At 37.8% G+C, this 57,671-nt stretch carries 49 protein-coding genes (1 of these 49 running past the window's edge); 24 read left to right on the top strand and 25 right to left on the bottom strand.

Translation table 11 applies throughout. The features are described from left to right. The 4 genes from HA632_RS12780 to HA632_RS12765 form a co-directional block, all read right to left on the bottom strand. Positions 1-518: the 5' portion of a nucleoside phosphorylase gene (locus tag HA632_RS12780; RefSeq protein ID WP_176307582.1), read on the bottom strand. The gene continues 349 nt to the left of window position 1, outside the view; the window shows 518 of its 867 coding nt (coding positions 1-518); the start codon lies at positions 516-518; the stop codon falls past the left edge of the window. Positions 519-557: 39 nt separating this feature from the next. Continuing rightward, positions 558-890 (bottom strand): translation initiation factor, encoded by a 333-nt coding sequence (locus HA632_RS12775; protein WP_176307581.1) that lies wholly within the window; start codon positions 888-890, stop codon positions 558-560. A 39-nt stretch (positions 891-929) separates the two neighbouring features. Beyond that, positions 930-1,337, bottom strand: a complete 408-nt coding sequence (locus tag HA632_RS12770; protein ID WP_228778786.1) for a GxxExxY protein — start codon at positions 1,335-1,337, stop codon at positions 930-932. 131 nt (positions 1,338-1,468) lie between these two features. Further along, positions 1,469-2,419 carry an isopenicillin N synthase family oxygenase gene (locus HA632_RS12765; RefSeq protein WP_176307580.1) on the bottom strand — a complete coding sequence of 317 codons (951 nt, stop codon included), beginning with the start codon at positions 2,417-2,419 and terminating at the stop codon, positions 1,469-1,471. Positions 2,420-2,624: 205 nt separating this feature from the next. Here HA632_RS12765 and HA632_RS12760 point away from each other — a divergent pair, with 205 nt between their 5' ends. Together HA632_RS12760 and HA632_RS12755 are read left to right on the top strand one after the other, a co-directional pair. Then, on the top strand, positions 2,625-3,356 hold the full coding sequence (locus HA632_RS12760) for a T9SS type A sorting domain-containing protein (protein ID WP_176307579.1): 732 nt from the start codon (positions 2,625-2,627) through the stop codon (positions 3,354-3,356). A gap of 140 nt (positions 3,357-3,496) precedes the next feature. Continuing rightward, a complete protein-coding gene (locus tag HA632_RS12755; RefSeq protein ID WP_176307578.1) occupies positions 3,497-5,473 on the top strand; it encodes a thiamine pyrophosphate-dependent enzyme in 1,977 nt (658 codons plus the stop codon). Positions 5,474-5,541: 68 nt separating this feature from the next. Here HA632_RS12755 and HA632_RS12750 read toward each other — a convergent pair whose 3' ends face one another. After that, positions 5,542-5,685: a hypothetical protein gene (locus tag HA632_RS12750; RefSeq protein ID WP_176307577.1), complete on the bottom strand. Its 144-nt coding sequence runs from the start codon at positions 5,683-5,685 to the stop codon at positions 5,542-5,544. Positions 5,686-6,021: 336 nt separating this feature from the next. Here HA632_RS12750 and katG point away from each other — a divergent pair, with 336 nt between their 5' ends. Then, positions 6,022-8,199 (top strand): catalase/peroxidase HPI, encoded by a 2,178-nt coding sequence (gene katG / locus HA632_RS12745; protein ID WP_176307576.1) that lies wholly within the window; start codon positions 6,022-6,024, stop codon positions 8,197-8,199. 675 nt (positions 8,200-8,874) lie between these two features. Here katG and HA632_RS12740 read toward each other — a convergent pair. The 6 genes from HA632_RS12740 to HA632_RS12715 form a co-directional block, all read right to left on the bottom strand. Next, positions 8,875-9,315, bottom strand: coding sequence for a DUF1801 domain-containing protein (locus HA632_RS12740; protein ID WP_176307575.1), 441 nt, complete (start codon positions 9,313-9,315; stop codon positions 8,875-8,877). Between the two features lie 216 nt (positions 9,316-9,531). Then, positions 9,532-10,050 (bottom strand): hypothetical protein, encoded by a 519-nt coding sequence (locus HA632_RS12735; protein WP_176307574.1) that lies wholly within the window; start codon positions 10,048-10,050, stop codon positions 9,532-9,534. 58 nt (positions 10,051-10,108) lie between these two features. Beyond that, on the bottom strand, positions 10,109-10,672 hold the full coding sequence (locus HA632_RS12730) for a hypothetical protein (protein ID WP_176307573.1): 564 nt from the start codon (positions 10,670-10,672) through the stop codon (positions 10,109-10,111). 189 nt (positions 10,673-10,861) lie between these two features. Beyond that, positions 10,862-11,626: an alpha/beta hydrolase gene (locus HA632_RS12725; RefSeq protein ID WP_176307572.1), complete on the bottom strand. Its 765-nt coding sequence runs from the start codon at positions 11,624-11,626 to the stop codon at positions 10,862-10,864. A gap of 163 nt (positions 11,627-11,789) precedes the next feature. Beyond that, entirely contained in the window at positions 11,790-12,281 is a 492-nt protein-coding gene (locus HA632_RS12720) for a hypothetical protein (protein WP_176307571.1), read from the bottom strand. Positions 12,282-12,437: 156 nt separating this feature from the next. Next, positions 12,438-13,271, bottom strand: a complete 834-nt coding sequence (locus tag HA632_RS12715) for a hypothetical protein (RefSeq protein ID WP_176307570.1) — start codon at positions 13,269-13,271, stop codon at positions 12,438-12,440. A 462-nt stretch (positions 13,272-13,733) separates the two neighbouring features. Here HA632_RS12715 and HA632_RS12710 point away from each other — a divergent pair, with 462 nt between their 5' ends. Next, a complete protein-coding gene (locus HA632_RS12710; RefSeq protein WP_176307569.1) occupies positions 13,734-14,294 on the top strand; it encodes a hypothetical protein in 561 nt (186 codons plus the stop codon). Positions 14,295-14,479: 185 nt separating this feature from the next. On the opposite strand, the gene HA632_RS12705 is transcribed toward HA632_RS12710, so the two are convergent. Further along, a complete protein-coding gene (locus tag HA632_RS12705; protein ID WP_176307568.1) occupies positions 14,480-17,779 on the bottom strand; it encodes an amidohydrolase family protein in 3,300 nt (1,099 codons plus the stop codon). A 147-nt stretch (positions 17,780-17,926) separates the two neighbouring features. On the opposite strand from HA632_RS12705, the gene HA632_RS12700 reads away from it, so the two are divergent. The 5 genes from HA632_RS12700 (at position 17,927) to HA632_RS12680 (ending at position 22,193) form a co-directional block, all read left to right on the top strand. After that, complete coding sequence (locus HA632_RS12700; protein ID WP_176307567.1) at positions 17,927-19,213, top strand: hypothetical protein; 1,287 nt, start codon at positions 17,927-17,929, stop codon at positions 19,211-19,213. A 103-nt stretch (positions 19,214-19,316) separates the two neighbouring features. Beyond that, on the top strand, positions 19,317-20,777 hold the full coding sequence (nhaC, locus tag HA632_RS12695; protein WP_176307566.1) for a Na+/H+ antiporter NhaC: 1,461 nt from the start codon (positions 19,317-19,319) through the stop codon (positions 20,775-20,777). A 206-nt stretch (positions 20,778-20,983) separates the two neighbouring features. Further along, positions 20,984-21,619, top strand: a complete 636-nt coding sequence (locus HA632_RS12690) for a peroxiredoxin (protein WP_176307565.1) — start codon at positions 20,984-20,986, stop codon at positions 21,617-21,619. A 6-nt stretch (positions 21,620-21,625) separates the two neighbouring features. Beyond that, positions 21,626-21,934: a co-chaperone YbbN gene (locus HA632_RS12685; protein ID WP_176307564.1), complete on the top strand. Its 309-nt coding sequence runs from the start codon at positions 21,626-21,628 to the stop codon at positions 21,932-21,934. A gap of 1 nt (position 21,935) precedes the next feature. After that, positions 21,936-22,193 (top strand): hypothetical protein, encoded by a 258-nt coding sequence (locus HA632_RS12680; protein WP_176307563.1) that lies wholly within the window; start codon positions 21,936-21,938, stop codon positions 22,191-22,193. Between the two features lie 30 nt (positions 22,194-22,223). Here the strand turns inward: HA632_RS12680 and HA632_RS12675 are convergent, their stop codons facing one another. Together HA632_RS12675 and HA632_RS12670 are read right to left on the bottom strand one after the other, a co-directional pair. Next, positions 22,224-22,598, bottom strand: a complete 375-nt coding sequence (locus tag HA632_RS12675) for a DoxX family protein (RefSeq protein ID WP_176307562.1) — start codon at positions 22,596-22,598, stop codon at positions 22,224-22,226. Between the two features lie 96 nt (positions 22,599-22,694). Next, positions 22,695-23,594 carry a DUF4349 domain-containing protein gene (locus HA632_RS12670; RefSeq protein ID WP_176307561.1) on the bottom strand — a complete coding sequence of 300 codons (900 nt, stop codon included), beginning with the start codon at positions 23,592-23,594 and terminating at the stop codon, positions 22,695-22,697. Between the two features lie 215 nt (positions 23,595-23,809). On the opposite strand from HA632_RS12670, the gene HA632_RS12665 reads away from it, so the two are divergent. The 5 genes from HA632_RS12665 to HA632_RS12645 all read left to right on the top strand — a co-directional run bounded on the left by HA632_RS12665 (position 23,810) and on the right by HA632_RS12645 (position 30,702). Further along, positions 23,810-25,093: an anthranilate synthase component I family protein gene (locus tag HA632_RS12665; protein ID WP_228778785.1), complete on the top strand. Its 1,284-nt coding sequence runs from the start codon at positions 23,810-23,812 to the stop codon at positions 25,091-25,093. A gap of 45 nt (positions 25,094-25,138) precedes the next feature. Next, positions 25,139-25,492 (top strand): four helix bundle protein, encoded by a 354-nt coding sequence (locus HA632_RS12660; RefSeq protein WP_176307559.1) that lies wholly within the window; start codon positions 25,139-25,141, stop codon positions 25,490-25,492. Positions 25,493-25,528: 36 nt separating this feature from the next. After that, the gene (tilS, locus tag HA632_RS12655; RefSeq protein WP_176307558.1) at positions 25,529-26,839 is read left to right on the top strand and encodes a tRNA lysidine(34) synthetase TilS; all 1,311 of its coding nucleotides are present in this window, start codon (positions 25,529-25,531) and stop codon (positions 26,837-26,839) included. After that, entirely contained in the window at positions 26,839-28,830 is a 1,992-nt protein-coding gene (locus tag HA632_RS12650; protein ID WP_176307557.1) for a thioredoxin family protein, read from the top strand. Before tilS ends, HA632_RS12650 begins: the two co-directional genes overlap by 1 nt. 102 nt (positions 28,831-28,932) lie before the next feature. Beyond that, positions 28,933-30,702 carry a carboxypeptidase-like regulatory domain-containing protein gene (locus HA632_RS12645; protein WP_176307556.1) on the top strand — a complete coding sequence of 590 codons (1,770 nt, stop codon included), beginning with the start codon at positions 28,933-28,935 and terminating at the stop codon, positions 30,700-30,702. 61 nt (positions 30,703-30,763) lie between these two features. Here HA632_RS12645 and HA632_RS12640 read toward each other — a convergent pair whose 3' ends face one another. After that, the gene (locus HA632_RS12640) at positions 30,764-31,288 is read right to left on the bottom strand and encodes a hypothetical protein (RefSeq protein WP_176307555.1); all 525 of its coding nucleotides are present in this window, start codon (positions 31,286-31,288) and stop codon (positions 30,764-30,766) included. 146 nt (positions 31,289-31,434) lie between these two features. Here HA632_RS12640 and HA632_RS12635 point away from each other — a divergent pair, with 146 nt between their 5' ends. Genes HA632_RS12635 through HA632_RS12625 form a run of 3 tightly spaced genes read left to right on the top strand, consistent with a single transcriptional unit; the run spans position 31,435 to position 35,466 of the window. Next, positions 31,435-33,765: an ATP-dependent helicase gene (locus HA632_RS12635; protein WP_176307554.1), complete on the top strand. Its 2,331-nt coding sequence runs from the start codon at positions 31,435-31,437 to the stop codon at positions 33,763-33,765. Positions 33,766-33,825: 60 nt separating this feature from the next. Next, positions 33,826-34,446: an L-threonylcarbamoyladenylate synthase gene (locus HA632_RS12630; protein ID WP_176307553.1), complete on the top strand. Its 621-nt coding sequence runs from the start codon at positions 33,826-33,828 to the stop codon at positions 34,444-34,446. Between the two features lie 9 nt (positions 34,447-34,455). Then, positions 34,456-35,466, top strand: a complete 1,011-nt coding sequence (locus HA632_RS12625) for a carboxypeptidase-like regulatory domain-containing protein (RefSeq protein WP_176307552.1) — start codon at positions 34,456-34,458, stop codon at positions 35,464-35,466. A 55-nt stretch (positions 35,467-35,521) separates the two neighbouring features. On the opposite strand, the gene HA632_RS12620 is transcribed toward HA632_RS12625, so the two are convergent. The 3 genes from HA632_RS12620 to HA632_RS12610 form a co-directional block, all read right to left on the bottom strand. Beyond that, positions 35,522-36,358: an OmpA family protein gene (locus HA632_RS12620; RefSeq protein WP_176307551.1), complete on the bottom strand. Its 837-nt coding sequence runs from the start codon at positions 36,356-36,358 to the stop codon at positions 35,522-35,524. Between the two features lie 81 nt (positions 36,359-36,439). After that, the gene (locus HA632_RS12615) at positions 36,440-37,429 is read right to left on the bottom strand and encodes a glycosyltransferase family 2 protein (protein ID WP_176307550.1); all 990 of its coding nucleotides are present in this window, start codon (positions 37,427-37,429) and stop codon (positions 36,440-36,442) included. A gap of 3 nt (positions 37,430-37,432) precedes the next feature. Beyond that, a complete protein-coding gene (locus tag HA632_RS12610) occupies positions 37,433-37,882 on the bottom strand; it encodes a type I restriction enzyme HsdR N-terminal domain-containing protein (RefSeq protein WP_176307549.1) in 450 nt (149 codons plus the stop codon). Positions 37,883-37,933: 51 nt separating this feature from the next. On the opposite strand from HA632_RS12610, the gene holA reads away from it, so the two are divergent. From holA to HA632_RS12585, 5 genes are all read left to right on the top strand, one after another. Further along, on the top strand, positions 37,934-38,938 hold the full coding sequence (gene holA, locus HA632_RS12605) for a DNA polymerase III subunit delta (RefSeq protein WP_176307548.1): 1,005 nt from the start codon (positions 37,934-37,936) through the stop codon (positions 38,936-38,938). A gap of 48 nt (positions 38,939-38,986) precedes the next feature. Further along, positions 38,987-40,267 carry an amidohydrolase family protein gene (locus HA632_RS12600; RefSeq protein ID WP_176307547.1) on the top strand — a complete coding sequence of 427 codons (1,281 nt, stop codon included), beginning with the start codon at positions 38,987-38,989 and terminating at the stop codon, positions 40,265-40,267. A gap of 128 nt (positions 40,268-40,395) precedes the next feature. Continuing rightward, positions 40,396-40,578, top strand: coding sequence for a CAL67264 family membrane protein (locus HA632_RS12595; RefSeq protein WP_176307546.1), 183 nt, complete (start codon positions 40,396-40,398; stop codon positions 40,576-40,578). 82 nt (positions 40,579-40,660) lie between these two features. Continuing rightward, the gene (gene ettA, locus HA632_RS12590) at positions 40,661-42,355 is read left to right on the top strand and encodes an energy-dependent translational throttle protein EttA (protein WP_176307545.1); all 1,695 of its coding nucleotides are present in this window, start codon (positions 40,661-40,663) and stop codon (positions 42,353-42,355) included. 80 nt (positions 42,356-42,435) lie between these two features. Next, positions 42,436-44,640, top strand: a complete 2,205-nt coding sequence (locus HA632_RS12585; protein ID WP_176307544.1) for a response regulator — start codon at positions 42,436-42,438, stop codon at positions 44,638-44,640. On the opposite strand, the gene HA632_RS12580 is transcribed toward HA632_RS12585, so the two are convergent. Together HA632_RS12580 and HA632_RS12575 are read right to left on the bottom strand one after the other, a co-directional pair. Next, positions 44,637-45,890, bottom strand: coding sequence for a DEAD/DEAH box helicase (locus HA632_RS12580; RefSeq protein ID WP_176307543.1), 1,254 nt, complete (start codon positions 45,888-45,890; stop codon positions 44,637-44,639). The genes HA632_RS12585 and HA632_RS12580 overlap by 4 nt on opposite strands. 62 nt (positions 45,891-45,952) lie before the next feature. Next, entirely contained in the window at positions 45,953-46,993 is a 1,041-nt protein-coding gene (locus HA632_RS12575) for a formimidoylglutamase (RefSeq protein WP_176307542.1), read from the bottom strand. 108 nt (positions 46,994-47,101) lie between these two features. Here HA632_RS12575 and HA632_RS12570 point away from each other — a divergent pair, with 108 nt between their 5' ends. Beyond that, complete coding sequence (locus HA632_RS12570) at positions 47,102-47,986, top strand: hypothetical protein (protein WP_176307541.1); 885 nt, start codon at positions 47,102-47,104, stop codon at positions 47,984-47,986. Positions 47,987-48,037: 51 nt separating this feature from the next. Here the strand turns inward: HA632_RS12570 and hutI are convergent, their stop codons facing one another. Then, positions 48,038-49,276: an imidazolonepropionase gene (hutI, locus tag HA632_RS12565; RefSeq protein ID WP_176307540.1), complete on the bottom strand. Its 1,239-nt coding sequence runs from the start codon at positions 49,274-49,276 to the stop codon at positions 48,038-48,040. 68 nt (positions 49,277-49,344) lie between these two features. On the opposite strand from hutI, the gene corA reads away from it, so the two are divergent. After that, positions 49,345-50,415 carry a magnesium/cobalt transporter CorA gene (gene corA / locus HA632_RS12560; protein WP_176307539.1) on the top strand — a complete coding sequence of 357 codons (1,071 nt, stop codon included), beginning with the start codon at positions 49,345-49,347 and terminating at the stop codon, positions 50,413-50,415. Positions 50,416-50,423: 8 nt separating this feature from the next. On the opposite strand, the gene nhaA is transcribed toward corA, so the two are convergent. From nhaA to HA632_RS12540, 4 genes are all read right to left on the bottom strand, one after another. Then, positions 50,424-51,563 (bottom strand): Na+/H+ antiporter NhaA, encoded by a 1,140-nt coding sequence (gene nhaA / locus HA632_RS12555; RefSeq protein WP_176307538.1) that lies wholly within the window; start codon positions 51,561-51,563, stop codon positions 50,424-50,426. Positions 51,564-51,627: 64 nt separating this feature from the next. Next, a complete protein-coding gene (locus tag HA632_RS12550; RefSeq protein ID WP_176307537.1) occupies positions 51,628-53,574 on the bottom strand; it encodes an OmpA family protein in 1,947 nt (648 codons plus the stop codon). 13 nt (positions 53,575-53,587) lie between these two features. Beyond that, the gene (locus HA632_RS12545) at positions 53,588-54,499 is read right to left on the bottom strand and encodes a type IX secretion system membrane protein PorP/SprF (RefSeq protein WP_176307536.1); all 912 of its coding nucleotides are present in this window, start codon (positions 54,497-54,499) and stop codon (positions 53,588-53,590) included. Between the two features lie 50 nt (positions 54,500-54,549). Beyond that, positions 54,550-57,671: gliding motility-associated C-terminal domain-containing protein (locus tag HA632_RS12540; protein WP_176307535.1), on the bottom strand; the 3,122-nt coding region annotated here is incomplete at its 5' end.

Raw genomic sequence — 57,671 nt, 5'->3', positions numbered from 1 at the left:
ACATACGGTCGGCCTTTTCTTAAATCCCAATTGGTTTGTGCAATAAATGCGTCTTCTATGGCTTTTTCGGAGATGTCATCAATCAGGTAGGAGCGAAGCATATTGTCTAAGCCCAACCCGTATTTGCTCATGACCATGCTGTCACAAGGAATATCCGCTTGAAGAGAACCTGAAGTTCCGATTCTGACAATGTTTAATGAAGTTAGGTTTTCTTTAGGCTTGCGGGTTTCCAAGTCAATGTTGACCAAAGCATCCAGTTCGTTCATGACAATGTCGATATTATCGGGTCCGATTCCGGTGGACATGACGGTCATTTTTTTGCCTTTATAATAGCCGGTTTGGGTCTTGAATTCACGTTTTTGGGTAGAAAATTCTATGCTGTCAAAGAACTGCGTGATTTTTTCTACGCGGTTTTGATCGCCAACAAAGATAATGTCTTTGGCTATGTGTTCCGGTTTGAGGTTTAAGTGGTAAACACTGCCATCCGGATTTAATATTAATTCTGAAGATTGTATCATTACAGTTAATTCGGTTATTTGTTAATTGGGTTATTTGTATTATCCGCCAACACGTTTGGTTTTGAAGCCTTTGTCTTGAAGCATTTTCATGATTTTATCGCGGTAATCGCCCTGAATGATGATGGCACCGTCTTTGAAAGTCCCGCCAACGCTGAGTTTGGTTTTGATTTCTTTGGCCAAAATTTTAAAATCATCGTCGCTGCCTTCATAGCCTTCAATGATGGTCGTGGCTTTGCCTTTTCTTTTTTCGTATTTGCAAATCATAGGCTCTTTTTGGATAAAAAGCGCATGGGTTTCATCGGCAACGGCTTCGGGCTCATTCGAAGGTTCGTGGTCGGGGAAAAGTTTTTTTAGTTGTTCTTGTAAGTCCATAATTTAAAATTAAAACAGAACGCTGATAAAGCGGATATTCTAGCGCTGATTATAACGGATTTTTTCTGATTTTTTTGTTGTTCTCAAAAATTTTTCTTTTAAACTCAGGCTTTTGCCAAAATTAAGCAATAAGCCTACCTCACAATCAGTACCTCTCAAGTAATTTATTAATTGTATTTCAAATTCTTCTACAACATATTCTGCCGCTTTTAGTTCCAATATTACTTTGTTTTCAACAATTAGATCGGCATAATATTCGCCAACTTTCAGACCTTTATAGAAAACATCAATTTGTTTTTGACTCACTACATTCAAACCTTTATTTTTGAGTTCAATATACAAGGCATTGTGGTATACCTTCTCTAAAAATCCGTAACCTAATTCATTATAAACGTCATAAAATGTTTTAAGTATTGAATCTGTAATGTCTTTGTGTAATAGCTCCATAAAATCAGTTTCTATCCGCGCTTTGTGAAACAAATCAGTTTTATCTGCGTTCGAAATGTTAATTGTCTAAAAACCAAAAAAGACATCGAGTGTATAACCCAATGTCTTTAATGAAATTATTGAATTAACCTTTACTTTTTAAGTCCTAGTTCTACTAATCTCTCATCAAGGTATTCTCCTGCCGTGATGTCTTCAAAACCTTTCGGATGATCGGCATCAATACATTTCTCTAAACAGTTTAGCGGCATATCGCTCACCGGATGCATAAAGAACGGAATAGAGAAACGCGAAGTTCCCCATAATTCTCTTGGCGGATTTACGACTTGGTGAATCGTAGATTTTAGTTTATTATTAGTGTGACGCGATAACATGTCGCCCACGTTAATCATCAACTCATCCGGTTGTGCCATAGCATCAATCCAGTCACCGTTGTGATTTTGCACTTGAAGTCCTTTACCTTGTGCGCCCATTAAAAGCGTAATCAAGTTGATGTCACCATGCGCAGCGGCGCGAACAGCACCGTCTTTGGGTTCGTCGGTAATGGGCGGATAGTGAATAGGTCTTAAGATACTGTTACCGTCTTTGATGTAGTTGTCGAAATAAAATTCGTCTAAACCAATGTACAACGCTAAAGCTCTCAATACATAAACGCCTGTTTTTTCCAACATTCTGTAGGCTTCTTTTCCCACTTCGTTAAAGTGTGGCAATTCTGTAACTTCTACATTGTCTGGATACTCGTTGGCGTATTTTGAACCATCACTCACGTATTGGCCAAAATGCCAAAACTCTTTTAAATCTCCGGCCGAACGACCTTTGGCATGTTCTTTTCCAAAAGAAACATAACCGCGTTGGCCACCAATGCCGGGAATTTCATATTTGGCTTTGGTTTCGAGTGGAAGACTAAAGAAGTTACGCACTTCTGAATACAAATCTTCTACCAATTGGTCATCTAAAAAATGACCTTTTAACGCTACGAAGCCAATGTCTTCATAAGCTCTTCCGATTTCATTTACAAATTTTTGTTTACGTGCCGGATCATCCGACAGGAAATCACGTAAGTCAACACTTGGAATTTGTTGCATACTAAAACTTTTTTGTTAATAACTTAAGTTGGAAAAATACCAACCATAACTACAAATGTAACTAATTTTTGAGTAATAAATTTCAAAGTTATTAACAATTATTTTTAGATTTCAGACTCATTTACAGAAGATTAGAGGAACTCTTGCTTTTTTAAATTAATAAAGGTAAATTTGAGACACTATTAACTCCCTAAAAACGAATCCCATGAAAAAACTCTACCCTTTTTTTTTATTTATCACTGTTGGGGTGTTTGCCCAACCCGGTAGTTTGTGCACAGATCCGATAGTGATTGCTACTTTGCCTTACAGCACAACCGATAACACAGCCAATTATGGTGATAATTACGATCCGCCGACTGCGACATCAATTGCCTGTGGTGCCGGAACCGCCGGTAATTACTATCTCGGAGGAAATGATGTTGTCTATTCTTATACAGCAAGCGCCAATGGAACCATTACCATTCAAATTCCCTCTGCCTTAGCTTGGACAGGCCTTTTTGTTTTTACCAATTGCACTGATATTGGTTCTCCTCCTTATGCGTGCAACTGTAGCTCTGCTGCCGGAAACAGGACTATCAATGACATGGCGGTAACAGCAGGACAAACGTATTATATAGTAATTTCATCATGGCCTTCACCACAAACCATTGCTTACACTTTGAATGTTACTCAAACAAACCTCCAAAGCAACCAGGTGGCCCAACCTAAATCACTGGCTTTGTATCCTAATCCGGTGCGCACCGAATTGTTTTTGGAAACCAATACCGCAATTAAAAATGTTAGTATTATTTCGGTTAACGGCCAACGTTTGTCTGCTCTATTGCAAGACAATAACAGCATTAATGTGGAAGGTTTATCGGCAGGGTTTTACATCTTGGAAATGACTACAGAGGAAGGTTTGACTTTGTACAAAAATTTTATAAAAGCTACGAATTAAGCCATCATGCATTTGTACATAAACCCCAAGTGATGATTCGCCTGGGGTTTTTCTTTTGGTAAAAATGTCTTTAACTTTCGCTTAAAAACTACAACGATTGAAATCTGTTTTTATACTTTTGCAACACCAAAACAAACCCAATGAATTTCGACAGAAAAGAGTTATCCAATATCCAATTATTGGATTTATATAAAAGACTGCTCAAGCCCAGATTAATAGAAGAAAAAATGCTAATCCTGCTGCGTCAGGGTAAAGTTTCCAAATGGTTTTCCGGTATCGGACAAGAAGCTATTTCAGTGGGTATCACTGCTGCTTTAGACCAAGACGAGTACATTTTACCGATGCACCGAAACTTAGGTGTTTTTACCGGAAGAGACATTCCGCTGCACCGATTGTTTTCGCAATGGCAGGGTAAGAAAACCGGTTTTACCAAAGGTCGCGACCGTTCGTTCCATTTTGGGACCCAAGAATTTAAAATCATCGGAATGATATCGCATCTCGGTCCGCAAATGGGCGTAGCAGATGGAATTGCCTTAGCCAATAAACTCCAAAAGAACGGTAAAGTAACCGCAGTGTTTACCGGTGAAGGAGCCACTTCTGAAGGCGATTTTCACGAAGCATTAAACATAGCTGCGGTATGGGAATTGCCGGTGCTGTTTGTGATTGAAAATAACGGTTATGGTTTGTCAACCCCAACCAATGAGCAATACCGTTGTGAAAACTTAGCCGATAAAGGTATAGGTTACGGAATGGAAAGTCATATTATTGATGGCAATAACATCTTAGAAGTTTACCTCAAGATTGCTGAATTAAAAGCTTCCATGGTTGAGAATCCTCGACCGGTATTGTTGGAATTCAAGACTTTCAGAATGCGTGGTCACGAAGAGGCGAGTGGTACCAAATATGTACCGCAAGAATTGATGGACATGTGGGCGATTAAAGACCCTATTTCAAATTATAGAGACTATTTGCTTCGCATAAGTGTTTTATCTGAAGCTGAAGATGAAAAGATAAAAAAGGCCATCAAAGCCGAAATCGATGAGCATTGGGCGATTACAGTGGCCGAACCGGAATGCGAAGCTGATTTAGCCGAAGAGCTTGATGATATGTACGAACCTTACGAATTTGAAGTTGTCACTCCCGGTGATACTGTAGAGAATATTCGTGTCGTAGATGCCATTTCCAATGCGTTGCGTCAATCGATGGAACGTCATGACAATTTGGTCATTATGGGACAAGACATAGCCGAATATGGTGGAGCTTTTAAAATCACAGACGGTTTTGTAGCGCAATTTGGTAAAGAACGCGTTCGAAACACTCCAATCTGTGAAAGCGCTGTGGTTTCTGCCGCAAATGGTTTGTCTATTAACGGACACAAAGCGGTAGTGGAAATGCAGTTTGCCGATTTTGTATCGACAGGGTTCAATCCGATTGTCAATCTTTTGGCCAAGCAACATTACCGTTGGAATGAAAAAGCCGATGTAGTAGTGCGTATGCCTTGTGGCGGTGGCACTCAGGCCGGACCGTTTCACTCACAGACGAATGAGGCTTGGTTTACTAAAACTCCCGGACTCAAAGTAGTGTATCCGGCCTTTCCGTATGATGCCAAAGGGTTGCTAAACACAGCCATCAACGACCCGAATCCGGTGATGTTTTTTGAGCACAAACAATTGTACCGTTCGGTTTACCAAGACGTTCCGACCGATTATTATACCATTCCTTTCGGGAAAGCTGCCTTGTTAAAAGAAGGTTCACAAGTGACTGTTATTTCTTTTGGTGCCGGAGTACATTGGGCTTTGGAAACTTTGAACAAGCACTCCAACATCAGTGCCGATTTGATTGACTTGCGTACGCTGCAACCGTTAGACACCGAAGCTATTTTTACCTCAGTCAAAAAGACCGGAAAAGTGATTGTCCTGCAAGAAGACACTTTGTTTGGAGGTGTTGCAAGCGATATTGCTGCCATGATAATGGAACAGTGTTTTGAAAATCTGGATGCACCGGTTAGAAGAGTCGGCAGTTTAGAAACAGCGATACCATTTGTAAAAGCCTTAGAAGACCAATATTTGCCCAAAGACCGTTTTGAAACCACCTTATTAGAATTGATAGCCTATTAAGCATCTGTTATACAAAAACAAAAGGCACGAGTAATCGTGCCTTTTGTTTTATAGTTAATTTTGGAATCTTACACTTTTTTATTTTTTTTCAATCCTTTTTTGAAATAGTTTCTCAATTCCTTTTCTTCTTTACGTTTTCTGAGAAAATAATAAAAAGCCAAGTTGATGACTATCACCACAATAATACTAATAAGTATAAAATTGTCCTCCATGATTGTTTTTTGTTTATCCAAAGCTAATAAAAATCAGCGTTATCAGTGAATTAAAATATTGTCAAATGTTTAAATTCGTCTTTTTTACAGGAAAAAAAACACATAAAAATTCAAAGGTGAAAAGTATATCTTAAATTACTTACATTATTAGTTTGTCTCTTTGTCTTTAACTTAATACCTATTAAATTGAAAGGCTGTTTTAACTCTCATTATAAAAATAAACATATAACGGATTCTTACATTGATCATAGTTTTTATCTATTGAAAAAATAATTAACATAGCAAAACATTTGGTAACTTAGCACTATAAGTTTAAACAACAAACCAATTTATAATATGGAAAACAATGCTAATGGTTCCGGGAAATGTCCTTTCTCAGGAGCACAAGTAAAACAAGGTACAGACGTGCCTAATAACAGTTTTTGGTGGCCCAATGCGCTTAACTTAGACATTTTGCACCAACACGATTCGAAGACTAATCCGCTTGGAGAAAATTTTAATTATGCGGAAGAGTTCAAAAAATTAGACCTCGAAGCCTTAAAAAATGATTTGAAAGCCTTAATGACCGAGAGTCAAGACTGGTGGCCAGCCGATTGGGGACACTATGGCGGATTGATGATTCGTATGGCATGGCACAGTGCCGGAAGTTACCGTATAGCTGATGGTCGTGGCGGTAGCAACACCGGAAATCTTCGTTTTGCACCACTTAACAGTTGGCCGGATAACGGGAACCTTGACAAAGCAAGAAGATTGCTTTGGCCTATCAAGAAAAAATACGGAAACAAAATTTCATGGGCCGATTTAATGATTTTGGCCGGTAACATGGCTTATGAATCTATGGGCTTTAAAACCTTTGGTTTTGCCGGTGGACGCGAAGACATTTGGCATCCTGAAAAAGATGTTTATTGGGGTTCAGAAAATACTTGGTTAGCCACATCCGGTGGTGAAAAAAGTCGTTATTCGGGTGAGAGAGATTTAGAAAATCCTTTGGCAGCCGTAATGATGGGGTTAATTTATGTGAATCCGCAAGGGGTTGACGGAAATCCTGATCCTTTAAAGACTGCTCAAGACATGCGCGTAACCTTTTTGAGAATGGCCATGAACGATGAAGAAACGGTAGCTTTAACTGCCGGTGGTCATACCGTAGGGAAAGCTCACGGAAATGGTGATGCCAATGCCTTAGGTCCGGAACCGGAAGCAGCCGATGTAGAAACACAAGGTTTCGGATGGTTGAATCCAAAAGGAAACGGGAATGGTGCCGATACCATCACCAGCGGACTGGAAGGTGCTTGGACGACTCATCCTGACAAATGGAATCATACTTATTTTGATATTTTACTAAACCACGATTGGCAATTGGCTAAAAGTCCGGCCGGTGCTTGGCAATGGGAACCGGTTAACATGGCCGAAGAAGACAAACCGTTTGATGCTCATATCAAAGGTGTGAAAAGAAATCCAATCATGACCGATGCCGATATGGCTTTGAAAATGGATCCGGAATACCGCAAAATTTCAGAGAAATTCCAAAAAGACCCGCAAGCTTTTGAAGACGCTTTTGCCAGAGCTTGGTTCAAATTAACCCACCGTGATTTAGGACCAAGAAGTCGCTATTTAGGAGCCGATGCACCTCAAGAAGATTTGATTTGGCAAGACCCGATTCCGGCGGTTGATTATACGCTTTCGGAATCAGAAATAGAAGAATTGAAAGCCAAACTTTTGAACAGTGGCTTAACGGCAACTGAATTAATCAACACTGCTTGGGACAGCGCGAGAACTTTCAGAAGTTCTGATTATCGCGGTGGTGCCAATGGGGCTCGTATTCGTTTAGCGCCTCAAAAAGACTGGGAAGGTAACGAACCGGAGCGCTTGCAGAAAGTATTAAACAAACTGACCGAAATACAAGCCGGATGGAGCAAAAAAGTATCTTTGGCCGATTTGATAGTATTGGGCGGAACAGCGGCTGTTGAAAAAGCAGCCGGCGTGAAAGTGCCTTTCACACCGGGTAGAGGAGATGCTACTGCCGAAATGACCGATGTAGAATCATTTGAAGTATTAGAACCATTACACGATGGTTTTAGAAACTGGGTGAAAAAAGACTACACCGTACAACCGGAAGAAATGTTGCTTGACAAAGCCCAACTCATGGGATTAACCGCGCCGGAAATGACCGTACTTATTGGCGGAATGCGCGTTTTAGGCACCAATTACGGTGGCACCAAACACGGCGTATTTACCGAGAACGAAGGCGTATTAAGCAATGACTTCTTTGTCAACTTGACCAATATGAACTACTCGTGGAAACCGGTAGGCAAAAACTTGTACAACATAGTAGATAGAAAAACCGGTCAAACCAAGTGGACCGCCACCAGAGCCGATTTGGTTTTTGGTTCCAACTCTATCTTGCGTTCTTATGCTGAGGTATATGCGCAAGACGACAACAAACAAAAATTTGTGAACGATTTTGTAGCGGCTTGGACCAAAGTAATGAACGCCGACCGTTATGATTTAGCTTAATAGTTATAGTTTATATTAAAAAAGGTGGTTCGTTTGAGCCACCTTTTTTTATGTTTTGAGAGGGATAAGCTAGCTAGTTGCTACAAACGGCTGTTATATGCAGTTTTTTTATTTTCTTATAACGTCTTTAGCTGTTACGATTTCCCACAATCCATAGAAAATTAGCCAAGTGAGAACAATAAACAATGCAAAAGGTTGTATACCATACATTGAGAATGTTATATATGATAAGAATAATGAAAAGAAAATTGTTAATGTTCCTATCACTATTTTTATTGCCGCAAAAACTTTTCTCTTCAGCATTTCCATAATAGCTGTTAATGTCATGAGAAGAACATATATTGTAAACAAACAGGAAACTATAATGGAGCCTATTGATTTAATTTCAATCTGACTATAAGTTGAAATCGCAAATAAAACAATTATCAAAAATCTTGAAACAACCCAGAAGTAATATGTTCTTGTAAAAAATGTTTTTAACATAATTGGATTAACGAGTGTTGTGGAAAACTTGCATATAACGTGCCGCGGCTATCATTCTGTAGCGAATCCAGCGAACTGCGTACTGACTGCTAAGATAAAGTTCTTACGTGAAAAAATGAGTTGTATTTAAGAAAAAACTACCATAGCTGTAACTGCTGTTATCAGCAGGATTTATCTCTTTTGTTGTCTTTATTAGTTTTTTACCCTGCAAGAACATTCGTGATGTTCGCTAATATATTTTATTGATTCAATACAAATTTCTCTCAATATGTCTGTATTGATGTCAGCTAATTTTTTTACATAAATACAGGCTTTACTCATTTTAAATTTTCCAAGGTCAGTCAATAGTGTTTTGCTTTTCTCAGTGTCAGAGTAAACATAAAGTGTCAAGGCTGCTTTTCGTGGCGAAAATGCAAGAACCGGTGCGTCTCCTTCGTGTCCACTTGCATATTTGTAATGATAGTTACCAAATCCGATTATACTAGGTCCCCACATTTTAGGTTCAGAGTCTGACCATTTTTTTAATAAGTCAATTAGTTGATAACTATCGGTTTTTTTTTGTTCGTTGTCAACATATGAATTTATAAAATCAGTTATGTCCTGACCGGTATAGGTAGTTTTAGTTTTTGCCATTCAATTACAAGTTTGTTTTTTATGCTTTTTGCAATTCTCAATCATTCGTGCTTGTGGAGTTATGTAGCGAACATTGCTGGTAACGTGCCGCAGCTATCGGACAGTTGTGAAGCCAGTGAACTGCTTATTTTCTGTTAAAGATAAACGTTTTCGTGAACACGTAAAAATAAAGACCAACAATTGCGCGAAACCGCTGTTAGTCGACGGTTTTTTATTTCAAACTAATGTCCAGACAACTGTCAAAACAAAAATTATAAATCCATTAAAGAGTATTATGTTAAGAAATTCATTGTCTGATAATTCAGATTTAAATTTAAGATAACAAATACTTATAATTGAAGACAATGCAAGAATTAAATAGAAACAGGCATTAAGTCCTCCCAGACCGGTTAGTAACTCTTTTTTATCGCCTCTTTCAGTGCTTACCGAAATAATATTTTTAAAAATCAACGTCTTCTCTATAGAAATTGTCAAATCGGAAATATACTCTTTGTCAGTTAAGAATTCAAAACCTTTTTCTGTATAGTAATTGTATCCTCTTAGTGTTGTTGAGCTTCCAAATTTAGAACTTCGAGTTTGAGAGACTCTTATTTCCTTAACTATCTTGTCTGAAATTTTTTGACTCGGAAGTATATATCTGTCAATGACTATTGCATTAAATAGTATTGCAACAATATATAATATGACAAGAGTAATTTGTTTACGATTTTTGCTTATAATCGGCTTTGCGGACATGCATTTCTACTTTGTGTTTTTTGGTACGTTTGTCAAACTGTTGTTAGCCATTCGGTTTTTAAATTTTAATCATCACTTTTTTAAAATTGCCGTTACTATCTTCTTCCCATTGATTTTCACCAATTAAATAATAATTGCCATTTTCTTTAATTATTCTATTTTCAAAATCTTCATTCTCGGAAACAAAAGCTTTTGTTTTTGCGATTTCATTCCATGTTCCATTTTTAAAAGAAAACACATAAATAGTATTCCACCAACCTTCATGTGTTCGAGAAAAAATCAGTATTTCGTTCGCTTGGTCATTATTTAAGTCTTCGGTTTTCGAAATAAAAACACCCAAACTTTGGTCAAAACTTATCTTGGAAATATTACTTTTAAATTCAATATTTATGGCGCAATTTTTTTCACCGCATTCAATTTCACCAGTTTCTGAATTTCTTTTTAGATTGATAAATGCAGTATCGTTTACTTTGTCATTATTGACATCACCAACGAAAAACTTTTGATTTTCTATTTCAATTTTTGGCTGAACTTTTTCTTCTGCTTTTTTAGAAAAATTCTTTTTCGGTTTAGTTTCACAACCAAAAACAACTAAGAGAAAAATTAAAAATTGAAGTTTCATATTAATGTGTCGTTTTTGTCCAAATGCGTGAAACTGATGGCTAACGTTCCGCGGCTTGTAACAGTTGCGAATCCAGCGAACTGCTTACTTTCTGCTAAAATATAATAGTTTTACGTGAAAATTAGGGTAGAAGCCAAGAAAATACAGCAATAGCGCAAAACCGCTGTTAGCGGTCGTTGTTCTTCTTTCTCAGTCATTTATAAACGTTAAGATATATTCTTGAATTTCCTTTCGTTGTTTTTCATTCGCATTGTCGTCCATTTCATTATGGGTTGTATTTGCCAATCTTACTATTTTTATTCTATACTTTTTAGTCTCCGTTTCTGTCGGTAAAACACCTTCGTCTGCTGGTTGGTCGCTTGAACGTAGCGTATAAACTTTAACCTTTTTTGATTTTGGCAATGCCATTCTTCTGTTGTCCAACGTGATTATTTTTTCAACTATGTTCGGGTATTTCTGTGGAAAAAGAGCAGTCATATCTCCACCGTTGGAATGTCCAATAAGTGTTATGTGTTTAAAGTCCAAATCAGGATTTGTTCTTTTGAGTTCGTTGATAACGCATAAAATATTGTCTGCACCACGTTCCCAAAATGGTCGTCTTACAATTTGCGGATTTCCTGTCAGTGGCAATAAACTGTCAGTTGCAAGTTCGTGTTGAATGCTTACAACGAAAAATCCTTTTGTTGCTAAAAATTCAGTCAGATATGAATATGCCAAATAGTCACCACCTTTATTTTGTCCATAGCCGTGACTGAAAATAACAATTTTTTGATTTCCAGAAACTTTTGAGGTTGGTTTGTAGATTGCAATTGGAATTTCTCTCTGTCTGCTTTGGTCGTATAATTTTAAAGTATCCAAACTAAACTCAAATTGAGATTTGTCTTCAACAGATTTTCCAAATGTTGAGTAACTTGTCAAAATTCCTATAATGAAAATGGAAAGTATTTTAATCATTTAATTTCTCTTTCAGTGTATCGTTTTACAATGATCGCTAGCGTCTTGCGGCTTGCAACAGTTGCAAAGATTAATCACCGCCGATTCCAAATATAAAACTACTTTTTGAATTTTCGGAGAAAATTCGGGATAAGCCCAAGCGCGCAGTAGTTACAAACTGCTGTTACCTGCTGTTATGTAGCTCAAAGCCATCTTTGATATATTTAACTTCTTTCAATATTTTATTTATTCTTTTAGTATCGCTTACAGAATCAATACGTTGATTATTAAAATAACGAATTATTAATCCATTGCGTGGATATATTTCAAATATTGAATCTATTAACTCATAATTATCATCATTTTTGGTAAAATCCGGTAAACAAGTTCTGTATATAATTTTTTCAATATTATCATTATCAGCGTTTATGTAAACTCTTTTTGATGTAAATCCATTTTCTGGCATTGTTTGGTAAAAAAACATTCTAGGCTTGGAATTTAAATAATAAACATCCGCTTTCCAATCAGGAGCAATCTCTACTTTTACATGCTTTCCATTAAGTTTTCTTATAGAGTCGTTAAATTCATTTTCAAAATTTGACTCAATAAAAGAATTAGACTTTTCACAAGAAAAGAAGATGAATAACAGTAAAATTGGTATTGTCTTTTTTAGCATATATTTTGTGATAATAGCAGGTAACGTGCCGCAGCTTGTGATTGTGGCGTTCTTCACTCACTGGCGTTTCCAAATATAACTAAAATTTCAATCAGCCGAGACATTTCTGATAAACCCAAAACCAGCCATAATCACAAACTGCTGTTAGCAACAGGCTTATTGCGTCCATTTCTTTTTAAAATCAATTATATAATCATTAATTTGAGTTGAGAACTTATACTCGTTTATTTTTTCAATTTTCTCGAACTTTTCAATTATTTTTTTGCATTGAACCCATATTTGAATTAGTTCAGATATTGTTGGTTTTAATGCTACAGAATTGTCTGGAGTATAGTGTACAGTTTTATTCCTTAAAGAAAACAAATTTGCAATTTCATTGAGATGTACTTTTTTATTTATAATATCATCTTTAAAAATGAAGATTAGCCTTTCCATAATTTTTGCAAGAGAAATTCTTGAATAACTAAAGTCATCTATTATTTTTGATTGACACAAAAATAATAAATGTCTATTTGTTAGTGTTTCAATGAAAAAACCAAGATTATTTAAATGCCCTAAAATTTCAATTGAGTTTATTTTATGTGCTAACGGATGTTTTACTGCATACTTTTGAGCTATAATATTAGCGTCTTCCCAAGCTGTAGTAAAAGCTTCATGAGTTTCATCTGAAAGTACCTTTCCAATTTCTGATTGTAATAGCTCAATGGTATTATTAGAGAATTCAGAAGTATTAATAATTTCTAAGTCTTCATCATTTGGTTCTATTTTTTCTAACAGCTTTGAATAAATTAAAGATGCAGTTTCAGATTTTAAGGTTTCATCTATATATTTAAAAGATTCATCCAGAAAAAATTTTGCGCCTTCTGCTAATTTTGCATATGTCTCTAAATCATGATTTTTCATAAGCTTGTTGCTAACTAACGAATAAGTGTTATCACTATCAGCGTTGTTCCCAAATTTAACCAATTTAAAACCACCAACCAATCCCATCAATAGGGATTTTAAACCAACTTATCAACATAAATTTCTTACGAATAGCTTGTTTTGGGTCTGTTTGAAAGTAAATGTACTTCTCAACTATGTTCTGTCTTTACGGTTTTCCACATCGTTAGTATATAATCAAGCGGCTATTCATAACTCGGAACCCGCAACCTTCAACCCGCAACCCATAGTGCAAACTTGTCACTGGCAACAAAAATGATGCATAAAATGTATCATACTTTTCAGTAGCGACAAAGATGATGCATAAAATGTGTCATACTTTTCAGTAGTGACAAAAATGATGCATAAAATGTGTCATACTTTTCAGTAGCGACAAAAATGTCGCATAAAATGTGTTATACTTTTCAGTGGTGATCAAAATGTGCACAATAAAAACCCCTGTTTTTCCGTTTTAGTAGTCATGCACTTACCCTTTTATGGTTTGACAATTAGGGTACTAACCAAAGATCTATGAGGAGAAAATCTCAGGAAATCAAGGCCTTGCTGGGGTTTACCCAGGACGAAATGGCCCAACTTTTAAGACTTCACCGCACAACCGTGTCCCGTTTTGAGTTGGGCAACGGTCATATCCCTCACCGTTCAAACGTACTGCTGGGTGCCATGCTCAAATACATCCAGTCGCCCGAAGCCAAAGCTGAACTACCCGCAGCGCTTGAAGAACAACTGGTACTGGAGGCTGAAAAGCTTCAAAAACTAATAAAGGAAAACGAATACCAGTATGAGCGGCTGAGCCGGAAACTGCACAAGGCACAGGCCAACTATGCCTATAACGAAAAAGCTACGAAGCTCCTGTATTTCCTGCGGGAACATGCCGCAGAACTGCCGGAAGTCTCCCCCGATGTGTTGCATCTTTTGGAGAATAGGGTGAAAGCGTCGCTCAAAAAACAAAGCAAAGCAGATGTGTTAGCTTTGGAACTGCAGGTCGATTTACTAGCTTACCAAAAAATGCTTTTGGAACGGAAAAAATACTCAATGGGCGCTAACGGCAATGAGAATAATGCTTCGCAATAGCTAAAATATTGATGAAAATCAGTGGTTAGTATTCGGTTATCCCTTTTACCCTTTAATCGGATAACAATCGTGAGTTCAGTGTCCTCCTGAGTCTGTCGAAGGACTTTTTTACTTACCAATACAAAAAAAAACCACTCACTTTCGCGAATGGTTTTACTTCGTACTTCGTACTTTTCACTTCGTACTTAATTATGAATCGCATCACAACAATGGTGTTCCATAAAACTCTCGGTTTCTTCGTGCCATGGGAAGGCGGCGTTGTATTTGCTGTTTTCCCAATAAAACTTGTTACGGGCTTTGGGTTCGTTACCTTCTTCGTTCATGGTTTCAGAATTGTACATTCTGCCGTTGGCTATGGTATAACGCAAGCTTGCCGAGTTCTGAATATCTTCTAAAGGATTTTTGTCTAAAACTAAAATATCCGCCAGTTTGCCCACTTCAAGCGAACCGATGTCTTTACCGGCACCGATATAGTTGGCCGCATTGATGGTGGCGGTTTTCAAGGTTTCTAAGTTGCTCATGCCGCCTTGGTGAATGCTCCACAATTCCCAGTGGGCACCTAAACCTTGTAATTGTCCGTGCGCCCCCATATTGACTTTTACACCACTATCGGCCAATGTTTTTGCCGTTTTGGAAGTCAGGATGTGGTCGTTTTGGTATTCTTCCTCAGGTGCCATCGTACGAAAACGCGAACGCGAATCGATGATGCTTCTTGGCGTAAATTGCAACAGTTTTTTGTTTTCGTATACGTTGGTTTTTTGGTACCAATAATACTCGGCATTCAATCCGCCATAGTTTACAATGAGCGTAGGCGTGTAACCCACACTGCTTTTGCCCCAAAGTTCTAAAACGTCTTTGTACACCGGCGTTACCGGAATATTGTGTTCTACTCCGGTATGACCGTCAATGACCATCGTCATGTTGTGGAAGAAATTCGAACCGCCTTCGGGCACTACATTGATACCTTCTTCGCGAGCGGCTTGCAATACTTGTTGGCGTTGGTCGCGACGCGGTTGGTTGTAACTTTTCACTGAAAGTGCCCCAAATGCTTTGGTACGTTTGATAGACGAACGGGCATCGTCAAGGCCATTGACAATCGCTTTAAAATCGCCATCGGCACCATACAGGATGAATCCGGTAGAGTAGATACGAGGACCAACGATAGCACCGCTTTTTACCATTTCGGCAAGGGTAAATATCGATTCAGTATTAGAAGACGGGTCGTGTGACGTGGTTACCCCAAAAGCCAAGTTTGCATAAAACTGCCAGTTTTGTTGGGTCGTCAATCCGTAGCGGAAAGCACCCACGTGGGCGTGGGCATCTACCATACCCGGCATTAAGGTTTTGCCGCTTAAATCATATACTCGGGCATCGGCAGGAACGGTAACTTCACCGGTGTTTCCAACCGCTTCAATACGGTTTTGGTTAACGATGACAGTACCTTTTTCAATCACTTTATCGCCATTCATGGTAATGATGCGTGCGTTGGTTAAGGCTAACTTTCCTTTGGGTTTATCGACCTTGGAAGTCAATCCTATTTTAATTCCGGTATCCGTTGGTTTTTCTACTTTCTCGGGCGAACCGGGTAAAAAGGTAAAGCGGTCTTTGATATCGTTGGTATAATAAATGTCACCTAAAGTCCACATTACTTTTTGGCTGTTGGTGGCCCAATGCAGGTTAATCCCCGCGTCTTTAGTCAATTCCGAAACCGGTACGGCTGTCGATTTGTTGTCTAAATCACTTTCTTGTCCGTTCATATTCAAAGGCGCTACATAGGCTTTGTGCAAGTGCATAAAAGCTATCCATTGGTTGTCGGGACTCGGCACCAATCTATTGGCATATTTCGATTTAATATGGGTTCTCTCGTCTTTACCGTTGAGGTCAACACTTTTCAATTCTTTGGTCAAATTCCCAAAGAATACGCCTCCCGTTTGGAAGAAAATGCGATTGCCGTCTTTGGTAAATAACGGATATTGTCCGTTTTCGGTAACGAACTTACTTGCGCCACCATTGGCACTCATGGTATAAATTCCGGGTTTTTTAGAAAAAGCCATGCCTTGGTCGAGGTTACCGTCTTCTTTGCGGTACACTATGGTTTTACCGTCAGGCGATAGGGCAGGCGTGCGGTAAATGCCTTTTTCGGAAGTCAGTTTAACCGAATTTTTTCCGTCCAAACCTACTTTTCTGATGCTGCCCAGTTCGGTATCGTTCCAGGTTACATAAACAATGGTTTTGCTGTCGGCGGTAAAGGTGGGTTCGGCTTCAAAGTCGGTTCCGTTGGTCAATCGCTTAGGCGTTCCGTTTGGTAATGTTTTGGTCCAAATATATCCTAATGCTCTAAAAGCTAAAGTTTTTCCATCAGGAGAAGTTACTGCATCGCGTATCATTTTTACTGTGAAATCAGTATCTGAAATGGGGGTGTTAAAATGCACACGTTCTGCTACGTCAATCGCCACATCGGCTGTAAAAGGAATATTGGTTGCCGTGGAAGACTTGGTATTGATTTTATTGATTTTGCCACCAAACCAAATCACAATATCTTCATTATTCGGCATCCAATTGAAGTTAGGATACACGCCAAATAAGGCCCAAGCGGTTTGTTGGTCTTTGTCGAGTTTGTCAAATACCGGCCATTCTTCGCCTGTGGTTAAGTCGTGTAAATACAAAACGGTACTCGTTCCGATTCTTTTGATAAAGGCCAATTTCTTTCCGTCGGGAGATACTTGCGGACGAGCAGCGCCGCCCGGACCACCGGTGATGGTTTCTAGTTTTCCGGTTTCAAATTCGTAGCGTTTGATGACATAAATTTCGTTGTGCGGATCTTTGTTGTATTGAAAAAAGCCACCCGGATACATGTCTTCACTAAAGTACAAATACTTACCGTCTCGGGAAATGTTGGGTTCGTTAACGTCTTGTTGGTCGTTTTTGCGTTTGGTGAGTTGTACACCGCTACCGCCACTAATGTGGTATTGCCACATTTCGCCGGCACCGGCTGAGCGTTGCGAGGTAAAGTTTTTTCGGCCCACTAAATAATTCCCATCGGGCATCCAAGCCGGATTGCTCATCAATCGGAAATCTTCTTTAGAAACTTGTTTGGCATTAGTGCCATCGGCGTTCATCACCCAAAGGTTATCGCCACCACCGGCATCGCTGGTAAAGGCAATTTTCTTCCCATCGGCACTAAAACGCGGTTGTATTTCAAACGGAATTCCGGAGCGCAATACTTTGGCTTTGCCACCGGTAATGGGCATGCTGTAAATATCGCCCAGCATATCAAAAACGATAGTGGTTCCATCGGGGCTGACATCCAAGTTCATCCAAGTCCCTTCCGAAGTGGTAAAGTTTTGGGTTTTGTAGTTAAAGCTGTCGCCGGGTTTGGCCACGTCCCATTTGGTAGTTTCTTTATCGGTTTTGGCAGTTTCCTGTGCGTTGGAAATAGCAAAAGAGAATAGCGCAACGAATAAAAATGTGAATTTAGTTTGCATCAAAAAAAGGGATGTTGGTTAATTATTCCATAAAAGTAAGTAAAAATCAAGTGAAGTCAAACCAAGGGATTTGGCCTTTTTTGAAGCCAAATATTTTTTAATATTATTTTTATGGTTAAATTTCAAACAAAATAAACCAATTTAACTATGTCAGCAAGAGTATCTTCCGAAGTAAAAGAGTGGTCTTTTTCCAGAAAAGCGATTACTGTTTTTACCATTTGTTATGCATTTTTATACATGTTTCCTCGGCCATTTAGCGAAATTCCGGGCTTAGATCTAGTGTTTTCAGTTTACACTAAGCCTGTAGAATTAGCGGTGGTTTGGTTTGGGAAAACGGTTTTAGGTCTTACTAAATTAGAAAAAATAGCGGTAACCGGTAGTGGTGATACTACTTTTGATTATGTGAATTTGTTGGTCACTTTTTTGCTTTCCATTGTGGCCACAATCGTTATTATATTGGTCAGCAAAAAAAAGAATTTTGAGTCTTGGTTTCAACTGACTTGGATTTATGCCCGTTACTATGTGGGTTTGTTTCTGATTTTGTATGGGGTGATTAAGTTTTTCAACGGTCAGTTCCAACCTACGCATATTTTCCGTTTAGAGCAAACTTATGGTGAATCATCTCCAATGGGATTGTTGTGGACTTTTATGGGACATTCTTCCGCTTATACTTTCTTTGGCGGTTTTATCGAGTTTGTAGCCGGTGTTTTATTGTTGTTCAGGCGTACAACCATAGCCGGTGCTTTGATGGGCTTTGGTGTGATGTTGAATGTAGCCGCGATGAATTTTTGTTATGATGTACCGGTGAAGTTGTTTTCTTCGCATTTGGTTTTACTCTCAATATTTATAGTGTCGCCTTATTTGGGTTCATTGTACCGTTTCTTTTTCAAACAAGAATCACTCCGCTTAAAAATTGACCCTATAGCTTTTAAACAAGATTGGCAGCGTGTCACCCATAAAGTTTCTAAAATTGTATTGTTGGTATTGTGTTCTTTGGCTATAGTATTGATGATCATACAAGTCAATTCGGCTACGGGAAACGGGACTTATGCTGAAAGTTTTAATGGCAGTTATGAAGTTAAAACATTCGTCAAAAACGGAGACACCATTCCGGTATTAATGTCTGATACCTTGCGTTGGAACAAAGTTTTAATGGAAGAGGGCAATATTGTTATCAAAACAGTTAGAGGAAGAGGCAATTATTACGCATTGAAAACCGATACGATTGCCAATCAACTGATAATTACTTCTTATAAAGACAGCACTAAAATATTTAAATTAAATTATAAACGATTGCCCAACGAGGAGCTCTTAGTCAAAGGGAAATGGGAATCTGATACGCTTGAATTACTTTGGAAACAAAAGAAAAAAAGTGATTATGAACTCAATAATCGTGGTTTCCATTGGATTAATGAGTATCCTTTTAACCGATGAGAATAAAATATTTTGCAATCAGTTGTTAAGCTATAAAATTAGCTTCTCAGTCTTGATATGATTATTTATAAAATTTAGTATATTGTCCGCTAAATTATATGGTATGAGTTCAAAGTTAATTAAGAACAAAGAGTTAAGTTTATTCGAAGCATTAATCCCCGTTATTGTATTGGTTGTAATGTTGGCTTACAACGTTTTTGTTTATGGTGATAGTTCCCTTGGCGGTAGTAATCAGTTTATCCTTTTATTAGGTGGTTCTGTTGCGGCAATTGTGGGTTTATTTAATAAAGTTTCTTTCAAGAAGATGGTAGAAGAAGTAGCAGAAAACGTAAAATCTACAACCGGAGCTATTTTAATTCTTCTGATGGTTGGCTCATTAGCCGGAACTTGGATGGTTAGTGGCGTAATCCCAACAATGATTTATTATGGTTTACAAATTTTAAGTCCATCCATTTTTTTACCATCAGCTTTGATAATATGTTCTTTAATTTCAATAGCAACCGGAAGCTCATGGACAACCAGTGCTACAGTTGGTATTGCCTTAATTGGAATTGGAGGTGCATTAGGGTTTGATTTGGGCATGGTAGCCGGAGCGGTTGTTTCAGGAGCCTATTTTGGAGATAAACTTTCGCCTTTGTCTGATACAACGAATTTAGCACCAGCTATGGCAGGAACCGATTTGTTTACTCATATTAGGTACATGACTTTAACTACGATTCCAACTTATATTTTAACACTACTGCTTTTTATTTTTTTGGGATTAACCGTTGAGGTAAAAGGAACTGTTGATATTAACGAACTTCTATCGGCTATTTCTTCCTCCTTTAATGTTTCACCTTGGTTGTTTTTAGTTCCGATAGTGGTTATTGGTTTAATTATAAAAAAGACAGAACCACTAATTGCTTTGATGATTGGTACTTTATTGGGTGCAGTATTTGCCTTAATTTTTCAACCTCAGATTATCAATCAAATTTCCGGGGTTAGTTCGATGTCTTTTCAATCAGCTTATAAAGGAATAATGAATGCCATTACCACGGAAGTCGTTATTCCTACAGACAATAAAACATTATCAGATTTATTTGTTTCCGGCGGCATGAAAAAAATGTTAGGCACTATTTGGCTGATTTTGTGTGCTATGGTTTTTGGAGGTGTAATGGATGCGATTGGCGCTTTGACCAGAATTAGTAGTGCTTTGCTATCAGTAGCGAAATCAACGTTTGGATTATTTGCTTCTACCGTTGGTAGCTGTTTGGCACTCAATATCACCGCTTCCGATCAATATTTAGCCATTGTAGTTCCCGGTAAAATGTTTTCAAAAGCATATAAAGATAAAGGATTAGCTCCTGAAAATCTTAGTAGAACTCTTGAAGATACCGGTACAGTAACTTCTGTTTTAGTACCTTGGAATACTTGTGGCGCCTACCAAGCAGGAACATTAGGGGTTTCTACATTAGATTATTTGCCTTATGCATTTTTCAATATCATCAGTCCGTTTATGACTTTACTCTTTGCCGCATTCAATATTAAAATTAAGCAGTTAACCAAGTCTACATCTAATTTTTAATACATATTAAACAAAAGGCATTCATCTTCAAAGCTATAGATTTATTAATTCAAAAAAGGCATTTCAAAATAACGAAATGCCTTTTTTTATTGGATAATTATAAACTATAAACTAATAGTGAAATACAATAAGATGTTGCTTTTTTTTAAAGGATTAACAGCGTACTTTTGCACCACGAAAAAAATAACATTTAATCCATACACATTATGTCATTAGTAGGTAAAAAATTCCCCAACATTACTGTAGATGCCATCTCTCACATGGGAGATAATTTGAGAATCAACGTGCTTGAAGAAGCAACAAAAAACAACAAGAAAGTACTTTTATTTTGGTACCCAAAAGATTTTACTTTTGTTTGTCCGACAGAATTGCATGCCTTCCAAACCGCTTTGAGCGAGTTTGAAAACAGAAATACCATCGTAATCGGTGCTTCTTGTGATACCAATGAAGTACACTTTGCCTGGTTGAACACAGCCAAAAACAATGGCGGAATTGAAGGTGTAACTTATCCGCTTTTGGCTGATACGACCAGAAATTTATCCGCTGCTTTAGATATTTTAGATGCCGAATGGGTTTATGATGCCGAATTAAACGACGAAATCTTAGAAGGTTCTAATGTGACTTTCAGAGCGACTTATTTGATTGACGAAACCGGTAAAATTTTCCACGAAAGTGTAAATGATATGCCATTAGGAAGAAATGTAAATGAGTATTTGAGATTAATCGATGCTTACACACACGTACAAACCAAAGGTGAAGTTTGTCCGGCCAACTGGGAAGAAGGAAAAGAAGCGATGCACGCTGACCGCTTGAGTACTGCTGCTTATTTAAGCCAAAATTAATAAGTCATGCTCATCGAATTAAACGAAGATACTTTACAAAATTTGGTAGAAACCAATGAGAAAGTAGTGGTGCAATATTCGGCTTCTTGGTGTGGCAATTGTCGCATCATGAAACCCAAATTCAAAATGCTGGCTTCTCAAAATGAAGGGATGACTTTTGTTTTGGTTGATGCTGAAAATGCTCCGGAGTCCAGAAAATTAGCTAATGTTTCTAATTTGCCAACCTTTGCCACTTTTGTAAACGGTAAATTGGTGAATCAAACCCAAACCAATAAAGCCGAGGTTTTAGCGGAGTTGGTTGATGAAGTGAAATAATATGAAACTACCCGTTATCAAACATTTGACTCAATTCATAGAGGAAAATGACCAAGATTATATCATTGAAACTATTGATGTATTAGAAGCCTTAACAGAAGTACCTTCGTTGAAAGATGAAGAATTGGATGTGATAGGCGAGCTAATCTCCAATATGTATGGCGCGCTTGAGGTTCATAAAATGATCAAAGAAGGCAAAGACAAAAAAGAAGCCCTCAATGATTTTATGAAGCGAGTAATGAGCTCCATTGATAAATAACAAAAACGTCCCGAATATCGGGACGTTTTTTTATGGGGTGAAAACTGTTTTGTAATTATCCCAATAGCGCCAAATTAAAAATAGGTTTCCTAAGAAGAGTGCGGCTGCAATGGGTAGGGTTTCCGGTGACATGAAATAATTGATTAATAAGATATTTAAAGTAACCGGCAAAACAACAATATTCGCCAAAGTTACATATCTACCGATGACAAATGCCAAGCCGCATAACAATTCAACAGCTTTGGCTAAAGGAATCAAATAAACAGAAGCGACTAAACCGGTGTTAAAGGCTTTGAAGTTTCCGGTAGCTTCGGTTTCCGGGGCTAATTTCAAGAAGAAACTGATTGAGGCAAACAGTAAAAATAATCCAATAAGTACTCGAATAACAATGGTAGCGATTTTCATAATTGTTGAAGTTTTTGGTTGGTCTATCAAAGTTAAACAAAAAAATACCAAAAGCCGAAACTAATGGTATTTATTTAAGAGTCAGTCGGATATGGTTTATTGCTTAAAGAATTTTTTATATGCCAAAAAGCCCAAAACTCCAATTAAAATTAACGCCCAGAGTTGCGTCACAAAAGCAATAATCCCTTCCAACATAAACCAACCGGTTTTTAAACTATCCCAAATTTGCAACCCGATATGCGGTCGATAGGCATTGCTGTTTTTCTCGTTGAATACCAATTCCTTTTTCACCGTTTCTCTTTGGTACAAATACAACGTCACGGTGCTGTAATTAACTTGATCTTCCAGTGATAAATTCTTAATGATTTGCTCATCGCTTTCCGTTTCCCGGTCGAGCACTTTGTCTTCAGCGTTGGTGATATCGTTAATCTTTTTGCCTTTGGTATCAATGCCTTTTTCCAAGCGTTGTTGGCTTTTGGTCAATCGTTTTTGCGCCAGTTTATTGGATAACAATTGTAAAGCTACATCATCGGCTTTAATCAAACGGCTGTCGAGGAAATCTACTTCTTTGGCTAAGGAGGTTAAGACGGTATCTAATTGCGAATTCGGAACGCGAAGGGTAATGGTGTTGTCTACGGTATATTTGGTCGTTTCCAAAATGCTGTCCTGACTTACCTGAGTTTCTTCATGTTCGTTAACGGTGCTTTTCAAATCGGTAAAGGTTACAAAGCCACCGTGTTTGGCCACAATGCTCTCTATAGCATAAGTCGATTGGGCGACATTTTTAACTTTGAATTTTAAATCGGCCGTTCGTACAAACTTTCGGTTAGATTGTTTGTTTTCTACTGCAGCGTTTGAGGAAGTAGTGGTTACCGCAATGCTGTCGGCGGCAACATTCATTTCTGTTGCGGCATTGTCTTCCGCTTCCGCTTGTTTGCATGCAAAGGCAATTCCCAATAGTAGTAATGCCAAACCCAGTTTTGATAAGTGTTTCATGTTTCATTCATTTTAAATAGTTATTAATAGTTACAGTTCCAATACGTATTATTTTTTGAGCAAGTCGGAGTAGTTTTCTATCAATAGCTTTTAATGAATTACTTGTTAAACACTTTTTTTAGTCCTACTAAAAAGCGTGCCAAAAATTCAACTTTGTTCGTTCGTCCCGAGAATTATTTTTATTGTAATTTTGAATGCCATTAAAAACCGCTCACTTGAGAACCAGTATTACCCGAAAAATTGAACAGACCGATACTTTTAAAAGCCAATTATTGGCTTGGTCACAACAGTTTAGGGAAGTCGTTTTTTTGGATTCCAATGACCATCAGCAAAAGTATTCGAGTTATGATTGTGTCTTAGCGGTTGATGCCTTTACGGCCATAAAAACCGACCATCACAACGCTTTTGAAGATGTAAAACAATACCAACAACAAACTAAAGATTGGCTGTTCGGTTATCTTTCCTATGATTTAAAAAATGATATTGAAGAGTTGCAATCCCACAACTTTGATGGTTTAGATTTTCCTGATTTGTTTTTTTTCCAACCCAAGAAATTATTTTTGCTGAAAGGAAACGAATTAGAAATTCATTACCTCCGAATGTGTGATGATGAAATCGAATCTGATTTTGAAGATATCGAGACTTACCGTCAACCGTCAACCGTCAACCGACAACCCAAAATAGAACAACGGATTTCAAAGAAGAACTACATCGCCAAAGTCACCGAAATGCTTTCGCGAATTCATCGCGGCGATATTTACGAAGCCAATTTTTGTATGGAATTTTATGCCGAAAATGCTAAGATTGATTCGTTAGAAATTTATCAAAAACTGAATGACATTTCACATCCGCCATTCGCCGCATATTTCAAGAATAACCATCAATATTTGCTGTGTGCCTCGCCGGAACGCTATTTGAGAAAAGAAGGAAACAAAGTCATTTCCCAACCGATAAAAGGAACAGCCAAACGTTATATTGATGAAGTTTCAGACCAAAACGCCAAAACCGAGTTAGCCCAAAATCCCAAAGAGCGTTCGGAAAATATCATGATAGTTGACTTAGTCCGCAATGATTTATCGCATACCGCCACCAAAGGTTCTGTTGTTGTGGAAGAGCTTTGTGGGATTTATTCTTTTGAGCAAGTGCATCAAATGATTTCAACCATAGTTTCAACCGTTGACCATTCAACTTCACCTATAGAAATTCTGAGAACGACTTTCCCTATGGGCAGCATGACCGGTGCACCCAAAATCTCCGCCATGAAAATCATCGAAGAACTCGAAGAAACCAAACGCGGATTATACAGCGGCGCAGTGGGTTATTTCACCCCAAATAACGATTTCGATTTCAATGTCGTTATCCGAAGCATTTTATACAATTCCAAAAAGGAGTATTTGTCTTTTTCCGTTGGTAGCGCCATTACTTCGCAAGCGGTTCCTGAGCAAGAGTACGAAGAGTGTTTGCTGAAAGCCAAAGCGATGTTCGAGGTTTTGAGTTAAGGGATAAGAGATAAGGGAAAAGGGAAAAGTTTTAAATTTAGGTATATGACAAGTTATAGAGATTTAATTGTTTGGCAAAAATCAATGAGTTTGGTAACACTGATTTATAAATTGGTTACTCAGTTACCCGAGAATGAGAAATATGGATTGGCTTCACAAATAAAGAGAAGTGCTGTTTCTATTCCTTCCAATATTGCTGAAGGTTATGGGCGAAATTATAGAAAAGACTATTCGAGATTTTTGCAAATTGCTCGTGGTTCATTATTTGAAAATCAAACTCAGTTGGAAATAGCAGTTAATTTAGATTTCTTAAAAGCGGATGATTTAGAAGAAATAAAACAACTGTCAATAGAAGTTGAAAAAATGCTAAATTCGTTGATTAAAAAGCTAGAGGAATAACTTATCCCTTTTCCCTAATCCCTTTTGACTTAAAACATGTTATCAAAATTCCAAAACCACATCAATGAAAACCTTCCTTTTCTCAAAGGAAAGAAGTTGTTATTGGCCGTTAGCGGCGGCGTTGACAGCATGGTTTTGGTGGATTTGTGTTTCCAATCAAAATTAGATTTCGCAGTAGCGCACTGTAATTTCCAATTGCGTGGTGAAGAAAGCGATGAGGATGAAAACTTCGTCAAAAATCAAATAGAAAAATTACAAATTCCAATATTCATTCAAAGATTCGATACAAAGGCTTTTGCCGAACAAAATAAACTTTCGATTCAAGTGGTGGCACGAAACCTTCGTTATGAGTGGTTTTATACGCTTTTGGCCAACCATAATTTTGATTATATCTTAACGGCGCATCATCTCGATGACAGTTTGGAAACCTTTTTAATCAACTTTACGCGTGGTTCAGGAATTGAAGGTCTGACCGGAATTCCGGAACAGAATGACAAGATTGTCCGACCGTTATTGGCTTTTTCCAGAAATGAGATCGAGGCTTTCGCCCATGAAAATCAAATCATTTGGCGCGAAGACAGCAGCAATGCTTCGGATAAATATTTACGCAACAAATTGCGCCACGATGTGATTCCGATTTTGAAGGAACTGAATCCGAGTTTGTTGTCGTCTTTTGAAAACACGATTGGTCATTTGAAACAAACCCAATCATTGGCCAAAGATGCGGCTGAAAATTTGTACCAAAAAGTGGTCAGCGAAGAAGAAAATCATATGGTTATCGACTTGCCCAAGTTGCTCAAATACCGAAATTACAAAGCCTATTTGTTCGATTGGCTGCAACCTTTTGGCTTTGCCGATTGGTCTTCGGTTTATGATTTAATCAACGCGCAATCCGGAAAGCAAGTCTTGTCAAATACCCATATTCTCTTGAAAAACAGGGATTCTTTGTTGTTGTTTCCAAAGCAAAATGTGGTGAGTGATGAAGTGTTTTGGGTGCAAAAAGGGCAAACCGAAGTTAAAGTTCCCTTAAAACTTGCCTTTTGTAACGTAAGTGACATTTCACTTCAAACAAGTAATGTTATCTTTGTCGATGAAGACAAGCTTCAATTTCCGTTGACCATTCGCCGTTGGCAAGAAGGGGATTTTTTTCAACCTTTTGGCATGACCGGAAAAAAGAAATTGAGCAAGTATTTCAAAGACGAAAAGTTCTCCTTGCTCGATAAAGCCAATATTTGGCTACTTTGTTCCGATGATAAAATTGTTTGGATAGTAGGAAAAAGGCAAGATGAACGATTCAGGATAACAGCAAGCACAACTAAAATTTTAAAAATCAATTATACCGACTAATGAAGAAAGCACTATTTTTTCTTTTGAGTTTTTTGGCTTTCGCCAATGTAAATGCCCAAATGGTAAATCCGGTAAAATGGAGCAGTAAAGTTGAGAAAATCAGCGACACCGAATTCAATTTGGTGATGGAAGGCAAAATCGAAGACCAATGGCATGTTTATTCCCAATTTACCCCGGAAAACGGACCTTTAGCAGCCGAATTCAAATTCAAAGATGCCAAAGGAAACTACGAACTGATTGGAAAAGTCAAAGAAAGTCCGTATAAAAAACAATACAACGATGTTTTTGAGGTTGACGAGTATTATTTCGAAAAGAAAGTAACGTTTACCCAAAAAATAAAAGTCTTAAATCCTAGTCTGACCACCATAAAGGCGACGATTGATTACCAAGTCTGTAAAGAAGTTTGTATCAATCAAGACTATGCTTTTACTTTTTCATTGCCAAAAATAGTAATGGCAAACCCGGAGGAAGTTGTGACAAACATTGACTCTATAGAAGCTGATACCACACAAACACCTAAAGAAAAAGTTAAACCAGCTGCTTCAACAGATGTTGCTCAACCAAAGAAAGAAGAAAACAGAGGTTTGTTGACGATTTTCTTTTTGGCATTCCTTGGCGGATTTGCCGCTTTGCTAACGCCTTGTGTTTTCCCGATGATTCCAATGACGGTAAGTTTTTTTACCAAACAAAGTAAAAATCCCGGACAAGGCAAGCGCAATGCCATTTTGTATGGAATTTCCATTATCGCCATCTATTTGATATTAGGTTCTTTGGTAACGGGTATTTTCGGTGCGGAAGCCTTGAATTCTTTGTCAACGAATGTTTGGTTCAACGTGTTTTTCTTTATTTTATTGGTCATTTTTGCGGTGTCTTTTTTGGGTGCTTTCGAAATCATGTTGCCGAATTCTTGGGCGAATAAAGTCGACAGACAAGCCGACAGAGGCGGAATAATCGGAATATTATTCATGGCCTTGGCCTTGGCCATCGTTTCGTTTTCGTGTACCGGACCCATTGTGGGAACGCTTTTAGTGGAATCAGCTTCCAAAGGTGGCATTGCGCCAATCGTTGGTATGCTTGGCTTTTCATCGGCTTTAGCTTTACCGTTTATGTTGTTTGCGATGTTCCCGAGTTGGATGCATTCGTTACCCAAATCAGGCGGTTGGTTGAATACCGTTAAAGTGTCATTAGGCTTTTTAGAATTGGCTTTAGCCTTTAAATTTTTATCCAATGCCGATTTGGTTTTACAATTGCATTTACTCGAAAGAGAAGTTTTCTTAGCGATTTGGATTGCCATTTTCGGTACTTGGGCTTTGTATTTATTGGGCAAAATCACCACGCCGCATGATAGTCCGTTGACCCATATTTCTGTGGGAAGATTGTCTTTGGCTCTTTTGGTTTTAGCCTTTACGGTTTATATGATTCCGGGCTTATTCGGTGCGCCTTTAAAAATGATTTCTGCCTTTCCACCGCCACAAACGTATAGTGAAAGTCCAACCGGTTTCTTCGGTTCTTCGGCTGAAGTTTCCAAAGGCGACTTGCCCGATGGTGCCAAAATAGGGGAACACGGAATCATTACTTTCACCGATTATGAAAAAGGTTTGGCGCACGCCAAAGAGGTAAACAAACCCATTATGCTCGATTTCACCGGATTTGCTTGCGTGAACTGTCGTAAAATGGAAATCAATGTTTGGTCGGACGAAAGAGTGCTAAGCGTACTTAAAAACGAAGTGGTTTTGATTTCTTTGTATGTTGACGACAAACGTGATTTACCTAAGGACCAACAATACGTTTCCAAAGAAACCGGTAAAGAAGTGGTGACTATTGGTAACAAATGGACCGATTTTATTATTACACGTTATAAAACCAATACACAACCGTATTATGTTTTAACCGATTTGAAAGAGCAAAAACTAAACGAACCGATTAGTTACACACCTAACATCGATGAATATTTGGCTTGGCTGAAAGACGGTGTTTCGAAATTTAAATAAGATTAAGAATCCTGGTGAAAATCAGGATTTTTTTTGTTTCTTATTTTTCTGACGCAACCAATTTAGGTTTTTACTATCTTTCGTTAAACAAAACCTAACGTTATGAAAAAAATCCATTCCCTTTTGTGTTTATTGCTATTAGTAGCTGCTTTTTCAAGTTGCGAATCTAATGATGACAATTCCAATTCAGGCCCGAATGATGAGACTTTTACTCAAAATTTCGGGAATTCCGTTAATCGTGATTTTATAGGTCAAGTAGTCGATACCGACAATAATCCTTTACAAGGAGCTACAGTAAAAATCGGTTCTTCCACAGTACAAACGGATGTTAATGGTATTTTTATTATCAATGGTGCCAATGTGTATCAGCGATTCGCCTACATCACAGCAACCAAAGCTGGTTATATTGACGGTTCGCGTTCGATGGTTCCCACAACCGGGAAAAATAATGTGAAGATTATGATGATTCCCAATACACCTTTAGAAACAATTCAATCAGGTGTTTCCAGTGAAGTAGCTTTGCCTTCGGGGACTAAAGTCGTCTTTGACGGTGCTTTTGAAGATGCCAATGGGAATGATTATTCGGGAAGCGTACAAGTAGCGATGTTTCATTTGTTGCCAAGCGATGAAAATATCAGTAAACTAATGCCGGGTATGTTATACGCCCAAACGGAAACTAACCAACAAGCGGTTTTAGAAACTTTCGGAATGTTAAATGTTGAGCTTCGCGGAAGTGGTGGACAAAAGTTAAATATTAAAGAAGGTCACACCGCTGAAATTACATTGCAAATTGATAATAGTCAAATATCTTCGGCACCAAGCTCCATTCCACTATGGCATTTTGATGAAACTAAAGGCTATTGGAAAGAAGAGGGTGTTGCAACTAAAGTAGGCAACAAATACGTTGGCGAAGTGTCTCATTTTTCATGGTGGAATTGTGATGCGCCTTTTCCTTTGGTAACTTTAACAGTGACAATTGTTGATGCTAACGGTAACGGTATTTCTAATGTTGGAGTAGGGTTAATAGCTAATGGTAATACATGGCCGGTTATGGGTTATACGAATAATGATGGTCTGATTTCAGGATTAGTGCCATCAAATCAAACTATAGTATTAAATGTCTATCCGGATTATTACAGCTGTAACACGAGTAATATTATTTACACTACGTCAATCGGACCATTTACAGCTAATACTACTTTACCCAATATTGTAATTAACAATTCGCCTACGACTATGAGCTCCAATGTAGTTGGGAATTTAGTCAAATGTGATAATACCAATGTGACTAATGGCTATGTAATATTGAGCAGAGCAGGAGGTTATTCGGTTTCACCGGTTACGAATGGAGCGTTTAGTTTTAATGAAATCTATTGTCCGAGTAATACACAATTTACTTTGAAAGGTTTTGATATGGAGAACTTACAAACAACGGACTCTATTGCATATAATTTTACAGCTCCAATTACCAATATAGGTAATCTTCAAGCTTGTACGGCAGTGGATGAATTTATTTCGTATCAAATAGACAATAATACGCCGGTGTTTTTAATTCAGCAGGTAAACGGAGCAATTGAGGGACAGATTCCAACTTCTGTTATTTTAACTCTGAATGGTTACAATAGTAATCAAAATGGCCTATATATTTGGGGAAATACTGCCACACCGGGAATCTACACGACCACCCAATTTTCAATAGAAGGAAGCGGAGTAGGTTATATAGGATCAAGTACGACCAATACGATTCAGTTTAATTTAAATCAGTTTGGTGCTGTTGGTCAGTACATCGATATGACTTTCAGCGGTACTTATACTGATAGTAACGGTGTACATACTTTAACCGGAGTCGCTCATGTTATTAGAGATAATTAATCAAGACAATTAGTCAAAACAATTTTCATAAAAAAAGCCTTCATTACAGAAGGCTTTTTTGTTATCCTAAAACTTCGCTGACTTCACTTTTCATAAATGCCAAGGCGACATTGGTAGCGACTTCGTCTTGAAGCAAGTTACTCAGTATTTTTTCTCGTAGTTTGTCTGCATCAGTAACCGAAGTATCGGCAGTAGTTTTTCTGATGTTTTGAATGATGGTGTTTTTAGCGGTCATGATCATGGTCCAACATTCATCGGAGATATAGATTTGTTGCGTCAAATTGTGTTCAAATTCTTGTTCGATATGGTGAATCAATAAGTTTTGATAAGCCACTTTATCATCGTTCATCGGAGCTACTCTAATTAACAATTTCGCCGGATTGATGCGCTCCAAAAACAAAGCCATACGCTCATAAGCCTGTAAACGCAAAGGCAAAGCCTGTTTCTGATTCTCTTTCTGTGCCAACCATCGACGCGTGTGTTGTTGGTCTTTGAAATAACTGTCAAATAAATAATACGCCACACCGCCCGTAATCAAAGCCGGTAAGGTGTAAAAAGCTAATTCAAGAATTTTATCGGTGCTCATGGTATAATCGACTAAAAATTGTTGACAAATATAATAGAAATACCATTAAATCTGTATTGCAATTCAGGTTTAGTAATGCTAAATTTGTCCAAAACGATTTTAAAACTCAGCGACTCAGCAACTCAGGAACTTAGCCACTTAAAAAAATGCAACAATACATTTCCCAACTCAACGAAGCCCAACAAGCACCCGTTTTCCAAAAGGATGGCCCAATGATTATCATTGCCGGTGCCGGCTCGGGAAAAACACGTGTGTTGACGGTTCGTATTTCGTATTTGATGAGTTTGGGTGTCGATGCGTTTAATATTTTGGCTTTAACGTTTACCAACAAAGCCGCACGTGAAATGAAAAAGCGTATTTCGGATATCGTTGGAAACAACGAAGCCAAAAACCTTTGGATGGGAACTTTTCACTCGGTTTTTGCTAAGATTTTGCGAATAGAAGCGGATAAATTGGGTTATCCGTCGAACTTTACGATTTACGATACACAAGACAGTGTGCGATTGATTTCAGCGATTATCAAAGAAATGCAGCTGGACAAAGACATCTATAAACCGAAACAAGTTTACAGTAGAATCTCATCTTACAAAAACTCGTTGATTACCGTCAAAGCGTATTTCAATAATCCCGAGTTGATGGAAGCTGATGCGATGAGTAAAAAACCTCGTATGGGTGAAATTTATCAAAATTATGTGGAGCGTTGTTTTAAAAGTGGCGCCATGGATTTTGATGATTTATTGCTCAAAACCAATGAGCTTCTAAACCGTTTTCCGGATGTGTTGGCCAAATATCAAGATCGTTTCCGATACATTTTGGTAGATGAGTACCAAGATACCAACCATTCGCAGTATTTGATTGTTCGTGCACTTTCTGACCGATTTCAGAATATTTGTGTCGTAGGCGATGATGCGCAGAGTATTTATGCGTTTCGCGGCGCTAACATCAATAACATTCTCAACTTCCAAAAGGATTATGACAATGTACAAACCTATCGATTGGAGCAAAATTATCGTTCTACCAAGAATATCGTTGAAGCCGCCAATTCGATTATCGATAAGAACAAGACCAAGTTGGAAAAAGTGGTTTGGACCGCGAACGACTTTGGTCCCAAAATAAAAGTCCATAGAAGTATCACCGACGGAGAAGAAGGCCGTTTTGTAGCCGGAGAAATCTTTGAACAAAAAATGCGCAACCAAATGATGAACGGACAGTTTGCCATTTTGTACCGCACCAACGCGCAATCCCGTGCGATGGAAGACGCTTTGCGCAAGCGCGATATTCCGTACCGAATTTACGGCGGTTTGTCTTTTTATCAGCGTAAAGAAATCAAAGACGTTTTGTGTTATTTGCGATTGGTCATCAATCCGAAAGATGAAGAAGCTTTGGTACGTGTCATCAATTATCCCGCAAGAGGAATTGGTGATACGACGGTGGAAAAACTAACCGTTGCCGCCAATCACTACAAACGTTCCATTTTTGAAGTCATGGAACATATTGATAAAATTGATTTAAAACTCAATTCGGGTACCAAGCAGAAGATAGAAGACTTTGTCACGATGATCAAAAGTTTTCAGGTGATCAATGAACAACAAGACGCTTTTGTCTTGACCGAGCATGTGGCCAAGAAAACCGGTTTGATTCAGGAACTTAAAAAAGACGCCACACCCGAAGGTATTGCTCGTATCGAAAATATCGAAACCTTAATGGGCGGTATTAAAGACTTTATCGAAGGCCAAAAAGAAATTGACGGCGCTCGAGGTGCTTTGTCTGAATTTTTAGAAGATGTCGCCTTGGCCACCGATTTAGATAATGATACCGGCGATGATGACAGAGTGGCTTTGATGACGATTCACTTGGCAAAAGGTTTGGAGTTTCCGTATGTGTTTGTTGTTGGGATGGAAGAAGATTTGTTCCCAAGCGCGATGAGTATGAATACGCGAAGCGAACTCGAAGAAGAACGCCGTTTGTTTTATGTAGCGTTAACCCGTGCCGAACACCAAGCTTATTTAACTTATGCGCAATCACGCTATCGTTGGGGCAAATTAACAGATGCTGAACCTTCTCGTTTTATTGAGGAAATTGATGACCAGTATTTAGAATACATCAATCCGATGGACAGAGGCGGTTACAGTTACAAACCAACCATTGACTTAGATATTTTCGGTGATATCGATAAGTCGAAATTGCGTTTGGCCAAACCTGTAGCCGGAACACCACCAAAAACTTACGGAGAAGAGCCTTCCTCTTCGGTAAATATTCGTAAATTGAAACCTGTTTCGAGTCCGGCACCGGGAAATACCAACTTGTTTGACAGCAAATTAGCAGTAGGCAATATGGTAATGCACGAGCGCTTTGGCAAAGGACAAATTGTAAACCTCGAAGGTATTGGTGCCGACAGAAAAGCCGAAATCAAGTTTGAAGTAGGCGGCATTAAGAAATTATTATTGCGTTTTGCCAAACTTGACGTTATTGGCTAATCAAACTCAAAAATACGCTTTAAAAGGTCTAAAATTCTAAGTAGTCTAACAATCATAATTATGGCCGAATTCATCAAAATATACGAAGACAAACCTAACGAAGCCGCTATTAAAAAAGTGGTCGATGTGTTGCGCAATGGCGGTTTGGTGATTTACCCAACAGATACCGTTTATGGTTTAGGTTGTGATATCACCAATAGCAAAGCTTTGGAACGCATTGCCCGAATCAAAGGGATTAAGTTAGAGAAAGCCAATTTTTCCTTTGTGTGCAGTGATTTAAGCAACCTTTCCGATTATGTGAAGCAAATTGACACTTCAACTTTTAAAATCCTTAAAAGAGCGCTTCCCGGACCTTATACTTTCATTCTTCCGGGGAATAATGATTTGCCTAAAGAATTCCGCAAAAAGAAAACCGTTGGGATTCGTGTACCCAATAATAATATTGCATTAGAGATTGTTCGCATGTTGGGCAACCCAATTGTTTCAACTTCCATACACGATGAAGACGAAGTGTTGGAATATTCAACTGATCCGGAATTGATTTTTGAAAAATGGCAAAATAAGGTCGATTTGGTTATCGATGGTGGTTACGGAGACAATGTTGGTTCCACCATAATCGATTTGTCGGGCTATGAACCGGTTGTGCTTCGTGAAGGCAAAGGTGATCCTGATATTTTTTAGCCTATGAGATTGCAGTATCTTCTCCTGTGTTTTTTAGGTTTTAATTTTTCCTTTGCACAATACATCAAAGGCAGAGTTGTCGATGCTTCTAACCAACCGTTGGCTGCCGCTAATGTTTATTATGAAGGGACAACACTATCAACATTTACTAATGATAACGGAGATTTTATTTTGGTTTATGAACCTCAATTGAAACGACCTATAGTGATTAGTTATATTGGATATGTCACCGCTTATGTTGAAACCTATAGTATTGATGAACGATTGACTATAAAGTTAACCCAAGACATTGGGGCATTGCGTGAAGTTGTAGTCAAAAAAGACAAGTTTTCTAGAAAGGAGAAAATGGCCATTTTTAAAGAACATTTTTTAGGAAAAACCGCTTTTGGTTTAAAAACGATTATTGAAAATGAAGATGACATAGTGTTGGAATATGATGAGGAAACCTTTATGTTAAAGGCTTATGCCAACAAGCCTTTGGTGATTATCAATCCTTCATTGGGCTACAAAATTAATTATGAATTAGTCGATTTTGAGGTGCAATTTTCTATATTATCACTCAATCCGCATGCGATTAAGAGAAGTTATTATGCCGGATATACTCGATTTGAGGAAATAGAAAATAGTTCTCGTATCCTCAAAAAAAGAGAACAAGCTTATAGAGGTTCACCAATGCACTTCTATAGAAATTTAATCAATGGAGTTTGGGGCAAAAATGATTTTCAATTATTTCTGAGAGGACACTTGACAAATCCCTCTAATCATTTTACGGTAACCAAAGAAGCCGATAGGTATAAAGTAGATATTAAGAGACAAAAAATAGATTTTGAAAATGATAATTTGGTTGCCTATTTCAGCTTGTTGTATGACGGTAAAGAAAATTCAATAGTTCAATTTAATGCCGAAACGATATATGTTGATCCTTACGGTAATAATTTGAGTTCACGTGATGTTTCATTTTCAGGGGCAATCCAATTTAAAAGATTGGGTGATACATTGCCTTTGAATTATGGTTTATAAAAAAAGTCCCAATTTCTCGGGACTTTTTTATTGGGGTTGTGATTTTTAAAAATCACTATTTTTTCTGGTTTTTCATTTCTTTTTCAATCATTTCATAGAACTCATCAATTTTAGGTAAAATGACGATACGTGTTCTTCTGTTGATGGAGCGATTTTCAGAAGTGTTGTTTTCTACCAACGGAATGTATTCACCTCTTCCGGCAGCAATTAATTGTTTTGGATTGACTTTTAAGTCTTTGGTCAAAACTCTTACGATGGCGGTTGAACGTTTCACACTCAAATCCCAGTTGTCCACTAAAATAGCGTTTCCGGTAAAGGGAACGTTGTCGGTGTGGCCTTCAACCATACACTCAAAGGTTGGTTTGTCATTGATTACTTTGGCTACTTTGGCTAAAACTTCTTTAGCACGATCACTTACTACATAACTTCCGCTTTTGAAAAGCAATTTATCGGCAATAGAAATGAAAACCACACCTTTTTCTACGTTTACTTCAATATCCGGATCAGAAATGCCCACTGAGCTTTTTAAACTGGTTACCAAAGCCAAAGTAACACTGTCTTTGCGTGTTAAGGCATCTTGCAAACGGGTAATTTTAAGGTCTTTTTCTCTTAAGCTTTCAAGAGATTTCTCTAAGTTTTGTGCCCCTTTTGAGGTCAACATAGTCAACTCTTTTGAATTGTTGATTAAATCAGAGTTGTTTTGTTTTAGGTAATCATTTTGTTTAGAAAGCGCCTCTTTTTCAGACAAACACAAATTCAATTTGACTGTAGTTGAATTTAATAAGTCTTGACATTCTTTGTTTTGCGCTTCTAATGCGGCAATTTTTTTCTTAGTTCCGCAGGAAGTCAACGTTAAAGTAACTAACGAAAGGGCAAAAATTACTTTTCTCATAAATGTTTGATTAAAATTTTAACAAAAATACGATTATTTTAAATGTGACGAGTTTTAGAGAATGATAAACTCTTGTTAAAATCATTTCTCAAAAACGGTGCCGTTCTTAATAAAATAACGGTAGACAATGCTTTTGGAATGGTAATAGTTTTCGGAGTTTGAACCACTTCTTTTTTTTAAGTTTTTGTTTATCAGATGATAAAATTCAAAATGGGCTTTGATTATGGCCCAACAATGCACCAATTTTCCTTTGAAAATAAATTGAATTCCCGCCAAACCGTCCAAGCAAAGACGGGCAAAAATGATGAGAAACAGTTTGCCTTCGGGTAAATTTTTGGTTAGCATCAATAAGGAATTACGAAAATTCAAGAATGTTTTTCTCGGATTGCTTTCGTTTAGTGTTGCGCCGCCAACATGATACACTACAGACTTCGAAGTATATTTGGCTTTGTAGCCTAAGTTAAAAGCACGCCAACACAAATCAATCTCTTCCTGATGGGCGAAAAAATCACCGTCAAAACCGTTTAACGTTCGGTAAATGTCTTTGCGAATAAACAAACACGCACCACTGGCCCAAAAAATTTCTGTTTCATCGTCATATTGACCGTTGTCTTTTTCTATGGTTTCAAAAATGCGACCGCGACAATAGGGATAACCATATTGATCAATAAAACCACCGGCTGCTCCGGCATATTCAAAGTAGGCTTTGTTTTTGTAATCTAAAATCTTCGGTTGAATGATGCCGATATTGGGTTCGTTGTCAAAGATAGACAGGACAGGAGTAAGCCAGTTTTCGGTGACTTCTACATCTGAATTAACCAAGGCGTAATAGTCTTCTTCTACTTGTTGTAAAGCTACATTATAGCCGTTGGCAAAACCAAAATTTCCTTCGTTTTGAATGATAGCAACTTGTGGAAACCGGGCCTTAATCACTTCAATAGAATTGTCCGTTGAAGCATTATCGGCGACATATATTTTGGCTTCTTTAGAATAGGCCACTACAGATGGCAAGAATTGCTCGAGCAATTTGGCTCCATTCCAATTGAGTATGACTACGGCTATTTTTTTCAAGGCTTATAAATTTGTGAATTCAGGCAACTCTTTTAAGAAATTATATTGTTCCTTTTCAAAGTCCATTTGACAAAAATAATGATTTAGTCCATTGGTTATCATCAAGTATTTTGCATTGAGTTTGAGATTATATCGGGCAATCTGGTCAAAAGTATTTTGGGTAATGGTCACATCCGGCGCTTTGCATTCAATTAGCAAAAAAATAGCACCATTCGGTTGAAAAACAACCACATCATAACGTTTATTTATATCGTTAATCTTAATTAATTTCTCAACGTTGAGGTAAGATTTTGGATAATTTTTTTCTTGTAACAAATACTGAACCGTGTGTTGACGAACCCATTCTTCGGGTGTGAGAATGACAAACTTTTTCCTGATGTCATCAAAAATAGACACTTTATTTTCACTATTTTTGAGGCGAAACGAATAGGAAGGAAAATTCAATTTTTGCATAAAGCAAATGTAATTTAAAATTCAAAAATTAAAATTCAAAATGCCATAAAAATGGATGAGGTTGTAAAAATAATAAACGACATCAAAGCCGGAAAAATAAAGCCCATCTATTTTTTAATGGGTGAAGAACCTTATTATATAGACCGAATTACAGAATATCTGGAGCAAAATCTTTTAACAGAAGATGAAAAGGGTTTTAACCAAATGGTACTTTACGGGCGCGATACTACTATTGATGATATTGTTTCCAATGCCAAACGTTATCCGATGATGGCCGAGCGTCAAGTCGTAATTGTAAAAGAGGCCCAAGAGCTATCCAGAACGATTGAAAGCTTGGAATCGTATGCTTTGAATCCGCAGCCGACTACTGTTTTGGTCATCGCTTATAAATACAAAACGCTTGATAAACGCAAAAAATTAGTCAAAACTATTGATAAAATGGGTTTGGTTTACGAAAGTAAAAAACTATATGAAAACCAAGTAGGGCAGTGGATTAACCGTGTTTTGCAAGGCAGAGGTTACTCGATTGAACCCAAGGCTAATGCCATGTTGGTGACTTTCCTGGGTAATGATTTGAGCCGAATCGCCAACGAGTTAACCAAGTTGGAAATTATTTTGCCCAAAGGAAGTACCATCACGCCACATCATATTGAGGAAAACATAGGATTCAGTAAGGATTTTAACGTATTTGAATTCCGAAAAGCCATTGGGGAACGAAATCAATTGAAAGCTTACCAGATAGCCAATTATTTTGCGCAAAACAAAAAAGACAACCCAATGGTTTTAGTCAATGGTCAAGTGTTTTCTTTTTTCTCCTCACTATTGCAATACCATGGTTTAAAAGACAAGTCTCCGGCTAATGTCGCCAAGATTTTGAGAGTGAGTCCGTTTTTTGTCAACGATTATATCGGTGCTGCCAAGAATTATCCGATGAAAAAAGTAAGCGGTATTGTGGCTACTCTTCGCGATATTGACATCAAAGGTAAAGGGGTAGGAGCCGCTAACCTCGAAGATGCAGATTTGTATAAAGAAATGCTGATTAGTATATTCAGGTAGCCTGCATCTTTCAAAGATTACTATCTTTATCATTCAAAATCACCACACATGAAAAAATTAATACTCTTCCTCTCTTTTTTGATGTCCTCTTTGGCTTTTTGCCAGGAAACTTATATCCACTGTGGCAAGCTTATCGATACCAAGAACGGTAAAGTACTGACCAATAAAACCATAGTTGTATCGGGGAAAACTATTAAAAGTGTAGAAGACGGATTTCTCAATCCAACAGGAACAAGCACCAAAGTAATCGATTTAAAAACCAAGACAGTAATGCCGGGCTGGATTGATATGCACGTACATTTAGAAGGAGAAACAAGTCCGACCGCTTATTTGGATGAGTTCACGCTCAATGATGCCGATGTGGCTTACAATGCCGAAGTTTTGGCCAAGACTACTTTAATGGCCGGTTTTACTACAGTTAGAGATTTAGGTGGATCCGGTGTTAATGTTTCTTTGCGCAATGCTATCAATAGTGGAAAAATTACCGGGCCAAGAATATTTACTGCTGAAAAGGCCATAGGTTCAACAGGCGGACACGCTGACCCAACCAGCGGTTACCGAAAAGATTTAATGGGTAATCCCGGACCTAAAGAAGGGGTCGTGAACAATATAGACGATGCCAAACAAGCTGTTCGCCAACGCTATAAAAATGGCGCTGATTGGATTAAAATTACCGCTACCGGTGGTGTTTTAAGTATTGCGAAAAGTGGTTCTAATCCACAATTTACTGAAGAAGAGATTGCTGCGATAGTTAGTACGGCGAAGGATTATGGGATGAAAGTAGCTGCTCACGCTCATGGAGATGAAGGCATGCAACGCGCAGTAAAAGCCGGGGTAAAAACCATAGAGCACGGAACAGAAATGAGTGAAGCTACTATGGATCTGATGGTAAAATACAATGCCTATTTGGTGCCAACCATTACCGCAGGAAAAGAAGTTGAATTGAACGCCAAAAAAGAAAATTATTATCCGGCCATTGTAGTTCCCAAAGCTTTAGCCATCGGACCCAAAATTCAAGCTACGTTCGGCAAAGCGTATAAAAAAGGCGTACCCATTGCTTTCGGAACTGATGCAGGCGTATTTGAACACGGTCAAAATGCCAAAGAGTTTATCTATATGAATGAAGCTGGAATGCCCATTATGAAAGCTATTCAATCGGCCACTGTGACTAATGCAATGCTATTAGAAATGGATAAAAAAATTGGAGTTATTGAAGCGGGTTATTTGGCTGATATTATTGCCACAGAACTCGACCCTACACAAGACATTAGTGCAGTATTGAATGTTGTATTTGTAATGAAAGAAGGCGTGGTTTATAAAAGGGAGTAGTGAAGAGGGATAAGGGATAAGTTGTTTTTTTGCTACTTTTTCTTATCCCTTTTTCCTTTTGCCTTTTCCCTTTCTCAATTCATAACTTTTCACTAAATTTGCTCTCCTAAAATTAAATACCACAATATATGGCAATGAATAAAAATACAGTCTTGGGCTGGGCTACTTTTATAATGATAATCATGGGATTACTGCTTATTGCTTTAGGGGCATTTCGTTATGATGATATAGCGGGTTGGGGATTTGGCGCTGTTGGAGTTGGTTTCCTGGCCAATGCTTGGGTGTTCAGTTCACTCAAAGGAAGGGTTTAAAACAGTATTCAATGTTTGGCCAGCAGTAGACAGATTGACCGCCAAAATTTAAAATCTAATATCTAAAATTTAAAATAAAATTATGTCAGATGATAAGAAAGTGATTTTCTCAATGCAACGCTTGAGTAAATCATATCAAGGAAGCGATAAACAAGTATTAAAAAATATCTATTTGAGTTTCTTTTACGGAGCCAAAATCGGTATTCTGGGTCTAAACGGTTCGGGTAAATCTTCGTTGTTGAAAATTATTGCCGGTGTAGATAAAAACTATCAAGGTGATGTCGTTTTCCAACCGGGTTATACCGTGGGTTATTTGGAACAAGAACCACAATTGGACGACACCAAAACGGTTATCGAAGTAGTGCGCGAAGGTGTTGCCGAAACCATGGCAATACTTGATGAATTCAACAAAATCAACGATATGTTTGGTTTGCCGGAAGTCTATGAAGATGCCGATAAGATGCAAAAGTTAATGGACAGACAAGCCGATCTTCAAGACAAAATTGACGCAGCCGGTGCTTGGGAAATTGACAACAAGTTAGAAGTGGCGATGGATGCTTTACGCACTCCGGAAAGTGATACGCCAATCAAACATTTATCCGGTGGGGAAAAACGCCGAGTGGCTTTATGTCGTTTGTTGCTACAACAACCCGATGTATTGTTGTTGGATGAGCCAACCAACCACTTGGATGCGGAAAGCGTTCTTTGGTTAGAGCAACATTTAGCACAATACGCCGGAACCGTAATTGCAGTAACTCACGACCGTTACTTCTTGGATAACGTAGCCGGATGGATTCTGGAACTCGATAGAGGCGAAGGGATTCCATGGAAAGGAAACTATTCTTCTTGGTTAGACCAAAAATCAAAACGCATGGAACAAGAAGAAAAAGTGGCTTCCAAACGCAGAAAAACTTTAGAACGAGAATTGGATTGGGTTCGTCAAGGTGCTAAAGGTCGTCAGACCAAACAAAAGGCACGTTTACAAAACTATGACAAACTCTTAAATGAAGACCAAAAAGAATTAGACGAGAAATTAGAAATCTACATTCCGAATGGTCCAAGGTTAGGTACCAATGTAATTGAAGCCAAAGGGGTTGCCAAAGCTTTCGGTGACAAATTATTATACGATAACTTAAACTTCACTTTACCACAAGCGGGTATTGTTGGTATTATCGGTCCCAATGGTGCCGGTAAATCGACTATCTTCCGAATGATTATGGGCGAAGAGAAACCGGATGCCGGTGAGTTTACTATAGGCGACACGGTAAAGATTGCGTATGTCGACCAAGCGCATTCTAACATTGACCCGAACAAATCCATATGGGAAAACTTCTGTGACGGACAAGAATTGATTATGATGGGCGGAAGACAAGTGAACTCGAGAGCTTATTTGTCTCGTTTTAACTTCGGTGGAAGCGATCAAAACAAAAAAGTTGCTACATTATCAGGTGGAGAACGCAACCGTTTGCACTTGGCCATGACTTTAAAAGAGGAAGGTAACGTATTGTTATTGGATGAGCCTACAAATGACTTAGACATCAACACGCTTCGTGCTTTAGAAGAAGGGTTGGAAAATTTTGCCGGTTGTGCCGTAGTCATCAGTCACGACAGATGGTTCTTGGATAGAATTTGCACACACATCTTGGCATTTGAAGGGAATTCTGAAGTGTATTACTTTGAAGGTGGTTTCTCTGAATATGAAGAAAACAAAAAGAAACGTTTAGGAATTGACGTAACTCCAAAGCGAATTAAATATAGAAAATTGATTAGAAATTAACCAATTACATCGAAAAATCCTGAGTAATCAGGATTTTTTTTTGAATAAAAAAACTATATTTGAGGTCTGTAACTAACCTAATGAATAAGATTAAACGCTATAGTTTACTTTTATTTTTACTTCTTACTTTCACCAACATTTTTTCGCAAGAAAATGCTGCGGAGAAAGAAGTAATTAAAAAACACCTCAATCAAGCGGTTGTTGATTTTAGTGATGCCAATTATGACAAAGCACTCGAATCATCTAAACAGGCTTTGGTTAAAGCTTTTGCGATTAATGATGATTTGTTAATCTCGCAATCCTACAATACCATCGGAGCTATTTTTAATGAGTGTTCCGATACGGCTAAAGCCATCGAATTTTACAACAAAGCCTTAAACTATGCCAAAAAACTGAACAACGACAAGATGTTCAATTGGATTTACAGTAATTTAGGCAGCGTATACTACTTTAATGATATAGATGTTCCCAAAGGCATCAATTACTACAAAAAAGCACTTTTTTATGCCGTTAAAATTAAAGATACGGCTCAGATTGAATATACCAAACTCAACTTGGCCAGTGCTTATTTTGCTATTCATAAATATGATTTAGGCAACCGCCAAATCAATGATATCAAAGAACAGGTTTTTAAAAATGACAACCAAGAAGCTAAGATGTCGTTGCATCTTTTGTTGGGAATTTACAATAGCAACAACCACAACAAAGCCAAAGGTGAAGAGCATTTATTTACCGCCAAAACCATTGCTGAAGAAAATGAGTTTGACTCTTTTCTAATCAATATTTACGAAAATTTGGTCAAGCATTACGAGCAATACAATGAGATGGAAAAGGCTCACTTTTATCAGCACAAATTAGACTCGCTCAATAAAATAGTTTATTCCGAAGAAAAACTTGATAACCTGAAAAAGGCAGCTACGCAAATTGAATTGCAGGAATACAAAATCCAATTGGGCAAAATCGAAAAAGAGAATGAACTGCAAGAAAAGACCTTAAGAGATTCAAAGCTAATAGTGATTCTTTTCATTGTAATTCTGATTATTCTACTCTTATTGTTATTGACTTTATACAAAAATATCAAGTTGAGAGAAAAAGTTAATTTAGAATTGACCCAGGCCAATGAAGCTTTGCAAGAAGCTAAAGAAAAAGCAGAAGAAGCATCCCAACTCAAATCACAATTTGTATCAACCATAACACACGAATTGAGAACTCCTTTGTATGGCGTTATCGGAATTACCAATATCATCACCGATGAGCACAAAGAACTGACCAATAGTCCGCACTTAAAATCGTTGAAATTTTCGGCCAAATATTTATTGTCTTTGGTTAATGACATCCTTCAGATTAATAAAATTGAAGAAAAAAGAGTGGTCTTGGAGAATCTTATTTTCAACCTCACTGATGAAATTACCACCATTCAAAACTCGGTAGAATACATCGCCGATAAAAACAACAACAAACTAATCATCGAGATTGATACCGCTATTCCGGAGTTTTTGATTGGTGACAAACTGCGCCTTTCTCAGATTATTATGAATTTGCTCAGCAATGCCTTGAAGTTTACCAAAAACGGAGATGTTGCGCTTATTGCTGACTTGAAAAAAGTAGAAGGGAGCAAGTACTTTATCGAATTTAAAGTAAAAGACAACGGTGTTGGAATTGCCAAAGAGCACCAGGAAAAAATCTTTGATAAGTTTGTCCAAATAGAACGCAAAGAAGAAGATTACCAGGGTACCGGATTAGGTTTGTCCATAGTGTCGCGATTGGTAAAACTTTTTGACAGTGAGATTTATTTGGAAAGCGAAGAGAATGTGGGTACGACTTTTACTTTTACAATTGGTTTTGAATATGATGAAGAAAAATCAAAAGAAATCATCAATAACATTGAGGTCGATTTATCCGACAGCCATTTGTATAATATTTTGGTGGTAGAAGACAATAAAATCAACCAAATGGTAACCAAAAAAATCATCCAAAACAGCAATATGATTTGCACCATAGTAGATGACGGTTATGCCGCCATAGTGGCTTTGGAAAGAGAAAGATTTGACTTGATTTTGATGGATATCAATATGCCGTTAATCAACGGATTTGAAACCACGCGAAAAATAAGAGAAAAAGGTATTGATATTCCGGTGATTGCACTGACGGCTTTTGATAAGCAAGAAGTAACTGAAGAAGCCATTTCGGCGGGAATGAATGATATTATGGTTAAACCTTTTGAACCTTCAAAGTTATTCCAAGTCATTAAGAATAACATCAAAAACAAAGAAAGCGTTGATTAATACCAACGCTTTTTATTTTTCTTAGAACCTTCAGACTTTCTCGACTTGTTTTGTCCATCGGGTTTCTTTTTGTTTCTCAAATCTGGTTTGGCTTCCGGATTAGGGATTTCATCTTTCCAAGGAAACGGATGGTCTTTGATGGTTTTTACATTGACTTTAATCAATTTCAAAATGTCTTTCCAATATGGTTCTTCATCTTTTCCGCAGAAGGAGATTGAGATTCCGCCATTTCCGGCACGACCGGTTCTACCGATACGGTGTACATAAGTCTCAGGAATATTCGGCAAATCAAAGTTGATTACATAAGGCAAACTTTCAATGTCTATGCCACGAGCCGCAATATCTGTAGCGACTAAAACTGTGATTTCTTTATTTTTAAAATGGTCCAAAACCCTTTGACGCGCCGTTTGCGATTTGTCACCGTGTATGGCTTCCGCATTGACGCCGTGTTTCTTTAAAGCTTTTACCACATTGTCTGCACCGTGTTTGGTACGAACAAAAACCAATACATTGCTTAGGTTTTCATTTCTGATTAAATGGTACAACAAACCACGTTTGTCTGATTTATCGACAAAATAAATTTGCTGCTCAATGATTTCCGCCGTAGAAGAAACCGGAGTGACCGATACATATTCGGGTTGGTTTAAAAAAGTATCCGCCAATTCACGAATTGCCATTGGCATCGTAGCCGAGAATAAAAGCGTTTGTCTGTTGGTAGGAACCAATTTTACTATCTTTCTCACGTCATTGATAAAGCCCATATCGAGCATCAAATCGGATTCGTCTAAAACCAAATAATGCAAATGATCGAAATCTACAAAGCCTTGCTTGTGCAAATCCAACAATCTTCCCGGTGTGGCAATAAGAATATCGACTCCTTTTTTCAACTGGTCAACTTGTGGCACTTGAGAAACACCACCAAAAATGGTTAACTGTCTTAAGTTGGTATACTTTCCGTAAGTATCAAAACTTTCTCCTATTTGTACGGCCAACTCACGAGTAGGCGTAACGACAAGGCAACGGATTTGTTTGGTCTTTTTAGACGAACCTACCATTCTGTGGAGGTTGTGTATAATAGGTATGGCAAAAGCGGCTGTTTTCCCCGTACCCGTTTGGGCACAACCTACCAAGTCTTTCCCGGCTAAAATAATCGGGATGGCTTTTTCTTGAATAGGCGTAGGGTTGGTGTATCCTTCTTCAAAGACAGCTCTTTGAATACTATTGGATAATGATAAATCTTCGAATAACATAAAATTTGCTTACGATTAAGTGTAAGCCGACGCAAAGATAAGGTTTTTAATTTTGACAGAAATTATACGGTCAATTCCTTTCTCGACTTGATAAAATCAGTCACTAAATAGCCAATCAATTTTCCGATTAAGTGGTTGTTTTTTGCTTCGCCTAAATCGGGAGCGCCTTCGCAAATATGGATATAAGAAGCGTTTTTATTTTTGCCAAAGAAGGATACGAACTGACGTAATTCCTCAATCGAAAAACCACTCATGGTCATAGCACTACTGGCTATGTTAGGCAAAGCATCTAAGTCGATTTCAATGCCGTAAGCCTCATTTTTGATAAATTCATAAGCGGTATTCAGTTCTTGTTGGAAGTTTTTTTGTTGGCGTACTTTAATTTCATCATAAGTATTGTAGTTCACGCGGTCTTCCATTTTTTTCAAAATGTCAATCACATTTTTAGACGTGTAGTTTTCGTGCAAACCAAAAATGAAATACTTCTTCAAAAAGCCTTCTTCATAAGCATAAGAAAAACCGTTACCACTGTGTCTGCCTTCCAATATTCTGAAATCGGAATGGGCATCAAAATTGATTGCATTGATGGGTTTGCCCAATCCCAAAGCAGTTCCTTTGATATTGCCGTAGGCATTATTGTGTCCGCCGCCAATGATAATCGGAGTTTTGCCGCATTTGATGATTGTGGTAATAATGTGAACCACTTCTTTGTCTATTTTTCCAACAAGCGTACTCAACAGTTTTCTATCGGCGGTTTTGTGAAAATCAAGGTCTTTGGCTTCTTCCATTTCTTGTGAGGCATCTAGCGTACCCAAAACTACGATTTGACTTCCTTTGCAAAATCGGTTGTGCTGAATGTTGGCAATACTACTGATGGCACTTTGCCAAGCCGATGCAGCGCCGGGACGACCAAAATTGGCGCGAACACCAACATCTTCGGGAATTCCGAGCAATACATATTTGGCGTCACATCTTTTTAAAAAATCAATATAATTTTCACCTTTGGGAATGGTCAGCATTTTTTCGCCAAACTTTACTTCGCCACTTCGGTGATTGGTAACCTTAGCCAAATCGGTTATAGTGAAAGGAATTAATCTTTCCATTTGAAGAATATTTCGTCAAAAATATAATTTAATTGTTTATTTAACGTTACTATAATAAATATTATTACTTTATATTATTACTTTTGTTAAAATTAAAATTTATAACCTATGGAAAATCAAAACGGTAATTCGAAACTTAAGGCAATCGTAGCAATTTTAGCTATATTATTAGTGGGAAGTTTGGTTTACATTTTTAAATTGACTTCAGACGCCAAGACGATGGAAACTACGGTAGTAGAAACCAAGTCGGAGAAAGAAGCAGTTTTAAAAGACTTAGAAACTCTAAAAGCCACTTATGATGCAGCTCTTGCAGAAAACTCTCTAATGACCGATGATTTGATTGAGGAAAGAGCTAAAGTTGAAAAACTGATAGCCGAATTGAAAACCGCTAAAGGTGATGCTGCTTCTTTGAGAAAATACAAAGAACAGTACAAACAGTTAGAAGGTAAAATGAAAAACCTAATGCAGGAAGTGGAAGTTTTGAAAGCCCAAAATCAAAATTTAACCACTAACCTTGACAGTACAAAAGTTGTTTTAGAAGACTCTAAAAAGTACAACCAAGTATTAGTCGGACAAAATGAAGAGTTGGCTAAAACAGTTGAAAAAGGGCAAAAATTATCAGTGACCAATTTGAAAACCGCCGCGTACAAACAAAGAAGCTCAGGAAAACAAGTTGAAACGGACAAAGCCAGCAGAGCTGACATATTGCAAATAAGCTTTACTATTGCGGAGAATGCTATCGCAAAATCAGGAGACAAAGTATATTATGTTCAGGTGATCGATGCTAAGAACAACGTATTAGGAGATAAAGCTACTATTTCATTTGGAGAGACTTCTCTAACGTACAGCTTCACTACTACGGTAAATTATGAGAACAAAACGGTAAATGTAAAAGAACAATTACCGGGTAAAGATTTTGCTAAAGGAACTTATTTTGTCAATGTATTTGACAAAGGTGAATTGGTTTCAAAAAGCAGTTTCTCTCTGAGATAAACCATAATTAATTAATAGAAATGAAAAAGTCCTGAGTCATCAGGGCTTTTTTTATGCAATGACTTTTCCGTTGAGTAGAACTTGTTCAATTAAATTGCTTCCGAAAGCATACGGCATTTCATAGAAAGAATGGAGCGGTTTGGTAATAATCAAGTTGGCTTTTTTGCCTGCCGTAATACTGCCGTGGGTTTTTGACAATCCCATGGCGTACGCACCATTGATAGTCGCCGCATTGATAGCTTCTTCGGGAGTCATCTTCATTTTGATACAAGCTGTGGCTACCACAAAATTCATGTTTCCTGAAGGCGTCGTTCCCGGATTAAAATCGGAAGCTAAGGCTAAAGGCAAACCTGCCGAAATCATTTTTCTCGCCGGTGTGTATGGAATACTGATGAAATAGGAACAACTCGGTAAAGCCACGGCCATCGTTTCGCTGTCTTTTAAAGCCTCAATATCTTCATCGGTCACAATTTCGAGATGGTCTACCGAAAGTGCATTATGCTTTACGCAAGCTGCTATTCCGTTGATGGCAGTGAATTGGTTCACATGTATTTTAGAACGCAAACCGAATTGTTTTCCGGCTTCCATGATGCGTTCGGTTTCTGCAACAGAGAAATAACCGGTTTCTAAAAAAGCATCAATATAATCGGCTAGTTTTTCTTCGGCAATTTTGGGCAACATTTCGTTGATAATTAAATCGATATATGCTGAATGATTTTCTTTGTAAGCCAATGGAAAAGCATGCGCACCCAAAAAAGTCGATTTAATGGCAATAGGATAGTTTTGTGCCAATTTTTTAATCACACGAAGCATCTTTAATTCGCCTTCCACGGTCAAACCGTAACCCGATTTGATTTCGACAGCACCGGTGCCTTGTTGGATGACTTCTTCCAAACGCTTTTTGGATTGGTTGTAAATGTCATCTTCAGAAGTTTCGTTAAGTTTTTTGGCCGAATTCAAAATACCGCCACCGCGATTGGCAATTTCTTCATAAGTCAGGCCATTAATTCTATCAACAAATTCCTGTTCACGATTGCCGGCGTAAACGATGTGGGTATGACTATCGCACCAACTGGGTAACACTATTTTTCCAATCGCATCAATGGTTTTATCGGGATTGATTTTGGGGCAATCATTCATAGTGCCAAAACTTACAATTACATCATCTTCAATCAAAAGAAAGGCATTTTTTATCGAAGGTAGAATCGCCATTTCACTACCCGAAACTTTATCAACGGGAGTTTCTCTGACTTGTAATAATTCTTTTATGTTGATGATTAACGTTTGCATAGAATGATTTTTGGTAAAAATAGTTTGAAAAAAATAAATATTCTTAATTTTAAACAAATTTAGAATTCGTGAGAAAAATAAAATATAAAAAAGAGCGTAAAGTTCAACCAACATTTTTAGACTATACCGGAATTCATAAACAAATTAAAACTGAGATGCAGATGTTTGTTTATGATGTTAACAATTTAACCGAATATCAAGAATTCAAGGTTGCTGATTTAGACAAATGTTTTGATACAACCCAATCAAATTGGCTTAATGTTCACGGATTAAATGATGTAAATGTCATTAAAGAAATAGGTAATTATCTTAAAGTAGATAATTTTATGTTAGGTGACATTTTAAACACTACAAAACGCACCAAATTAGATGAGTATCACGATGTGCTTTTTTTTAATATAAAATCATTATTGCCAATAGAAAACAGTGACAACATCAGTGTGGAACAGATTAGTTTTTTATTAAAGAACGGTATTTTAGTTTCTTTCCAAGAGAAGCGAGGAGATCATTTTACTTATTTAAGAGAGCGTCTACGAACACATTCAGGCATAATACGTGAGAAAAAGGTAGATTATTTGATGTATTTGTTGCTTGATGCCATTATGGAGAATTTTTATGTCACTATAGAAAGTGAAGAGAATAAAGTTGAAGAATTGATTAACCTATCAAAAACAAGCACAAATCCCTTGATTTTGGAATTGGTTGAAAAGCATCGTGATAATTTTAATTTTTTGAAACGGTCTATTATTCCATTGAGAGATTCTTTGTATTCTATTAAAAGTATAAAGGACGATAATATTTTTAATGCCATTGAATTGGAGAACTACAGTTTTTTTGATCGATTGCATCAAGAAAGTTTAGAATTGTTGGAACAAATAGAATACGATGTGACTTCATTAGATAGCGCTTCTAATTTTTATTTCTCGCAACAAAATCACAAGATGAATGAAGTCATGAAAACCTTAACAGTGGTTTCAGTATTTTTTATGCCCATGACATTTATCGTTGGGGTTTACGGAATGAATTTTGACAACATGCCCGAACTACATTGGAAGTATGGTTATTTTATAGTTTTAACCTGTATGTTTGTTTTATTACTCGGTATGATCTACTATTTCAAAAAAAAGAAATGGTATTAAATGAATTACTAATTGCGAATCTTCAAACTGGCTTTCAGATAAAGTAAACCTATTAATCCCGCTATTAAGGATGAAACCAGAATCATAATTTTGGAATTGTCAATGTGTTCTCCGTCGGAAAAGGCTAGAAGAGTGATGAAGATTGACATGGTAAAACCAATACCACCTAAAAAACTTACACCAAAGATAGATTTCCAATTCAAGTCTTCCGGAAGTTGGCTTATCTTTAGTTTTACCGCTAAAAAGCTAAACAGCCATATCCCAACCGGCTTTCCAACGATTAATCCTAAAGCAATTCCAAGAGTATAATTGTGGCTCAAAGCATAATGCCAGTCAGAATTTAAGATAATGGCAGTATTGGCCAAGGCAAATAATGGTAAAATGATAAAGGCGACCGGTTTGTGTAAAAAGTGTTGTAAAATATAGGAAGTAGATTTTTTATTTCCATTTCCAAAAGGAATTGCAAACGCCAATAAAACTCCTGTAATGGTGGCATGAACACCTGAATTCAACATAAAATACCACATTACAACACCTAAGGTTAAATAAGGAATAAGGTTGCGGACTTTCAGTCTGTTCATCACTAGTAAGATTACAAAAATGCCTAAAGAGATTAATAAATTACTCCAAATTAAATCTTTGGTATAAAAAACAGCAATGATTAAAATGGCTCCTAAGTCATCTATAACGGCCAAAGCGGTTAAAAATATTTTTAAAGAAATCGGTACTTTTTTCCCCAACAGCGATAAAATACCTAAAGCAAAGGCAATATCAGTTGCCATAGGAATTCCGGCTCCCGATTGGGTATCGGTTCCATAATTTAAGAATAAATACAATCCTGCCGGAACAATCATTCCGCCCAATGCAGCAAATATCGGAAGTAAAGCGTTTTTTAAATTGGAGAGTTCGCCGGCATATATTTCTCTTTCCAATTCTAATCCAATCAGTAAAAAGAAAATAGTCATCAGACCATCATTAATCCAATGCTCAAAAGAATGACTGCCAATTTGCAGATGCCAAATGCTTAAGTATTCTTCGCTCCAAATGGAGTTGGTTAAAAATAAAGAAAGTAGGGTACAGCCTATAAGCACAAATCCACCGGCTTTTTCACTGTCAAAGAAATCGTTGAATAGTTTGGTAATTTTCATGTTTCAAATATAAAAAAAAGCACCCAAAAATGGGTGCTTAATAATATTTATAAAGTTAAAGAAATTATAAACTTGTTATGATGAATTCGCTTCTTCTGTTCAATTGGTGTTCTTCTTCTGTACATTTCACACCGTCAGCACATTTGTTAACCAATTCTGTTTCTCCTAAACCTTCTGAAGTCAAACGATTGGCAGCAATACCATTTTTGATTAACCAATCTCTAGTAGATTTTGCTCTACGGTCAGATAGTTTTTCGTTGTAAGCGTGAGATGCACGGCTGTCCGTATGAGAACGAATGTTGATTTTCATTGTTGGGTTTTGGTTCAATACATCCAATAATTTAGCTAAATCAACCGCAGCATCCGGACGGATATTCCATTTGTCTAAGTCGAAGTAGATGATGTTGATTTTAAAACAATCGGCTAAATCATCACCAATTTTCACGCGACAAGTTTTAGTTTTAAGTTCAATATTCAACTCAGTTTTTCCTGATTCAGAACCTATGATTACCGGAACCTCTTTGGTCTCATAATCTTCAAGGGAAGCGTTTACATAGTATTTGGTACCACATTCTACTTCGGTGAATTCATATTTACCTTCAGCGTCGGACACAGTTTCTTTTAGCTTATTGAATTTTTCATCCATCAACACCAATTTGGTATTAGGCAATACCGCTTTAGTATCTTCATCGGTGATTACACCATGTAAGATTTGGTCACAGAAAATTGGACGCGTTTCTAAGAATTTATAGATATCATCACTTCCTTTACCACCATCTCTGTTAGAACTTAGGAACCCTTTTTTGGACTTAAAGTCAATGATGAAACCAAAATCGTCTTTAGAACTGTTTCCTTCTTCACCAATGTTTAAAACTTGTTTGAAGTTAAGGCTGCCGTCTTTTGGGATTCTTGTGACAAAAATATCCAAACCACCTAAGCCCGGTTGTCCGTCAGATGCAAAGTACAACTCATTGTCATCAGAGATGAAAGGATAAGTTTCTCTACCTTCAGAGTTGATGGCGTCACCAAGATTTTCAGGTGTTCCTAAGCTTCCGTCTTCATTAATTTTAACTCTGAAAAGGTCAGATTGTCCACGGGTTCCCGGCATGTCTGAAGCAAAGTACAAAGTTTTTTCATCCGGAGATAGGGCAGGGTGTGCCGCTTGATAGCTATCGCTGTTGAAATTTAACGGCGTAATGTTAATCCATTTTCCTTCGTCGTCAAGGTTAGCTTTGTAAATTTTTAACAAAGTTACTTTGTTGGCATCAAAACCTCTTCCGTCTAAATAGTTGTTTCTGGTGAAATAAACCGTTTTTCCGTCTTTGGTAAAGGCCGGAGTATCTTCGTGGTATTTGGTATTGATTTTTTTGCCAAATTTATCTACACCGCTTAAAGAACCGTCTTCCGCTAAAGCTGAACTGTAAAGGTTGGTAAAGTACTGACCTGTCCAAGTGTGAATTCTTTTCGAGAAATTACCGGTATCACGGGCCGAAGTAAAAATTACTTTGGTACCCATATAAGCCGGTCCGTAATCAGAATACTTAGAGTTGATTCCGGCATCTTCGATTTTGTAGCGACCTGAATTCTTTTTGATTTCGGCTAAATAATCTTTCTTTTTATTGAACAATTTCGCTCTGGTATCATTCCCGCTTTTGTCGTTGAATTTAGTCATCATAGCATCCGCTTTGGGATAGTCTTTAACCGCTCTCAACGTTTGAGCAAAACGATAGTAAAATTCCGCTTCTTGCTCCGGATTTGTTGTATATAGCTCGCTATACCATTTGTTTGCTTTTTCTAATTCGGCATTAAAATAGTAAGCGTTACCGATTTTGAGTATCATATCGGGAGATTTATACCCTTTTTCATAGATGCGCTCATAAGTTTTGATGGCATCTATATAAGCGTACTTATCATACTCCTTATTTCCTTTTACCTCAGTTCTTCCACCTTGAGAATATCCGCTCACAGTAGCGAAAGTCAATAGTACTAAATATATAATTTTATTTTTCATGATCGTTGTGTTATTAGAAGAATCTAGGTGATACCAATTTACTAACTTTATTGAACAACTCGAAACGAATGAATACCTCGTGGGAACCAGAGTTATAGTTTCTTAATTCGGTTGTTTCCATATCATAACTATAGCCAATAAATAGACCATCAGTAACCTGAAAACCGGCTAGGGCACTTACGGCAGCATCCCAACGGTAAGCACCGCCAAGCATCAACTTATCAAAGAATAAGAAGTTGGCTGAGGCATCTACTTGTAAAGGAGAGCCCGTTACCATTTTGGTTAAGAATGCAGGTTTAAATTTAACGGAAGGGGAAATGTCAAAAACATAACCTCCTATGGCATAAAAATTCATTCTTTCTTGGAATACAGCTACCTCATTATCATTGTATTTCGAATCTTGTAAAAAGTTGGGTACCGAAAGACCAAAATACAATTTATCTGAATGCAAATAGATACCGGCTCCAAAGTTTGGCGAAAATTCATTGTTGAAATTTTGAAGATTCGGATCACCTGCATCAGCAGGATTTAATTGATTCACATCCAAGTTGAATATATTACCGCTGGCTTTGATACCAAAAGATAACTTATAAACATCAGAGGTTTGAATCGTATATGATAAATCAGCTGAGATAGTATTGTCTTTTGTAGGTCCGATTTTGTCACTTACGACAGATAAACCAACACCTAAGTTGCTATTGTTAATTGGAGTATTGATGGAAAAAGCGTTGGTTGTAGGCGCTCCGTCTAATCCTACCCATTGGGTACGATGTAATCCGAAAATACTCATAACTCCTCTCGATCCTGCATATGCGGGATTGATATTGATCGTATTATACATGTATTGGGTATACTGTGCGTCTTGCTGAGCAAAACCAGTATAACACGTTAACATCAAAGCGAAAATTAAAATTTTTGTTCTCATATTTTCTTTATTTATCCTGAGGGCTTTTACACCCTCAGGAGTTAGTAGGTTTATCTGGTTAAGTATAAATATCCGTCTTTAACAATTCTTTCGCCGGTTGTGGTTGTCCACTCAATGATGTAGAAATACGTTCCGGTTGGCAATTCCTCAGACTTGCTAACAGTAACTCTTCCTTCAGAGATACCTTCAAATCTTCGGGTATTGTTGTCGTAGTTTTTGGTTTCATAAACTAAAACTCCCCAGCGGTTGTAAATTTGAACATTATTTGTCGGATAACAAGCGATGTCTTCAATATTTTCGATATTAAAATATTGGTTGAAAGCGTCACCATTTGGCGTAAAGGCATTATGAATGATAATGGCTTCACAAGGTTGAACTCCACCGATAGATATTGGCAAATTGTATACAGTTGGACAAGTACCGTTATAAACAGTATAGCTGAATAAATATACACCTGGTGTAATTTCAAATGGATTGAACGTGTTGTTAGCCGAGTTAAATCCTCCAACATTATCTACATTCGTCCATGTTCCACCACTAATACCGGTAGGTAAGAATGAATCTAAAGATATATTTTCATTAATAGTACTACTAGTTTGAACTTCATCAAGATCAATTACCTCAGAGATTTGATTTACATATACATATTGAGTATAAGTTTGCGATAAATTACCACAAGCATCAGACACGACCCAAGTTCTGGTAATTGTATATGAACCATTATTAACTTCCGATGCGGTTTCAGTATATACCGGTGTACCAACAGCAGAACAGTTATCCGTAAACTCTAAAGTAGGAGGAGCAGGGATTTCTGTACAATCTACATCCACTTTTGGATCTAATGGTGTTATTAATACCGGTCCAACAGTGTCAGAAACTCCAATGGTTTGCGTTTGTGTGCTAGTATTTCCACAAACATCAGTAGCTGTCCATGTTCTGGTAATTTCATAGTTAGACGGACAGTTTCCTTGAACGATAGTCTCTACCATCGATACTGTTGCTGTTCCACAATTATCAGTTGCGGTTAATACAGCTGCAGCAGGAATGTTGTCACATGAAGCAGTAGTGTTAGCAGGTGCTACCTCATTAAATGTTGGGGCAACAGTGTCATTAACAGTAATGGTTTGCGATACAGATGAAGTATTATTACAAGCATCAGTGAAAGTCCAAGTTCTGGTTACAGTGAACGAGTTCGGACAGTTACCGGCAGTTGTTGAATCAATACCTTGTGCAGTTATGGATTCACCACAATTATCAAAAGCAGTAAGCGAAATAGTTGCAGGCACATCACCGGCACAACTTACTGTTACATCAGCTGGTGCTTCAGGAGCTACCGGAGCAGTTTCGTCTACAACACTAATGGTTTGAGATACAGAAGAAGTGTTATTACAAGCATCGGTGAAAGTCCAAGTTCTGGTTACAGTGAACGAGTTCGGACAATCTCCTTGAATAGTGCTGTCAACACCATCTACAGTGATAAAATCACCACAGTTATCCGTTGCAGTAAGTGAAATCATTGCAGGAACTTCTCCGATACAAGCAACAGTTATGTTGGCAGGTGCTTCAGGAGTAACCGGAGCAATAGTATCATTTACACTAATAGTTTGTGATACAGAAGAAGTGTTATTACAAGCATCAGCAAATGTCCATGTTCTGGTTACGATAAACGAGTTAGGACAATCTCCTTGAACAACAGTGTCAACACCTTGAACAGTTATTGAATCCCCACAGTTATCCGTTGCAGTAAGTGAAATCATTGCAGGAACATCATCTGCACAAGCTACAGTTATGTCAGCAGGTGCTTGAGGAGCTATTGGGGCAACATCGTCAACTACATTAATCATTTGAGATACAGAAGATGCATTTCCACAAGCATCAGTGAAAGTCCAAGTTCTGGTTACAGAGAACGAGTTCGGACAGTTACCTTGTGTTGTAGTATCTACTCCTTGAGCAGTTATTGAATCACCACAGTTATCAGTCGCAGTTAGAGAAATCATTGCAGGAACATCTTCTGCACAAGCTACAGTTATATTAGCTGGAGCTTCAGGAGCTGTTGGAGCAACATCGTCAACTACATTGATTGTTTGAGATACAGAAGATGAGTTTCCACAAGCATCAGTGAAAGTCCAAGTTCTGGTTACAGAGAACGAGTTCGGACAGTTACCTTGTGTTGTAGTATCTACACCTTGAGCAGTTATTGAATCACCACAGTTATCAGTCGCAGTTAGAGAAATCATTGCAGGAACATCTTCGGCACAAGCTACAGTTATATTAGCTGGAGCTTCAGGAGCTGTTGGAGCAACATCGTCAACTACATTAATAGTTTGAGATACAGAAGATGAGTTTCCACAAGCATCAGTGAAAGTCCAAGTTCTGGTTACAGAGAACGAGTTCGGACAGTTACCTTGTGTTGTGGTATCTACCCCTTGAACAGTTATTTCACCTAAACAGTTGTCGATAGCCGTAAGCGAAACATTAGCCGGTACGTCAGCCGAACAAGCTACAGTTATATTAGCTGGTGCTTCAGGAGCTACCGGAGCAATAGTGTCATTTACCGTAATAGTTTGAGATACAGAAGATGCATTTCCACAAGCATCAGTGAAAGTCCAAGTTCTGGTTACAGTGAACGAGTTTGCACAGTTACCTTGCGTTAAAGTATCTACCCCTTGAACAGTTATTTCACCTGAACAGTTGTCGATAGCTGTAAGTGAAACATTAGCCGGTACATCAGCCGCACAAGCAACAGTTACGTTAGCAGGTGCCTCTGGTGCAAGCGGGTTTTGAGTATCGTTAACGGTAAAGGTAGCCGATGTAGAGGCAGTATTTCCACACTCATCTGTAGCTGTAAACACAACGGTAACCGCTGCCGAACAATCATTAGCAATCTCGCTAAAGTTGTTAGACCAAGTTACAGGTGAACATTCATCAGTAGCTGTTGCGCCACCATTATTAGTTAACCAAGTGTAAATAGCCAATTCGTTTCCATTACCATCACATTCAACGTTGATATTAGAAGCTTGAGTGGTAATCACCGGAGCTGTTACGTCTTGTACGTTAATAGTTTGTGAAGCTGAAGCAGTATTTCCACAAGCATCAGTAGCAGTCCAAGTTCTGGTTACAGAATAAGAACCTGCACAATTACCATTGGTAGTTACATCTTCGAAAGTCAATT

It is taken from the genome of Flavobacterium sp. J49 (genome assembly GCF_011742145.1).
Lineage (GTDB): Bacteria > Bacteroidota > Bacteroidia > Flavobacteriales > Flavobacteriaceae > Flavobacterium.
The sequence above is the reverse complement of the archived record's forward strand: the minus strand, read 5'-3'. Positions and strand labels throughout refer to the sequence as shown.

Bases quoted from the DNA above. Each gene is read 5' to 3' on its own strand.
- HA632_RS12775 (WP_176307581.1), bottom strand. From the start codon at position 890: ATGGACTTACAAGAACAACTAAAAAAACTTTTCCCCGACCACGAACCT.
- HA632_RS12770 (WP_228778786.1), bottom strand. From the start codon at position 1,337: ATGGAGCTATTACACAAAGACATTACAGATTCAATACTTAAAACATTT.
- HA632_RS12765 (WP_176307580.1), bottom strand. From the start codon at position 2,419: ATGCAACAAATTCCAAGTGTTGACTTACGTGATTTCCTGTCGGATGAT.
- HA632_RS12760 (WP_176307579.1), top strand. From the start codon at position 2,625: ATGAAAAAACTCTACCCTTTTTTTTTATTTATCACTGTTGGGGTGTTT.
- HA632_RS12755 (WP_176307578.1), top strand. From the start codon at position 3,497: ATGAATTTCGACAGAAAAGAGTTATCCAATATCCAATTATTGGATTTA.
- HA632_RS12750 (WP_176307577.1), bottom strand. From the start codon at position 5,685: ATGGAGGACAATTTTATACTTATTAGTATTATTGTGGTGATAGTCATC.
- katG (WP_176307576.1), top strand. From the start codon at position 6,022: ATGGAAAACAATGCTAATGGTTCCGGGAAATGTCCTTTCTCAGGAGCA.
- HA632_RS12740 (WP_176307575.1), bottom strand. From the start codon at position 9,315: ATGGCAAAAACTAAAACTACCTATACCGGTCAGGACATAACTGATTTT.
- HA632_RS12735 (WP_176307574.1), bottom strand. From the start codon at position 10,050: ATGTCCGCAAAGCCGATTATAAGCAAAAATCGTAAACAAATTACTCTT.
- HA632_RS12730 (WP_176307573.1), bottom strand. From the start codon at position 10,672: ATGAAACTTCAATTTTTAATTTTTCTCTTAGTTGTTTTTGGTTGTGAA.
- HA632_RS12725 (WP_176307572.1), bottom strand. From the start codon at position 11,626: ATGATTAAAATACTTTCCATTTTCATTATAGGAATTTTGACAAGTTAC.
- HA632_RS12720 (WP_176307571.1), bottom strand. From the start codon at position 12,281: ATGCTAAAAAAGACAATACCAATTTTACTGTTATTCATCTTCTTTTCT.
- HA632_RS12715 (WP_176307570.1), bottom strand. From the start codon at position 13,271: ATGGGATTGGTTGGTGGTTTTAAATTGGTTAAATTTGGGAACAACGCT.
- HA632_RS12710 (WP_176307569.1), top strand. From the start codon at position 13,734: ATGAGGAGAAAATCTCAGGAAATCAAGGCCTTGCTGGGGTTTACCCAG.
- HA632_RS12705 (WP_176307568.1), bottom strand. From the start codon at position 17,779: ATGCAAACTAAATTCACATTTTTATTCGTTGCGCTATTCTCTTTTGCT.
- HA632_RS12700 (WP_176307567.1), top strand. From the start codon at position 17,927: ATGTCAGCAAGAGTATCTTCCGAAGTAAAAGAGTGGTCTTTTTCCAGA.
- nhaC (WP_176307566.1), top strand. From the start codon at position 19,317: ATGAGTTCAAAGTTAATTAAGAACAAAGAGTTAAGTTTATTCGAAGCA.
- HA632_RS12690 (WP_176307565.1), top strand. From the start codon at position 20,984: ATGTCATTAGTAGGTAAAAAATTCCCCAACATTACTGTAGATGCCATC.
- HA632_RS12685 (WP_176307564.1), top strand. From the start codon at position 21,626: ATGCTCATCGAATTAAACGAAGATACTTTACAAAATTTGGTAGAAACC.
- HA632_RS12680 (WP_176307563.1), top strand. From the start codon at position 21,936: ATGAAACTACCCGTTATCAAACATTTGACTCAATTCATAGAGGAAAAT.
- HA632_RS12675 (WP_176307562.1), bottom strand. From the start codon at position 22,598: ATGAAAATCGCTACCATTGTTATTCGAGTACTTATTGGATTATTTTTA.
- HA632_RS12670 (WP_176307561.1), bottom strand. From the start codon at position 23,594: ATGAAACACTTATCAAAACTGGGTTTGGCATTACTACTATTGGGAATT.
- HA632_RS12660 (WP_176307559.1), top strand. From the start codon at position 25,139: ATGACAAGTTATAGAGATTTAATTGTTTGGCAAAAATCAATGAGTTTG.
- tilS (WP_176307558.1), top strand. From the start codon at position 25,529: ATGTTATCAAAATTCCAAAACCACATCAATGAAAACCTTCCTTTTCTC.
- HA632_RS12650 (WP_176307557.1), top strand. From the start codon at position 26,839: ATGAAGAAAGCACTATTTTTTCTTTTGAGTTTTTTGGCTTTCGCCAAT.
- HA632_RS12645 (WP_176307556.1), top strand. From the start codon at position 28,933: ATGAAAAAAATCCATTCCCTTTTGTGTTTATTGCTATTAGTAGCTGCT.
- HA632_RS12640 (WP_176307555.1), bottom strand. From the start codon at position 31,288: ATGAGCACCGATAAAATTCTTGAATTAGCTTTTTACACCTTACCGGCT.
- HA632_RS12635 (WP_176307554.1), top strand. From the start codon at position 31,435: ATGCAACAATACATTTCCCAACTCAACGAAGCCCAACAAGCACCCGTT.
- HA632_RS12630 (WP_176307553.1), top strand. From the start codon at position 33,826: ATGGCCGAATTCATCAAAATATACGAAGACAAACCTAACGAAGCCGCT.
- HA632_RS12620 (WP_176307551.1), bottom strand. From the start codon at position 36,358: ATGAGAAAAGTAATTTTTGCCCTTTCGTTAGTTACTTTAACGTTGACT.
- HA632_RS12610 (WP_176307549.1), bottom strand. From the start codon at position 37,882: ATGCAAAAATTGAATTTTCCTTCCTATTCGTTTCGCCTCAAAAATAGT.
- holA (WP_176307548.1), top strand. From the start codon at position 37,934: ATGGATGAGGTTGTAAAAATAATAAACGACATCAAAGCCGGAAAAATA.
- HA632_RS12600 (WP_176307547.1), top strand. From the start codon at position 38,987: ATGAAAAAATTAATACTCTTCCTCTCTTTTTTGATGTCCTCTTTGGCT.
- HA632_RS12595 (WP_176307546.1), top strand. From the start codon at position 40,396: ATGGCAATGAATAAAAATACAGTCTTGGGCTGGGCTACTTTTATAATG.
- ettA (WP_176307545.1), top strand. From the start codon at position 40,661: ATGTCAGATGATAAGAAAGTGATTTTCTCAATGCAACGCTTGAGTAAA.
- HA632_RS12585 (WP_176307544.1), top strand. From the start codon at position 42,436: ATGAATAAGATTAAACGCTATAGTTTACTTTTATTTTTACTTCTTACT.
- HA632_RS12580 (WP_176307543.1), bottom strand. From the start codon at position 45,890: ATGTTATTCGAAGATTTATCATTATCCAATAGTATTCAAAGAGCTGTC.
- HA632_RS12575 (WP_176307542.1), bottom strand. From the start codon at position 46,993: ATGGAAAGATTAATTCCTTTCACTATAACCGATTTGGCTAAGGTTACC.
- HA632_RS12570 (WP_176307541.1), top strand. From the start codon at position 47,102: ATGGAAAATCAAAACGGTAATTCGAAACTTAAGGCAATCGTAGCAATT.
- hutI (WP_176307540.1), bottom strand. From the start codon at position 49,276: ATGCAAACGTTAATCATCAACATAAAAGAATTATTACAAGTCAGAGAA.
- nhaA (WP_176307538.1), bottom strand. From the start codon at position 51,563: ATGAAAATTACCAAACTATTCAACGATTTCTTTGACAGTGAAAAAGCC.
- HA632_RS12550 (WP_176307537.1), bottom strand. From the start codon at position 53,574: ATGAAAAATAAAATTATATATTTAGTACTATTGACTTTCGCTACTGTG.
- HA632_RS12545 (WP_176307536.1), bottom strand. From the start codon at position 54,499: ATGAGAACAAAAATTTTAATTTTCGCTTTGATGTTAACGTGTTATACT.